Annotated in this window: 43 protein-coding genes (2 of these 43 running past the window's edge); 15 read left to right on the top strand and 28 right to left on the bottom strand. The window is 71.3% G+C overall.

What is annotated here, in order from left to right; all coding sequences use genetic code 11:
• The 3 genes from J2S57_RS13060 to J2S57_RS13050 form a co-directional block, all read right to left on the bottom strand.
• A protein-coding gene (locus J2S57_RS13060) for an ATP-binding response regulator (protein ID WP_307242125.1) crosses the window boundary here: on the bottom strand, positions 1 to 1,177 show its 5' portion. 308 nt of this gene lie to the left of the window's left edge; only the first 1,177 of its 1,485 coding nucleotides appear in the window; it begins with the start codon at positions 1,175 to 1,177; its stop codon lies off the left edge, out of view.
• Positions 1,146 to 1,631 carry a response regulator gene (locus J2S57_RS13055; protein ID WP_307242122.1) on the bottom strand — a complete coding sequence of 162 codons (486 nt, stop codon included), beginning with the start codon at positions 1,629 to 1,631 and terminating at the stop codon, positions 1,146 to 1,148. Before J2S57_RS13055 ends, J2S57_RS13060 begins: the two co-directional genes overlap by 32 nt.
• Before the next feature lie 126 nt (positions 1,632 to 1,757).
• A complete protein-coding gene (locus tag J2S57_RS13050; RefSeq protein WP_307242119.1) occupies positions 1,758 to 4,229 on the bottom strand; it encodes a LuxR C-terminal-related transcriptional regulator in 2,472 nt (823 codons plus the stop codon).
• Positions 4,230 to 4,347: 118 nt separating this feature from the next.
• Here J2S57_RS13050 and J2S57_RS13045 point away from each other — a divergent pair, with 118 nt between their 5' ends.
• Positions 4,348 to 4,782 (top strand): organic hydroperoxide resistance protein, encoded by a 435-nt coding sequence (locus tag J2S57_RS13045; protein ID WP_307242117.1) that lies wholly within the window; start codon positions 4,348 to 4,350, stop codon positions 4,780 to 4,782.
• A gap of 69 nt (positions 4,783 to 4,851) precedes the next feature.
• Positions 4,852 to 5,307, top strand: a complete 456-nt coding sequence (locus tag J2S57_RS13040; protein ID WP_307242115.1) for an NUDIX hydrolase — start codon at positions 4,852 to 4,854, stop codon at positions 5,305 to 5,307.
• On the opposite strand, the gene J2S57_RS13035 is transcribed toward J2S57_RS13040, so the two are convergent.
• Positions 5,304 to 7,367 carry a M3 family metallopeptidase gene (locus tag J2S57_RS13035; RefSeq protein ID WP_307242113.1) on the bottom strand — a complete coding sequence of 688 codons (2,064 nt, stop codon included), beginning with the start codon at positions 7,365 to 7,367 and terminating at the stop codon, positions 5,304 to 5,306. The genes J2S57_RS13040 and J2S57_RS13035 overlap by 4 nt on opposite strands.
• An 82-nt stretch (positions 7,368 to 7,449) precedes the next feature.
• Between J2S57_RS13035 and J2S57_RS13030 the strand changes: the two genes are divergently transcribed.
• A complete protein-coding gene (locus J2S57_RS13030) occupies positions 7,450 to 8,361 on the top strand; it encodes an alpha/beta fold hydrolase (RefSeq protein WP_307242111.1) in 912 nt (303 codons plus the stop codon).
• Between the two features lie 52 nt (positions 8,362 to 8,413).
• Here the strand turns inward: J2S57_RS13030 and J2S57_RS13025 are convergent, their stop codons facing one another.
• From J2S57_RS13025 to J2S57_RS12970, 12 genes are all read right to left on the bottom strand, one after another.
• The gene (locus J2S57_RS13025; RefSeq protein WP_307242108.1) at positions 8,414 to 9,355 is read right to left on the bottom strand and encodes an exopolyphosphatase; all 942 of its coding nucleotides are present in this window, start codon (positions 9,353 to 9,355) and stop codon (positions 8,414 to 8,416) included.
• 81 nt (positions 9,356 to 9,436) lie between these two features.
• Positions 9,437 to 10,795: a UDP-N-acetylmuramoyl-L-alanine--D-glutamate ligase gene (murD, locus tag J2S57_RS13020; RefSeq protein WP_307242106.1), complete on the bottom strand. Its 1,359-nt coding sequence runs from the start codon at positions 10,793 to 10,795 to the stop codon at positions 9,437 to 9,439.
• Positions 10,788 to 12,167, bottom strand: coding sequence for a MurL-like N-terminal domain-containing (locus tag J2S57_RS13015; RefSeq protein WP_307242104.1), 1,380 nt, complete (start codon positions 12,165 to 12,167; stop codon positions 10,788 to 10,790). The genes murD and J2S57_RS13015 overlap by 8 nt, the downstream gene beginning before the upstream one ends.
• On the bottom strand, positions 12,164 to 12,970 hold the full coding sequence (pgeF, locus tag J2S57_RS13010; RefSeq protein WP_307242100.1) for a peptidoglycan editing factor PgeF: 807 nt from the start codon (positions 12,968 to 12,970) through the stop codon (positions 12,164 to 12,166). The genes J2S57_RS13015 and pgeF overlap by 4 nt, the downstream gene beginning before the upstream one ends.
• A 63-nt stretch (positions 12,971 to 13,033) precedes the next feature.
• Positions 13,034 to 14,035, bottom strand: coding sequence for a Gfo/Idh/MocA family protein (locus tag J2S57_RS13005; protein WP_307242098.1), 1,002 nt, complete (start codon positions 14,033 to 14,035; stop codon positions 13,034 to 13,036).
• A gap of 81 nt (positions 14,036 to 14,116) precedes the next feature.
• A complete protein-coding gene (locus tag J2S57_RS13000; RefSeq protein ID WP_307242096.1) occupies positions 14,117 to 15,187 on the bottom strand; it encodes an aldose epimerase family protein in 1,071 nt (356 codons plus the stop codon).
• Positions 15,188 to 15,252: 65 nt separating this feature from the next.
• Complete coding sequence (locus tag J2S57_RS12995; RefSeq protein WP_370882636.1) at positions 15,253 to 17,049, bottom strand: ABC transporter ATP-binding protein; 1,797 nt, start codon at positions 17,047 to 17,049, stop codon at positions 15,253 to 15,255.
• An 83-nt stretch (positions 17,050 to 17,132) separates the two neighbouring features.
• A complete protein-coding gene (locus tag J2S57_RS12990) occupies positions 17,133 to 18,869 on the bottom strand; it encodes an ABC transporter ATP-binding protein (RefSeq protein WP_307242091.1) in 1,737 nt (578 codons plus the stop codon).
• A 416-nt stretch (positions 18,870 to 19,285) separates the two neighbouring features.
• Entirely contained in the window at positions 19,286 to 20,494 is a 1,209-nt protein-coding gene (locus tag J2S57_RS12985; RefSeq protein WP_307242089.1) for an acylneuraminate cytidylyltransferase, read from the bottom strand.
• Positions 20,495 to 20,627: 133 nt separating this feature from the next.
• Positions 20,628 to 21,641, bottom strand: coding sequence for a hypothetical protein (locus J2S57_RS12980; RefSeq protein WP_307242087.1), 1,014 nt, complete (start codon positions 21,639 to 21,641; stop codon positions 20,628 to 20,630).
• Between the two features lie 27 nt (positions 21,642 to 21,668).
• A complete protein-coding gene (locus tag J2S57_RS12975; RefSeq protein WP_307242085.1) occupies positions 21,669 to 22,565 on the bottom strand; it encodes an N-acetylneuraminate synthase family protein in 897 nt (298 codons plus the stop codon).
• A gap of 186 nt (positions 22,566 to 22,751) precedes the next feature.
• On the bottom strand, positions 22,752 to 24,161 hold the full coding sequence (locus tag J2S57_RS12970; protein WP_307242083.1) for a DUF6716 putative glycosyltransferase: 1,410 nt from the start codon (positions 24,159 to 24,161) through the stop codon (positions 22,752 to 22,754).
• A gap of 35 nt (positions 24,162 to 24,196) precedes the next feature.
• Here J2S57_RS12970 and J2S57_RS12965 point away from each other — a divergent pair, with 35 nt between their 5' ends.
• The 6 genes from J2S57_RS12965 to J2S57_RS12940 all read left to right on the top strand — a co-directional run bounded on the left by J2S57_RS12965 (position 24,197) and on the right by J2S57_RS12940 (position 33,204).
• A complete protein-coding gene (locus tag J2S57_RS12965) occupies positions 24,197 to 24,988 on the top strand; it encodes a class I SAM-dependent methyltransferase (protein ID WP_307242080.1) in 792 nt (263 codons plus the stop codon).
• A 127-nt stretch (positions 24,989 to 25,115) separates the two neighbouring features.
• The gene (locus J2S57_RS12960; protein ID WP_307242077.1) at positions 25,116 to 26,285 is read left to right on the top strand and encodes a sensor histidine kinase; all 1,170 of its coding nucleotides are present in this window, start codon (positions 25,116 to 25,118) and stop codon (positions 26,283 to 26,285) included.
• 74 nt (positions 26,286 to 26,359) lie between these two features.
• Positions 26,360 to 27,076, top strand: a complete 717-nt coding sequence (locus tag J2S57_RS12955) for a response regulator (RefSeq protein WP_370882635.1) — start codon at positions 26,360 to 26,362, stop codon at positions 27,074 to 27,076.
• A gap of 142 nt (positions 27,077 to 27,218) precedes the next feature.
• Positions 27,219 to 28,004, top strand: coding sequence for an ABC transporter ATP-binding protein (locus J2S57_RS12950; RefSeq protein ID WP_307242073.1), 786 nt, complete (start codon positions 27,219 to 27,221; stop codon positions 28,002 to 28,004).
• A gap of 3 nt (positions 28,005 to 28,007) precedes the next feature.
• Positions 28,008 to 30,545 carry an ABC transporter permease gene (locus J2S57_RS12945; protein ID WP_307242070.1) on the top strand — a complete coding sequence of 846 codons (2,538 nt, stop codon included), beginning with the start codon at positions 28,008 to 28,010 and terminating at the stop codon, positions 30,543 to 30,545.
• Positions 30,546 to 30,669: 124 nt separating this feature from the next.
• On the top strand, positions 30,670 to 33,204 hold the full coding sequence (locus J2S57_RS12940) for a DEAD/DEAH box helicase (RefSeq protein ID WP_307242068.1): 2,535 nt from the start codon (positions 30,670 to 30,672) through the stop codon (positions 33,202 to 33,204).
• Positions 33,205 to 33,249: 45 nt separating this feature from the next.
• Here the strand turns inward: J2S57_RS12940 and J2S57_RS12935 are convergent, their stop codons facing one another.
• From J2S57_RS12935 to J2S57_RS12920, 4 genes are all read right to left on the bottom strand, one after another.
• Positions 33,250 to 33,732 carry a DUF8820 family protein gene (locus J2S57_RS12935; RefSeq protein WP_307242066.1) on the bottom strand — a complete coding sequence of 161 codons (483 nt, stop codon included), beginning with the start codon at positions 33,730 to 33,732 and terminating at the stop codon, positions 33,250 to 33,252.
• A 27-nt stretch (positions 33,733 to 33,759) separates the two neighbouring features.
• A complete protein-coding gene (locus J2S57_RS12930; RefSeq protein WP_307242064.1) occupies positions 33,760 to 35,112 on the bottom strand; it encodes a DUF6745 domain-containing protein in 1,353 nt (450 codons plus the stop codon).
• 94 nt (positions 35,113 to 35,206) lie between these two features.
• Positions 35,207 to 36,208, bottom strand: a complete 1,002-nt coding sequence (locus J2S57_RS12925; protein ID WP_307242062.1) for an ADP-ribosylglycohydrolase family protein — start codon at positions 36,206 to 36,208, stop codon at positions 35,207 to 35,209.
• 55 nt (positions 36,209 to 36,263) lie between these two features.
• The gene (locus tag J2S57_RS12920) at positions 36,264 to 37,148 is read right to left on the bottom strand and encodes a sulfurtransferase (RefSeq protein WP_307242060.1); all 885 of its coding nucleotides are present in this window, start codon (positions 37,146 to 37,148) and stop codon (positions 36,264 to 36,266) included.
• Between the two features lie 250 nt (positions 37,149 to 37,398).
• On the opposite strand from J2S57_RS12920, the gene J2S57_RS12915 reads away from it, so the two are divergent.
• Positions 37,399 to 38,460, top strand: coding sequence for a hypothetical protein (locus J2S57_RS12915; RefSeq protein WP_307242058.1), 1,062 nt, complete (start codon positions 37,399 to 37,401; stop codon positions 38,458 to 38,460).
• Between the two features lie 93 nt (positions 38,461 to 38,553).
• Here J2S57_RS12915 and J2S57_RS12910 read toward each other — a convergent pair whose 3' ends face one another.
• The 5 genes from J2S57_RS12910 to J2S57_RS12890 are packed head-to-tail and all read right to left on the bottom strand — an operon-like array spanning position 38,554 to position 41,841.
• Positions 38,554 to 38,766 carry a ferredoxin gene (locus tag J2S57_RS12910; RefSeq protein ID WP_307242055.1) on the bottom strand — a complete coding sequence of 71 codons (213 nt, stop codon included), beginning with the start codon at positions 38,764 to 38,766 and terminating at the stop codon, positions 38,554 to 38,556.
• A complete protein-coding gene (locus J2S57_RS12905) occupies positions 38,763 to 40,016 on the bottom strand; it encodes an NADH-ubiquinone oxidoreductase-F iron-sulfur binding region domain-containing protein (RefSeq protein ID WP_307242052.1) in 1,254 nt (417 codons plus the stop codon). The genes J2S57_RS12910 and J2S57_RS12905 overlap by 4 nt, the downstream gene beginning before the upstream one ends.
• Positions 40,017 to 40,037: 21 nt before the next feature.
• On the bottom strand, positions 40,038 to 40,589 hold the full coding sequence (locus tag J2S57_RS12900; RefSeq protein ID WP_307242049.1) for a ferric reductase-like transmembrane domain-containing protein: 552 nt from the start codon (positions 40,587 to 40,589) through the stop codon (positions 40,038 to 40,040).
• Positions 40,586 to 41,593, bottom strand: a complete 1,008-nt coding sequence (locus J2S57_RS12895) for an FAD:protein FMN transferase (protein ID WP_307242047.1) — start codon at positions 41,591 to 41,593, stop codon at positions 40,586 to 40,588. The genes J2S57_RS12900 and J2S57_RS12895 overlap by 4 nt, the downstream gene beginning before the upstream one ends.
• Entirely contained in the window at positions 41,593 to 41,841 is a 249-nt protein-coding gene (locus tag J2S57_RS12890) for a hypothetical protein (protein WP_307242045.1), read from the bottom strand. The genes J2S57_RS12895 and J2S57_RS12890 overlap by 1 nt, the downstream gene beginning before the upstream one ends.
• Positions 41,842 to 41,982: 141 nt before the next feature.
• Between J2S57_RS12890 and J2S57_RS12885 the strand changes: the two genes are divergently transcribed.
• A complete protein-coding gene (locus tag J2S57_RS12885) occupies positions 41,983 to 44,088 on the top strand; it encodes an acyltransferase family protein (RefSeq protein ID WP_307242043.1) in 2,106 nt (701 codons plus the stop codon).
• 47 nt (positions 44,089 to 44,135) lie between these two features.
• Here J2S57_RS12885 and J2S57_RS12880 read toward each other — a convergent pair whose 3' ends face one another.
• Complete coding sequence (locus J2S57_RS12880) at positions 44,136 to 46,031, bottom strand: hypothetical protein (protein WP_307242041.1); 1,896 nt, start codon at positions 46,029 to 46,031, stop codon at positions 44,136 to 44,138.
• A 238-nt stretch (positions 46,032 to 46,269) separates the two neighbouring features.
• Here J2S57_RS12880 and J2S57_RS12875 point away from each other — a divergent pair, with 238 nt between their 5' ends.
• A complete protein-coding gene (locus tag J2S57_RS12875) occupies positions 46,270 to 47,928 on the top strand; it encodes an NAD(P)/FAD-dependent oxidoreductase (RefSeq protein WP_307242040.1) in 1,659 nt (552 codons plus the stop codon).
• A 51-nt stretch (positions 47,929 to 47,979) separates the two neighbouring features.
• Positions 47,980 to 49,467 (top strand): ATP-binding protein, encoded by a 1,488-nt coding sequence (locus tag J2S57_RS12870; RefSeq protein WP_307242037.1) that lies wholly within the window; start codon positions 47,980 to 47,982, stop codon positions 49,465 to 49,467.
• Between the two features lie 22 nt (positions 49,468 to 49,489).
• On the opposite strand, the gene J2S57_RS12865 is transcribed toward J2S57_RS12870, so the two are convergent.
• Positions 49,490 to 53,086, bottom strand: coding sequence for an AfsR/SARP family transcriptional regulator (locus J2S57_RS12865; RefSeq protein WP_307242034.1), 3,597 nt, complete (start codon positions 53,084 to 53,086; stop codon positions 49,490 to 49,492).
• A gap of 544 nt (positions 53,087 to 53,630) precedes the next feature.
• Between J2S57_RS12865 and J2S57_RS12860 the strand changes: the two genes are divergently transcribed.
• Positions 53,631 to 55,298, top strand: coding sequence for an MFS transporter (locus J2S57_RS12860; protein ID WP_307242031.1), 1,668 nt, complete (start codon positions 53,631 to 53,633; stop codon positions 55,296 to 55,298).
• On the opposite strand, the gene J2S57_RS12855 is transcribed toward J2S57_RS12860, so the two are convergent.
• A complete protein-coding gene (locus tag J2S57_RS12855) occupies positions 55,236 to 56,555 on the bottom strand; it encodes a mechanosensitive ion channel family protein (RefSeq protein ID WP_307242028.1) in 1,320 nt (439 codons plus the stop codon). The genes J2S57_RS12860 and J2S57_RS12855 overlap by 63 nt on opposite strands.
• A gap of 245 nt (positions 56,556 to 56,800) precedes the next feature.
• Between J2S57_RS12855 and J2S57_RS12850 the strand changes: the two genes are divergently transcribed.
• A protein-coding gene (locus tag J2S57_RS12850; protein WP_307242026.1) for a cryptochrome/photolyase family protein crosses the window boundary here: on the top strand, positions 56,801 to 57,671 show its 5' portion. The gene runs 500 nt beyond the window's last position; only the first 871 of its 1,371 coding nucleotides appear in the window; it begins with the start codon at positions 56,801 to 56,803; its stop codon lies beyond the right edge, outside the window.

Raw genomic sequence — 57,671 nt, 5'->3', positions numbered from 1 at the left:
TCAGCAGCACCCGCTCGAGCTGCGAACGGTCGCCGAGGACCGGAAGTTCGCCCTCGCAGCGCAGATGCAGCGTGACGCCGGCCGCCTCGGCACTGGGCCTGAGCACCAGCAGCGCCCCCTCGGCCAGGTCGGCCAGGTCGACCTCGACGAACTCGTGGGTGAGCGTGCGCGAGTCGATCTTCGAGAGCAGCAGCAGGTCTTCGACCAGGTTGAGCAGGCGCCGGGCGTTGCGGTCGATGATGTCGAGCATCTTCGCGGTCTGGGTGTCGGACTCCTCGGCCTCGTCGAGCAGCAGCTCGGCGTACCCGCGGATACTGGTCAGCGGGGTGCGCAGCTCATGGCTCACCGAGGCGACGAATTCCGTTTTCAGCCGGTCGACCTCACGCAGCTCGGCGTTGGCCACGTCGAGCTGCTCGTTGCGGGCCTCGAGCTCGGTGCGGGCCCGGCGCAGGTCGGCCTCGACCCGCTTCTGCTCGGTGATGTCGACGAGGATCGAGCCGACCGCGAACACCGTGTCGGTGCCGTCGCGCACCGGGTACCGCACGGCGTGGAAGGTGCGCTGCTCGCCGTCGACCGTGAACAACTCCTGGCGCTGCAGGATCTCGACCCCGGCGGTGCGGATCGGGGCGGCGCTGGCCAGGGGCGGATGATCGGTGGAGAGCTGGTTGTAGAGCCGGTTGCTGACCATCGTGTTGCCGCTCAGGTTCTGCACGCTGATCGCGGCGACCGAGTTCTCGACCAGACCGAGCAGGATGTTCATGGTCTCGTCGCGGCGCTGCTCGGCCGCGCGCGCCACCCGGTCGAGCTCGCGCCGGGCCAGGGCGTGGTCGATCGCCGGGCCGAGCCTGCTCAGGCGGTCTTTCAGCAGGTAGTCGGCCGCGCCCAGGCGCAGCGAGTTCACGCAGGTGGCCTCGTCCATCGTGCCGGAGACCACGATCAGCGGAAGGTCGGGGCTCTTGGCCTGCAAGATGGCCAGCGCGTCGGGGGCCGTCATCGTGGGCAGCGTGTAGTCGCAGATCACGACCTCGGGCTCGTCGTCGAGCGCGCGCAGGAACTTGCCCGCGGTGTCGACCACGGTGGCCACCGGGTCGTAACCGGCCCGCCGGACCTCCGAGAGGATCAGCTCGGCGTCCGGCGGGAAGTCCTCAGCGACCAGCAGGCGCAGTGGTGTTGGCACGTGGGTACTCCGTCGGGGTTCGGTTCAGGGCGACCCAGTAACGTCCGACGTCCGCGATCGACCGGAAGTATTCGTCCATGTCGACGGGCTTGACGACATAGCTGTTGGCGCCGAGCGAGTAGCAGGCCAGGATGTCGCGTTCCTCGGCCGAGGACGTCAGCATCACCACCGGCACCGCGGCCAGATGAGGCGTGGAGCGGAGCTCGCGCAGCACCTCGACGCCGCTGAGCCTCGGCATCTTCACGTCGAGAAAGACCGCGCGCGGCAGGTCGTTCGGGTCTTCCCCGGCCCAGGTGCCCCGGCAGCAGAGCCGGTCGATGGCCTCGATGCCGTCGCGGGCCTCTTCGACCCGGCCCCGGAACTTGTTGCGCCGCAGCGTGTGCTGCAGCAGTTCGCGGTCTTCGGAGGAGTCGTCGACCAGCAGGATCCAGTCCTGATGCTGGGCCGCGTTCACCGCTCCCTCGCCGATAAGCGTCTGCTCACACACATTTTCATCACTCTGACCGCCCCCTCAAGCCGCCCGGCCGGCCCGCGACCGATTCCCCCACCGGCACTGTCCGGCGAGAATGCTCCCAGATGATCACAGTTCGATGACCTCAGGCGTCTGGGTGATATTGACGTCGAGCACCTTCTCACCCCGGGATGACGCCCCCAGCCACCCCCGGACGCGTGCGATGCGCACGGCCTCCTCCCGGCTGTGCACGCCGAGCTTGCGGTAGAGGTTGCGGCAGTGCGACTTGAGCGTGTTCTCGGAGACGAACAGGCCCGCGGCGATCTGGGCGTGGGTCAGGTCGGTGGTGAGCTGCTCGAGCACCACCAGCTCGCGCCGGGTCACGGCCACCGTCTCGTCACCGGCCCCGGCGTCGTCGAGGTGCGCGGCGAGTGAGCGGCGCCAGTGCGAGGCGTCGGGCGAGCGGCGCAGGGTGGTCGAGACCAGGGTGCGCAGCGAGCCCGGCAGGTCGAGGAAGACCCGCAGGTGACCGTCTGGCTCGGCCGCCACCAGGGCCTCGTTGACCAGGTCGGACGCCTGCGCGCGGCGTCCGCCGGCGAGCGCCTGGGCGGCCTCGGCCAGCATCCGGCGCAGCCGGTCTTCGGGGCCGGCGTCGGCCGGCCAGCGGGCCATCAGGGCGGTGGTGCCGGACTGGTCCTGGCGCTGCAGGGCGATGAAGAGCAGGGCCGAGGCCACGGACGGGACCAGCGGCACGGCCTCGAGCCCGGCCTGGGCCGCGGCCAGGTCGCCGTCGAGCTCGGCCAGCCGGGCCCGGGCCAGGGCGAGGCGCACGGCAAGGGCGGGCGGCAGGTGCTCGTCCCCCTCGGCCCGCAGTCGTTCCAGTTCGGCGCGGGCGGCGGGCACGTCGCCCAGGTCGAGCCGGAGCCGGGCCCGCAGCACCCGCCGGGCCTGGCCGGGGGCCGCTCCCCCGGCCGGGCCGACCACGAAATCGGTTGCGTCGTCGGTCATGAGCCGCAGTGCCGCGGGGGCGTCGCCGCGCGAGCGCAGCACCTCGGCCTCGGCCAGCGCCGCGGTCGCGAGCATCGGGTGGCCGGTCAGCCCGGCCTCGGCGGCGAGGCGGTGCGCGCGGTCGGCCAGGCGCTGGGCGCTGGAGAGCTCCCCGGCCCAGGCCGAGACCAGGGCCTCCACCCCGATTTCGGTGAGCAGCAGGTAGCGCGGCCGGCCCGGGGTCTCGCGGGCGGCGGCCAGGCGCCGGGCGACCGAGCCCTGGTCGCCCGCGAATCCGGCGGCCTGGGCGGCGAGCACGTTCAGGGCGGCATCGTTGTCAGGCAGGCCGAAGAAGCCGGGAAGGACTGCGCCGTAGGCATTTTCCGAACGTCCGGCGAGTCCGGCGATGAGCGCGTTCACGGCCGGCCACCAGCTGACGCCCGGGGAGACCGCCAGCGTCTCGGCGGCGAGGAGGTGGTCACCGGCGATGGCCGCGGCGAAGGCGATCAGGGCGCGGTGCTCCGGGTCGCCCGACCACGACGGCTCCGGCAGGGCGGTGACGACGCGATGCAGGTGGGCCGGCTCCCAGCCCCGGAACCCCCGGGGCGCAGCCTGTCTCAGCTGCTCGAGCACCTTCGGTGCGGCTCCGGCCGCCAGCAGGAGGTCGGCGGCGAGCGGGCCCCGGCCGAGGGCGGCGACGGTCTCACCGGCGCGGAGCAGGTTCTCGGCGTCACCGGCCCCTCGCCGGGACAGCCGGTGCCGGGCCGCCGCCGTGACCAGGGGGTGGTAGACCTGCCGGGCCACGACGTCCGGCGCGGTCTGCGGCCAGACGTCGGAGGTCAGGCCCCACCGGCGGGCCTCGTCGAGCAGTGGGGCCGGACTGGCGCCGGGAGCCAGGGCGGCGCAGAGCTCGGGGTCGAGGTCGGCGCCGGGGAGCAGGCTGGTGCGCAGCACGAAATCGCCGAGCTCGTCGGGAAGGTCGCCGAGCAGGAGATCCGCGGTCAGATGGGCGAGCACGTGCCCCTCGGCCGACAGCGGGGCGGCGGTGCGGGCCAGCGCCAGCACCCCCGCGGGCCACCCACCGGTGGCGAGGTGGAGGCGGTGGGCGACCGACGCGTTCACCATCAGGCCGGTCAGGGCGGCCACCTGCTCGGGCACCCGCTCGGCGGGCCACCACAGGTCGGCGCCCCGCACCTCGGCGAGCCGGCCGGCCAGGCGCACCGCGAGCGCCGGGGGCAGCACCTCGCCACGCCCCAGGAGCACCAGGCGACGCCCGGCCCCGGGAACGGCCTCGATCACGCCGGCCAGCTGGCCGGGCGTCAGCACCTGGGCGTTCTCGATCACGACGAACGCGTCGTGCGGGCGCCCCGTCTCGGCGAGCGAGTCACCGGGAGCCGGTGAGATCCAGCTCCAGGCAGCGCCGGAGCGCCGCAGCCACTGCCGCACCAGGCGCGCGCGACCGGAGCCGGGAGGAGCGGCCACCACCAGCACGTCTCGCTCGGGCCGGACCTCAGGCAGGCGCAGCACAGCGTCACGGAACCACCAGCCATCGGCCCGGTCGTCCGGCACTGCGCCGTCGTCGTGGCGCCACACTCTCGGCACGTCCACCCCCACCCCACAAAACGTAGCAGGATGATGACAAAGAGTGACTGAACTTCAGGACGTGCCGCATTCCCGAACTACCGAAAGGATGCTCTCGACCATGATCACGCCCGAGGCGAAGGAAGATCTGATGCCTGAAGCTCTTTACAGCGCGACGTCGACGGCGTGGGGCGGCCGGGAGGGCCGGGCCGCCTCCACCGACGGACGCGTCGACGTGTCGCTCTCGATGCCCGCCGGCCTGGGCGGCGACGACGGCCCGGGCACCAACCCGGAGCAGCTCTTCGCCACCGGTTACGCGGCCTGCTTCCACAGTGCCCTCAAGGGGGCGGCACGACAGCAGAAGGTCGACATCAGCGACTCGGCCGTGTCCGTGACGATCAGCCTGCTCGGCAGCCGGGAGAGCGGGCTCGACCTGGCCGCCCGCATCGAGGCGCAGATCGGCGGGGTCGACGCCGAGACCGCGCAGCGGCTGCTCGAGCAGGCCCACCAGATGTGCCCGTACTCGCGGGCCACACGCGGCAACATCAGCCAGGAAGTGCTGCTCGTGGGCGGGGATCCGGACTGATCGCGCCGGTCGGGGCGGACCGGGCATGATCACGGCCGAAGTTCTTGAGCACGTGTCGGGGAGAAGTGCATGATCACGAAAGACGTCCAGGTACGGCGGGCCGCGCGCGTCATCCTGACCGATCCGGACGGGCGGGTGCTGCTCTTCGAGGGCAACGACCCGGGCGCACCGGAGAAGGGGCGCTGGTGGGTCACCCCCGGCGGCGGGGCCGACGCCGGGGAGACCCTCGCGCAGACCGCGGCCCGGGAACTGTTCGAGGAGACCGGCTTCGTGGTCACCGGGGACCTCGGCGCGGTGGTGCTCGAGCGCCGCATCGAATTCGTGTTCATGAACCGCCCGTACGAGCAGCACGAGGTGTTCTTCCGCGCCGTTCTGGGCGAGAGCGTGACCGGCACCGACCTCGACCGCAGCGGCTGGACCGAGATCGAGAAGGACACGATGACCGACGCCCGGTGGTGGACCGCCGACGAACTGCGCGCCACCACCGAGACGGTCTACCCGGCCGGTCTGGCCGACCTGCTCTAACCCACCGGCAGCAGGCCGCGCCGCTCCAGCAGGGGCTCCAGCCGGGGCGGGCGGCCGAGCACCTTCTCCACGGCGGCCATCGGATCCACCGCACCACCCCGGGAGAGCACGTGATCACGGAACCGGCGGCCCAGAGCGCGGTCGAGACCACCGCCCGCGAGGAACCACTCCACCGTGTCGGCGTCGAGCACCTCGCTCCAGAGGTAGGAGTAGTAGCCGGCGCTGTAGTCGCTGCCGAAGATGTGCTCGAAGTAGGTGGTGCCGTAGCGGGGCGGCACGGTGGGCAGGTCCAGCCCGTGACCGGCCAGCACCTGCTGCTCGAACGCGTCCACCTGCTCCGGCGTGATCTGCGGGGCGGAGGCCGGGCGCTGGTGCCAGGCCTGGTCGAGCAGGCAGGCGGCGAGCATCTCGACCGTCTGCTGCCCCTGCCCGTGCGACTGGGCGGACAGCACCGCGTCGAGCGTGTCGGCCGGCAGCGCCTCGCCGGTCTCGTGGTGCCGGGCGTAGCGGCGCAGCAGTTCCGGCTGCCAGGCCCACATCTCGTTGACCTGCGAGGGGAACTCCACGCAGTCACGCGGCACCTCGGTGCCCGAGAGCGTCGGGTAGCGCACGTCCGAGAGCAGCCCGTGCAGCACGTGCCCGAACTCGTGGAACGTGGTGCGCACCTCGTCGAGCGTCAGCAGCGTCGGCGACCCCTGCGGCGGTCGCCCCAGGTTGAGGTTGATGACGGTCACCGGGGCCTGCGAGAGCAGGTGCGACTGGTCGGCGAACGCGTTCATCCAGGCCCCACCGCGCTTGGAGTCGCGGGTGTACCAGTCGGTGAGCACCAGCCCGACCCCGGCGCCGGCCTCGTCGAACACCTCGTACACGTCCACGTCGTCGGCGTAGGCGTGCAGGTCGTCGCGCTTGACGAAGTGCAGGCCGTAGAGGCCGCCGGCGGCCGCGAACACGCCCTCCCGCAGCACCGAGTTCAGCTCGAAGTAGGGCCGCAGCACGCTCGCGTCGCGGGAGAACCGTTCCTGCGCGACCAGTTCCGAGTAGTACGCCCAGTCCCAGGGCTGCAGGTCGCCCTCGACGCCGTCGGCGTGCAGGCGCCGCGTCAGCTCCTCCTGCTCCTGCCGGGCGTTCTCCACGGCCGGCCCGACCAGGCCGGTGAGCAGCTGCATGACCTGGTCGACGGTCTTCGCGGTCTGGTCGGCGACCACGTAGGCGGCGTGGTTCTCGAAGCCGAGCAGCTCCGCCCGCTGCGCCCGCAGGGTCACCAGCCGGGTCAGCGTGGCCCGGGTGTCGTAGGCGTTGTCCCGGCGGCCGCGCGAGACCGAGGCCAGGTGCAGCCCCTGGCGCACCTGGCGGTCTTTCAGCGCGGCCAGGGCGGGCTGGCCGGTGGGCAGGATCAGCGTGAGCAGGTAACCGCGCAGCCCCCGGCCCTGGGCCGCGGCCCTGGCGGCGGCGATCGCGTCGGCCGGCAGACCCTCGAGCCGGGACACGTCGTCGAGGTGCACGGCCAGGTCGTTGGTGTCGGACCGCAGGTCTTCGCGGAAGGTCGCCGCCAGCTGCGCCAGGTCCTGGTTGACGGCCCGCAGCCGCTCCTGGTCGCCGGGCGAGAGAGCGGCACCGGCCCGCACCATGTCGTCGTGGTGGCGCATGAGCAGGCGCCGGGTCTCCTCGTCGGCGATCTCGTCGCGCCGGGCGTACAGCTCGCTGATCTTCGCGAACAGCCCGGCGTCCATGACGATCCGGTCGCGGTGGGCGGCCAGCAGCGGGTTCACCTCGGCCTCGATCTCGCGCAGGCCGTCGGTGATCGAGGAGCTCACCAGGTTGACGAAGACCCGGGACACCCGGCTCAGCAGCGCTCCCGAGGCCTCCAGCGGATCGAGCACCGAGGCCGGTGTGACCGGCGTCGCGTCGTCGACGATCGCCCGCACCTCACGAAGCTGCTCGGCCATGCCGACACGGAACGCGGGAAGGTAGTGCTCCTCACGGATGCGCCGGAACGGTGGCAGACCGTAGGGAAGATCACTGGCCTGCGCGAACGGATTCGCCGGATCGAGGGAACTCATCGGTGTCACGAACGTTGCCTCTCTTGAAAATCCTGGAGAACACAAGCTTGCTCAGCAGTGGGGCCGGAGGTACAAACATCTGATGACCCAGACCTCCCTGCGCCCAGGCACCCGGCCCGCCGGGGAGTCGAAATGGCTCGATCTGCCCGACGGCCCGGTGCACTACGTCGATCATGGCGGACCCGACGGGGCCCCGCTGGCCGTGCTCGTGCACGGTCTCGGCGGTTCGCACGCGAACTGGGCCGCGCTGGCCCCCCTGCTCACCCACCGGCTGCGCGTCGTCGCCGTCGACCTGGCCGGGTTCGGCCTGACCACCGCGGGCCCCCGGCCGGCCAGCGTCAGCGCGAACGCCGATCTGCTGCACCGTTTCGTGCGGCAGCTGTCGCTCGACCCGGTGATCCTGGTCGGCAACTCGATGGGCGGCATGATCAGCTCGCTGGTCGCCGCCGAGCACCCGGAGGCCGTGCGTCACCTGGCCCTCGTCGACCCGGTGCTGCCCCTCACCGCGGCGCTGCCCGACCACATGCTCGTCGCCACCGGCCTGGAGGGGATGCTCCCCCTGCGCGTCCGCATGGCCCTGGCCCGCCGCCGCGGCCCGGTCCCGCGCAACCGGCAGGCGATGACGATGATCACCCTGTGCTGCGACGACCCCGAGAAGGTCACCGACGAGGTGGTCGACGTGCACCTCGCCCTGGCCGCGCGCCGGGGCTTCGTCGAGGAGACCGCCCGCGACTACAAGGCGGCCGCCAGCTCGATCGTGTTCACCGTCGCCCGCCGGCGCCGCTACGCCCGGCTGCTGCACTCGATCCAGACCCCGGTGCTGCTGCTGCACGGCACGAAAGACCGCCTGGTGCCGTTCCGGGTGGCCCGGGTCGCCGCCGCGGCCAACCCGAACTGGACCTTCCACCCGGCCACCGGTGTCGGGCACGTGCCGATGCTCGAGGCGCCGCTCTGGACGTCGCAGCGCATTCTGGAGTGGATCCAACCGGCGTGAGGACGCGGTGAGCACCCCCGCGGGGGTGCTCACCGCGTCCTCGATCGGCTTCTCAGACGTGGGCCGGCTCGTTCACCGCGGCCGTGATCTCGGCCAGCACCCGCTCGGTGTCCTCGTGCGGCACCTGACAGGTGCCCGCGGCGTGGTGCCCACCGCCGCCGTAACGCAGCATCAGCTGGCCGATGTCGACGGGCGAGGTGCGGTCGAGGATCGACTTTCCCACCGCCAGAACGGTGTTGCGGCCCTGCTTGCCCATGATCACGTGCACCGAGACCCGGCACTGCGGGAACAGCGCGTAGATCATGAAACGGTTGCCGGCGTGGATGATCTCCTCGTCACGCAGGTCGACCACCACCAGATCACCCCGGACGGTCGAAACCCGCTGCAACTGGGCCACGAACAGCTCGGACTGCTCCTGGAACAACGTCACCCGCTCGGCCACGTCGGGCTCGGTCAGGATGTCGGCGACCGAGGCCTCGTTCAGCACGCTGTCGATGAGCTGCATCATCAACTGGTAGTTGGAGATCCGGAAGTCACGGAAGCGCCCCAGGCCGGTGCGGCTGTCCATGAGGAAGTTCAGCAGCGCCCAGCCCTGCGGCTCGAGGATGTCGCCGAGGGCGTAGTCGGCCGAGTCGGCCTGGTCGACGGCCCGCATCAGCTCGTCCGAGACCATCGGGAACGCCTTCGCGCCGCCGTAGTGGTCGAACACCACGCGGGCCGCGGACGGCGCCTCCTCGACGATCACGTGGTTCTTCGGGGTGCCGCCCACCCGCAGCGTCTCGCTGTGGTGGTGGTCGAACACCAGGTGCGCCTGCGCGGCGTAGGGCAGGTTGGTCAGGATGTCCTGATCGGTGACCTCGACCAGCCCGTCCTGCACGTCTTTCGGGTGCACGAAGGTGATCTCGTCGATCATGTCGAGTGCGCGCAGCAGCACCGCGCAGACGAGACCGTCGAAGTCGCTTCGTGTGACCAGACGGAACTTTCCTGACGACATGTCCGTGTCCTCCCCGGCGTTCCGGACGGGCCTGAACGCCCTGTCAGGTGCCTCGACGCCGGGGCGGGCACGGCCGATCCCCTAACCGGGTGAGCCGGGCCCCCGGCGCGAGATCCGGTTCATCGCCTCGACGAAAGCCTCACCGCGGTGCCGGTAGTCGCGGAACCGGCCGAAACTGGGCGCGGCGGGCGACAGCAGCACCACGCCGTTGGGCCGGGCCCAGGCGTAACCCTCCTCCACCGCCTCGTCGAGGTCGGCGGTCTCCTTCACCGTGGCGTGCGGACCGCATCCGGTCTGGTTCAGCTCGGACGCGATGCGCGGGCCGTTGTCGGGCGTGGTCAGCACCAGCACCTCGGACTCACGCTCACGCAGCCCCTCGGCCAGCGGCCGGTAGTCGATGCCCCGGTCCTGGCCACCGACGATGAGCGCCACCCGGCGCCCCTCGAAGGCCTCGACCGCGGCCAGCGTCGGCAGCACGTTGGTGGACAGCCCGTCGTCGACGAAACTCACCTGGTCGATCATGCCGACCTGCTGCAGACGGCTCTCCAGACCGGCGAAACCCGCTGCGGCACGGGCCAGCTCGTCTTCGTCGTCGGCCTGCTTCACGCCCAGCTTCTGCAGCATGGTGCGGGCGATCGCGGCGTTGCGACGGTTGTGCACGCCGAGCAGGCCGAGCTCGTCGATCCATTTCTCTTCGCCCTGCACCGCGGTGACCCACTCGATCCGGGGTCCCAGAAGAGCGGCGCGGTCACGGATCTCGGCACTGTCGCCGTTCGCCACGGTCCACCGCGCCCCCGGCCGCCCGGCCAGGCTGAGCTTGTCGCGGTAGTACGTCTCCAGCTCGTTGCGGTGCCAGGGCAGGTGGTCGGGGTTGAGCGAGGTCACGCCGACCACGTGCGGCGCACTGAGGATGTCGGTGGCCTGGTAGCTCGACACCTCGATCACCCAGAAGTCCTGCGCCGGACCGCCGACGGCCGGGTCGAGCGCCGGGTCGAAGGGCGGGACGCCGATGTTGCCGCCGACCAGCGTGCGGTAGCCCAGGCCCTTGAGCAGGTGCCCGGTGATCGCGGCCGTGGTGCTCTTGCCCTTGGTGCCGGTGATCAGCACGACCTTGTCAGGGTCGGCGCCCTCCACCCACAGGCCCAGCCCGCCGACGACCCGCACGCCCTGGTCTTCGAGGGCGGTGACCTGGTCGGCGTAGCGGCTGATACCCGGTGACTTGATCACGATCTCGCAGACCGAGAGCGCGTCGAAACCGCCCTCGGCCGTGGCCAGGACCTTGCGGCCCTCGACCCCGCCGGCCGGCGGGTTGTCGTCGACCAGCAGCGGCTCGATGCCGCGGGCCTGGCAGGCGCGCAGGCTGGCCTCACCCTCGCGGCCCAGACCGTAGATGCCGATGCGGTGACCGTCGAGGTCGTCCCAGGACAGAGCGTCACTCATGAGCGTTCCGCAGGATCTCGGGCTGATAGCGCTCGGGCACGAAGTGCCGGCTCATCGGCTTCAGCAGTTCCTCGGGGGCCGGGTCGCCGTAACCCCCCGCGGCCAGGGCCAGCGTCTGCAGGATCTGGTCGCCGGCCCGGTCGGGACGGGCCGCGGCCGCCCGCGCGGCGACCCGGCTCTCGCTGACGTCGCCCACGCACTCCCAGGGCTTGGCGTCGGGCACGAAACCCAGCAGCCGGCGGAAGGTCTCGAGCAGCTCGGGCTTCTGCAGGGGCTCACCGGCGACCCGGAAGATGCGCTGCAGGTCTTCCTTGCTCACGAACGGGGCCAGCACCAGGTCGATGAAGGCGCACTTGTCGCAGACGCCGCACCAGTGGTCGAACCGCTTGGTGGTGTCGATCAGGAAGGCCTTGTTGCAGCTGCGGAAATGGTCGAAGTACTGCGGCTGTTCGGCGAACCGGGCCGCGATCCAGACCTCGCTGAGCGCGCGCAGCAGCGAGAAGTACTGCAGGCCGTCGCCCAGGGCCCCGGCCAGCACGTCACGGAAACCGGCCTCGAACGTCTCGCTCTTGGAGAACTGGTGGTTCACCGGGCGGCCGTTGTCGTGGAGCGTGGCCGAGGAGGCCGACCACTCGTTGGACAGCACCACCGCATCGCGGCCCTCGAGCACCGCGGCGAGCACGGTGATGGCCGAGATGATGCCGGTGACCGGCACGTGGCCGTTGAGGAAGCCCAGTTCCCGCGAGCGCAGGATGGTCGGGTCGATCGAGCGCTCGGCGCGCACCACCGGCCAGCCGGTGACCTTGGCCGGCTCCTCGATGGCGTCGAACTCGTCACCGGGGCGGGTGACCACGAAGAGCGCCGCGTCCTGCGTGTGCGGGCGGATCTGCTCGACGCTGACGATGGAGTCGACGCCGCCGCCGAACGGGACCAGGGGGCTGTTCTGGCGGGGCCGGTACTGCGCGCTGTGCGTTCTCTCGAGGATCTCGGTCTCGAACTCCAGGTCCTGGAGGCTGATCCCGTTGCGGTAGGCGAACTCGCCCAGGCCGTCCTGGTAGAAGCTCTTCAGGAAGGCGAGTTCGGTCTCGGTGAGCGCGGTTTCACCGAGGTCGACCACCGGCGGGGCACCGGCCTTGTAGTACGAGACGCCGGTGAGCAGGAACAGGATGCGCGCGGCCTCGGTGACGGCGGGAGTGGTCCAGTCACCGCCGCCGGGGAAGCTGACGACCTCGGAGAACTCGGTGTCGTCGAGCCGGTAGCGGCAGACGACGCGGTTCGCCGCGGGCTCGATGTCGAAACCCACGTAGGTGAAACGCGCCGCGCGCTGCGGCTCCTTGCGCTCGTCGGCGGGCGTCGCCGGAGGTGTGCTCATCGGGGATCCTGATTCTCGGGAGACTGCGGAGCTTTCAGTTGGACCAGGGCCGCGAACCGGCCCGTCGGGCCCTGCGAGCGATGGCTGAAGAACGGGGTGCCCGGGCCGGTGTCCAGGCCCGCGAGCTCGATCGCGTCCGGCCGCACGCCGGCCTCGGTGAGCTGAATGATGTTGGCGGTCCAGAGGTCGAACAGCCAGCGGCCGGTGCCGTCGGGACGGATGACGTCGCCGGCTCGATCTCCGAGAGCCTCGACCGCCTTGACGTGCACGTCGTCGCCGACCTGGTAGCGGTCGGGGGCGATGGAGGGGCCGATGCCGACGAGCAGGTCGTTCGGGTCGGTGCCCTGCTTCTGGAGCTCGAGCACGGTGGCGGTGGTGACCCCGGCGACGGTGCCGGGCCAGCCCGCGTGCACGGCGGCGGCCACCCGGCGCACCGGGTCGAACAGCACCAGCGGCACGCAGTCGGCGACCATGATGACCAGCACCGGGTCGGTCTCGGCGGTGATCAGGGCGTCGGCCTCGATGCCCTGCTGGCCGGGCTCGGTGACCGTGGCCACCTCACGCCCGTGCACCTGCCTGGCGAAGACCAGATCGTGCGGAGCCGCGCCGAACGCGCGGGCGGCCCGCTCGCGGTTGACCCGCACGGCTTCCGGGTCGTCGTCGACGTGCAGGCCGAGATTCAGCGAGGCGTAGCGCCCGGCACTCACGCCGCCGTCACGGGTGGTCACCGCCGCCCGCACACCGTGACCGTCAAAGATCGACCACGTCAGCAGAGGGATGTCCGTCGCGGTTCGGGCAATCATGATTGCGCCACTCTACTGTCGTCGGCCTGATCCTTTCTTAGGACTCGGGCCGAATCACGCCTTTCAGGACTCTGGGTACACGAGACCGATCTGGTCGCGGACCTCGTCGAGGATGCCCATGATCGAGATGGTCTCGTCGAGCGGCATGACCTCACTCTCCAGCTCACCGGCGCGGATGCGCTCCACCGCCTCGGTGACCATGAAGTGCATGCCCTTGGCCCGGCCCTCGACCAGCCCGGGCACCGGCTCGAACTTCTCGGTGCTGCCGTCGCTCTTCGTGAGCGTGAGGGTGGTGGTGGAGGTGTACCACTGGCGGTCCAGCTCGATGCGGCCCTCGGTGCCCGCGATCCACGCCTTCATCGGGGTGGCCACGGTGGCGCTGCACAGGATCACCGCGTGCGCGCCGTTGCCGTAGGTGAGCACGGCCGAGGTGGTGCCGTCGACGCCGGTGAAGGCGGGCGTGGCGGCGGCCCGCACGGTCTGCGGGGCGCCGAGCACCATCGAGGCGAACGAGAACGGGTAGATGCCGAGGTCGAGCAGGGCGCCGCCGCCGAGCTCGAACGAGAACAGCCGGTGCTCGGGGTTCTGCTCGAAGCGCATGCCCTGGTCGGCGCCCATGGCCAGCACGTCGCCGATCGCGCCGGCGGCGAGCAGCTCACGCAGGTGCACCATGTGCGGCAGGAAGCGGGTCCACATCGCCTCCATGCAGAAGACCCCGGCCGTGCGCGCGGCGTCGGCCACGGTGCGGGCCTCGACCGCGTCCATCGTGAACGGCTTCTCCACCAGCACGTGCTTGCCCGCGGCGATCGCCAGCAGGGCGTGCTCGGCGTGGAACGGGTGCGGGCTGGCCACGTAGACCGCGTCCACCGACGGGTCGGAGACCAGGTCCTGGTAGCTGCCGTGACTGGCCGGAACGCCCCAGGTGGCAGCGAACTCGGCGGCCTTCGCCGCCGACCGCGAGCCGACGGCGGACACTGCCGTGTCGTCCAGCTTGGCCGTGTCGGCCGCGAACCGCGAGGCGATTCCCCCGGTGCCGATGATCCCCCAGCGAAGCACTTCGGTCATGAATGCACACCCTAGAGGTAACACCGGAAGATGTCGGGTCGGGGCGACCGGTGGTCTGCGGCGCCCCGACCCGACGGGTCGTCAGGCCCCGAACGTCCAGTCGGTGATCTGGCGGTACTCCTGGCCCGGGCGCAGCACGATCGACGGGAAGTCGGGCTGGTTCGGGGCGTCCGGGTAGTTCTGCGTCTCCAGGCACAGTCCCGCGGAGGCGCCGTAGACGACGCCACCCTTGCCGGTGTCGGAGCCGTCGAGCTGGCTGCCGGTGTAGACCTGGATGGCCGGCTCGGTGGTGGTGACGGTCAGGGTGCGGCCGCTGGGTTCATGGGTCAGGAGAGCGGCGAAGTGCAGGCCCTCGTCGTCGTGACCGTGCCCGTGGCCATGACCCGCTTCGGTCTCTTCGGAGGAGTCCAGCACCAGGTTGTGGTCGAGGTTCAGGAAGTCCAGGGGCTGGGCCGTGCGCAGGTCCATCGGCGTGCCGACCACGTGCGCGACCTCGCCGGAGGGCAGCAGGGCCGGGTCGACCGGGGTGTAGTGGCCCGACGCGACGCGCAGGGTGTGCCCGTCGATCGAGGGCTTGCCGCTGACGCCGCCCAGGTTGAAGTACGCGTGCTGGGTCAGGTTCACCACCGTCGGCGCGCTGGTGGTCGCCGCGTAGCGGATGCGGAACGTGCCACCGGGCAGGAGCAGGTAGTCGACCGACACGGTCAGCTCACCCGGGTAGCCCTGGTCACCGTCCGGGCTGACCAGCGACAGGCGCAGACCGCCGTCGATCTCGGTGGCGGTCCAGACCCGGCGGTTGAAGCCGTCGACGCCGCCGTGCAGCGAGTTCGGCCCCTCGTTGGCCGTGATCTCGTACTCGGTGCCGTCGAGGCTGAACCGCGAGCCCGCCAGGCGGTTGGCGACGCGGCCGATCAGCGCGCTGATGAAGGCCTTCGTGCCCTCGTAGCCGGCGATGTCGTCGAAGCCGAGCACCACGTCCACCCGCTCCTCGGTCCCCGCTCCCGAGGGCACCTCCAGCGACTGGATGTTGCCCCCGTACGTCAGCACGCTCACGCGCAGCGTGCCGTCGTCAAGGGTCCAGCGTTCCACCGGCTCGCCGGCCGCGGTGACGCCGAAGGCGGATCGTTCGTACGTGATGTCAGTAGAGGTCACGGGCTCACTCTATTGAGGGCACGAAAATGGTGGACGACATGGTCGCCCACCATTTTCGGGTCACCTCAGTCGACCGAGTCGACCGGCTGGGCGAACTGCGCGGCGTAGAGCCGGGCGTACGCCCCCTGGGCGGCGAGCAGGGTCTCGTGGTCGCCCTGCTCGACGATGCTGCCCGACTCCATCACCAGGATGACGTCGGCGTCGCGGATCGTCGAGAGCCGGTGCGCGATCACGAAACTGGTGCGCCCCTGACGCAGCGAACCCATCGCCTGCTGGATGAGCACCTCGGTGCGGGTGTCCACCGAGCTGGTCGCCTCGTCGAGAATCAGGATCTGCGGCCTGGCCAGGAACGCCCGGGCGATCGTGATGAGCTGCCGCTCCCCCGCGCTGACGTCGGAGCCCTCGTCGTCGAGCACCGTGTCGTAGCCGTCGGGCAGCGTGCGCACGAACGTGTCGACGTGCGTGGCCTGCGCCGCCGCCACGATCTCGTCGTGCGTGACCTCGTCGGCGCCGTAGGCGATGTTGTCGGCGATGCTGCCGCCGAACAGCCACGCGTCCTGCAGCACCATGCCGAACTGCTCTCGCAGGTCGTCGCGGGTCATCCGGGCGGTGTCGACGCCGTCGAGCCGGATCTGCCCGCCCCTCAGCTCGTAGAACCGCATGAGCAGGTTGACCAGGGTGGTCTTGCCCGCCCCGGTCGGCCCGACGACGGCCACGGTCTGGCCCGGCTCGACCCGCAGCGACAGGTTCTCGATGAGCGGCCGGTCTTCGACGTAGCGGAAGCTGACGTCGTCGAACTCGACCAGCCCGCGCACCGTTTCGGGGTGCTCGGCCGGGCTCGCGTCGGGCGCCTGCTCCCTGGCGTCGAGCAGCGCGAAGATCCGCTCGGCGGAGGCGATCGACGACTGCAGCAGGTTGGCCATGCTCGCCACCTGCGTGAGCGGCTGGCCGAACTGCCGGCTGTAGGTGATGAACGCGGTGACCTCACCGATCGAGAGGTGACCGTTGGCCACCCGCACGCCACCGACGACCGCGACCAGCACGTAGTTGATGTTGCTGATGAACATCATCGACGGCTGGATCAGGCCGGAGATGAACTGCGAGCGGAAGGTGGCCTGGAACAGCGCGTCGTTGTGCTCGTCGAAGGTGCGCTGCGCCTCGTCCTGCCGGCCGAACACGGTGACCAGCGAGTGCCCGGTGTACATCTCCTCGATGTGCCCGTTCAGCCGGCCGGTGCTCCCCCACTGCTTCACGAAGTTCGGCTGCGCCCGCTTGCCGATGAGCCCGGTGACCGCGATCGAGACCGGCACGGTGACCAGCGCGATCAGGGCCAGCAGGGGCGAGATCCAGAACATCATCGCCAGCACACCGACGATCGTGAGCAGGCTGGTGACGAGCTGGCTGAAGGTCTGCTGCATCGACTGCTGCAGGTTGTCGATGTCGTTGGTGACCCGGCTGAGCACCTCACCGCGGGGCTGCTGGTCGAAGTAGCTCAGCGGCAGGCGCGACAGCTTGGCCTGGGTCTCTTCCCGCAGCGTGAAGATCGCCCGCTGCACCAGCGTGGCGACCAGTCGGCCCTGGAACAGCGCCAGCACGAACGCGGCCAGGTAGACACCCAGCACCTGCACGACCAGGTTGCCGACGCGGCCGAAGTCGATGCCGGCGGCCGGGTCGATCACCCCGTCGAAGATCGCGTCGGTGGCGTCGCCGAGGAGCTTGGGCCCGATCACGCTGCAGACGACCGAGCCGACGCCCAGGACCATCGCGCCGATCAGCAGGTTCCGCTGCGGTTTTAGGCGCCGCATCAGGCGTTTCGCGGAGCCGGTGAAGTCGAGGGCCTTCTCGGTGGAGGCCCCGGCCATGAACCGGCCCGGCCCTCCGGCGGGGGCGCCGCTCGGCCCCGGACCGCGCGCCGGGGCCTTCTCCTTCTCGGTGGTCTCCGTGCTCACGCCACCGCCTCCTTCTCGGTCAGCTGCGACAGCACGATCTCGCGGTAGGTCTCGTTGCGGGCCATCAGGTCACGGTGCTTGCCGGTGCCCACCACCCGCCCCGCGTCGAGCACGATGATCTGGTCGGCGTTTCGGATGGTGCTGACCCGCTGGGCCACGATCACCACGGTCGCGTTCTGCGTCTCGCCGGCCAGCGCCGCGCGCAGGGCCGCGTCGGTGGCGTAGTCGAGGGCCGAGAACGAGTCGTCGAACAGGTAGATCTCGGGCCGCCGCACCAGGGCCCGGGCGATCGAGAGCCGTTGCCGCTGACCACCCGAGACGTTGGTGCCGCCCTGGGCGATCGGGGCGTCGAGCCCCTCCGGCAGCTTGCTCACGAAGTCCTTGGCCTGGGCGATCTCGAGGGCGTGCCAGAGCTCGTCGTCGGTGGCCTCGGGGCGGCCGTAACGCAGGTTGGTGGCCACGGTGCCGCTGAACAGGTAGGGCTTCTGCGGCACCAGGGCCACCGCCTCGGACAGCCTGCGAGGGTCGAGGTCGCGCACGCTCACACCGTCGACCAGCACCTCGCCGGCGGTCGCGTCGAACAGCCGGGGCACCAGGTTGAGGAGGGTGGTCTTGCCACTGCCGGTGCTGCCGATGATCGCCGTGGTCTGGCCCGGAAGCGCGCTCAGGTTCAGCCCTTCCACCACCGACCGCTCGGCGCCCGGGTAGTGGAACGCCACGTCACGCAGCTCCAGCCGGCCGTGCAGAGCCCCGGTCTCCTTCGGGTGTGAAGGTGGCACCACGCTGGTCTCGGTGTCGAGCACGGCCTCGATGCGCTCGGCCGAGACCTCGGCGCGGGGCACCATCATGAACATGAAGGTCGCCATCATCACCGCGAGCAGGATCTGCATCAGGTAGCTGAGGAACGCGGTGAGCTCACCGACCTCGAGCTGACCGGCCTCGATGCGGTGACCGCCCCACCAGAGCACGGCCACGCTGGACAGGTTGAGCACCAGCATCACGGTGGGGAACATCAGGGCCAGCAGGCGCCCGATGGCCAGCGAGACGTCGAACAGGTCGGTGTTGGCCCGCTCGAACCGCTGACGCTCACGGTCGTCGCGCACGAACGCGCGGATCACCCGGATACCGGCGATCTGCTCGCGCAGCACCTGGTTGATGCGGTCGAGACGCTCCTGCGTCTGCCGGAACAGCGGGCGCATGCGCACGATGATCATGCCGATCAGCACACCGAGCACCGGCACCGCGACGGCCACCGTGCCGGACAGCGGCACGTCGAGCCGCAGCGCCAGCACGATGCCCCCGATGCACATGATCGGGGCCGACACCATGAAGGTCAGCGTCATCAGGACCAGCATCTGGACCTGCTGCACGTCGTTGGTGGTGCGGGTGATGAGCGACGGGGTGCCGAACTGGCCGATCTCGCGGGCGGAGAACGACTGCACCCGCTGGAAGAGAGCGCCCCGGACGTCACGGCCGAGCGAGGCCGCGGTGTGGGCACCGAAGTAGACGGCGGCGCCGAGCGCCACGATCTGGATCAGGCTGACACCGAGCATGAAGGCACCGACCTCGAGGATGTAGCCGGTGTCGCCGGTGACTACGCCCTTGTCGATGATGTCGGCGTTGAGCGTAGGGAGATAGAGCGTGGCTACGGTCTGAACCAACTGGAACAGAACGACCCAGCCGAGGGCGGGTGTGTAGGGGCGCAGACGTGCGCGAAGTAATTTGACGAGCACGCAGACACAGTACTCCCCTCGAAACCATGCCGCGAGAGATTTAAAATGTCAAGAGCTACAAGCAGATTCGACCGCTGAGCGGCATCGGGGGCGGTAAAATGAAGGTGGGACGACGTGGGCACCGATGCGTCCCGGCTCACCTGACCGCTCGGTCACCAGGGCTCCCGCCCCACCCGCCACTTCGGTGAGCGTCGCACCGAAGGCGACCGGCGCGTCCGCCATCGGCCTGGGTGAGCGACCCACCCGTGGCGACCGGCGCGTCCGCCATCGGCCTGGGTGAGCGACCCACCCGAGGCGACCGGCGCGTCCGCCGTCAGCCCCGGTCTCGGCACGCCGCACACCGGTCCGGAAACACGGCAGCGGGCGCGGCCCGAAGGCCACACCCGCTGCCAGCATCTGGCCGCCTGCTCCTCGCGTTACTCCTCGCGGGCGTTGATCGCCGAGATGATCAGCTCGCAGACCTCGCGCACCGCACCCGAACCACCGCTCTTGCTGAGCGTGAGGCGCGACGCGTCCTTGACGACCTGGTGCGCGTTCGACACCGCGATCGGCCAGCCGACCATGCGCAGGCAGCCCAGGTCGTTGACGTCGTTGCCGACGTAGGCCACGCGCTCGGGGTCGAGCCCCTCGGCGGCCAGCCACTCCTTGAGGGCCTGGGCCTTGTCGGACGAACCGTGGATCACCGGGATCTGCAGCTTGGCGCCGCGGGCGGCCACCACCTTGTTGACCTCGGTGGAGAGGATCAGCATGTTCAGGCCGGCCTGCCGGGCGAGCTTGATCCCCATGCCGTCCTCACGGCTCAGGCGAACGCTCTCGGCACCGTCTTCGGTGAGGTAGAGACGGTCGTCGGTGTGCACACCGTCGAAGTCCATCACCAGGGTGTCGACGTCGATCTTGGGCAGGCCGTCGATGCGCTCCTGCTCCTCGAGCACCGCCGCGCGCAGCCGGGCGATGTGGAGGTCGTCGGGGGTGTCGATCTCCATCGCGTGGTCGTCGCTGACGCGCTGCGCGACCAGGGTGCCGAAGAACCGCCGGCCGTGACGCCGCAGACCGTCGGTGCGCATCGCGTAAAACGCGCCCGTCTCACGGAATTCGGTGTCGCGGTCCTGCCGGCGGGGGCGGAAGCTGGGGTCGTGGTTGATGCCGATCAGGCCGTCCGGCCCGTACTTCCAGAGGAACGCGTGACTCTCGACCGCTGAGAAGGCGCAGTCGGCCTCTCCCGAGAGCACCCGGCCGATGGCCGCGTCGAGATCCGCCGGGTCCATGAACGGGCTCGTGCACTGCACCAGCACCGTCACCTCGGGGGCCTCGCCGTCGCCCTGGATCTCGGTGATCGCGTGCAGCACGGCCGATTCCGAGGACGCGGTGTTGCCGGAGATGGCGGCGGGGCGCACGACCACGGTGGCCCCGGCCCGGCGGGCCTCTTCCTGGATGCCGGCGTGGTCGGAGCTGACGACCACCTCGTCGATCAGCTGCGACTTGCGGCAGGCGGTGACGGCACGCATCAGCAGGCTGCGGCCCCCGACCGGCTCGAGGTTCTTGAGCTTGACGCCCTGCGACCCCCCTCGGGCGGGGATGACAGCGACAACGCGGGGACGGGTCTGGGCAGGTGGTGCGTCACTCACGAGGGATCCTCGGGACTAGCTGGGATGGGGGCCTAGCAGCATGTCCGGCGATTTTCAGGCACACCACTACCGGCCAGGCCCTCCGGCGGGCCTACCCATGAGAATACCGCCGACGCAGGTTGTTCCCGGCCGCTCAGTGCGACGAATGCTGTGGAATCTCAAGGAAATCCGACTCGTCGTCGGGCACCAGGTGCTGACGTGCGGCTTCGGGGGTCTCCGGCATCCACCAGTCGCGCGGGACCGCGAACTCCTGAATCCGGGCCTGGGGCGCGATCAGTCGCAACGTGGTGACGGCGGTGCTCGGCAGCGACATCACCCGGTGTGCCTCGGTCATGCCGCGCAGGCTGATCTCGACCGGCACCTCGCCGTGCACCATGGTGATGCCCGGGTAGTTGGTGAGCGGGCTCAGCGTCGACGCGTTCTCGCGGCGGTGCGCCCGGTAGACCACCGGGCCCCGGTCGGCCAGCCCGCGGATCCAGGACAGATAGGGCGCGGCCTTGATCAACCGGTTCGCCACCATCGAGGTGCCCAGCACGATCGTCTTCTCGACGCCGGGCTGACCGGACTCACCACCCGGCAGCGAGCGCAGCCAGGCGAAGTCGTTGGGCTCGACCGGCAGGCCGATGGCGGCGGCCTCGCGCAGTACCCGATCGGGCAGCGGCAACGAGGTGATGACGCGCACCCGGCCCTGGCTGATCATGCGGCGGATGCGGGCCTTGGCCATGCGGGCGAGCACGTTGCGGTGAGCGGTCTGCCGCACGTGCGGGCGCACCAGGGGGATCTCGGGGTCGAGCAGCGCGTCCATGACGCGGCGGGTGGAACGGCCGTCGTCGAGAAGGACGAGACGGCGGGGCGGCCCCTGCACCAGGAGGCGGTGGACGGCCCCGGAGAAGGCGTCGCCGACGGCGAGGTCGTCGCCGCCGCGACGCGGTGCCCCGGAGGGGAGCCGGACGGCTGCCCCCTCGGGGAGCCCGAGGCGGGTGACCTCCGCGACCGCCGTCACCAGCGGCTCGACGTCCTTACGGGGAAGGACGTCGAGCCGACGGCCGAGCCGGCCCGCGGCGTGCGCCTCCAGTGCTCCGAGGAGCTGGAAGGGCGACTCCACCCAGGCCTGCACGGTGCCGGTTGTTCCGGCGACGTCGGTCACGGTGTGATTATCCCAGCCTCAGGGGGTTCAGCCGACGCGACGCAGACGCGCCTTCGGCTTGAGCTCACCCTCGAAGACGCGCTTCACGCCGTCACCCAGGGCCTCTTCGATGATCCGGATGTCGCGGACCAGGTGACGCAGGCCGTTCGGCTCCAGCGAGGCGGAGTGGTCCGAGCCCCACATGGTGCGGTCGAGCGTGATGTGACGCTCGACCGTGACGGCACCGAGGGCGACGGCGGCGAGGCTGATCTGCAGACCGGTCTCGTGGCCGGAGTAACCGACCGGCACACCGTAACGCTCGCGCAGCGTGTTGATCGTGCGCAGGTTGGCCTCGTGGGCCGGCATCGGGTACGTCGAGGTCGCGTGCATCATCACGAGCTTCTCGGTGCCGAGGGTCTCCACGGCCTTGTCGATCTCCTCGAGGGTGGACATACCCGTCGAGAGGATGACCGGCTTGCCGGTGTTCTTCATCGCCGTGAGCAGGTCGATGTCCGTGACCGAGGCGGAGGCGACCTTGAAGGTGACCACGTCGAACTTGTTCGCCAGGAACTCGACCGAGGGCACGTCCCACGGCGAGGCGAACCAGTGCATGCCGAGCTTCGAGCAGTAGTTGTCGATCTCGGTGTACTGCTCCTCCTCGAACTCAACGCGGTAGCGGTAGTCGAGGTAGCTCATGGTGCCCCACGGGGTCTCACGCTGGACGTCGCGCATGTCCTTGGGCGTGGAGATCTCCGGCGTGCGCTTCTGGAACTTCACAGCGTCGCAACCGGCCTCGTGGGCGATGTCGATCAGCTGCTTGGCGATCGCCACGTCACCGTTGTGGTTCAGACCGATCTCGGCGATGACGTACACCGGCTGGCCGGGGCCGACCAGCTTGCCGCCGATCTCCACCGGCGCGATCGTCTTGTTGGGTCCAGCAGTCATTGTTGCTCCTTCAAGCCTGAGGGCCCTCTAGTCTCCGGCGGATTGCCCCGGAGTGATCCCAAGTGTGTGGGACATCGGCAGGATTCGGACAGCCCCTCGTCGGCCACGATCCCGGAGAGCGAGAGTTTAGGTTACGGATCCCGTCAACAAGCTGTGTGAACAACGGGGGTCCAGCTATCGACGCAATCACGAACTCTGCGACGATATGCGTGTCAATGCCTGTGACGAGTCTCGCACCCGCTGACGAGTTCTGACCCTGGCGCGCACGACGGCACTTCCGACCGGGGTCAGACGGAGGCGGTCGAGCCGCCTCCGCTTCGCCGAACGGCTCTTGTTCAAGCCGTCGGCAATGGCTGGGAGCTGCCCGGCGTGGGCCTGCTCGATCAGCTCGTCGAGCATACCGATCCAGGAGTTGTCGCTGCGCGGGTGGAAGTAATTGTCCGCCAGCCACCAGGTTTCGGGATGACGGAAGTCACCTTGCTCGAGTTGATCCAGGCCGCCCATCACGCCGGAACCAACGAACACCTGGTTGATCAGGTTCTCCGAGATGCCGAACTCGTCGATGAGAAGCACCGGAATGTCCAGCGCCATCGCTTCGAGTACGGCCGTGGAACTCACCGTGACCAACGCCACCGCATTCGCGAGCTGTTCGGCCATCGAACCGGCCGCGAAGGTCAGGGCATCGGGGGCGTGCACCTCGCCGGCCTCGACCAGCTCGTTCCACAGCGACTGGTAGTGGTGCGGTTCGTGGTGGGTGTGGAACTCGCCGATGGCACCGCGCGTCTTCACCACGACCTCGAGGTCGGGGCGGTTCGCGGCCAGCCGGGCCAGGCTCTGCAAGATCGCGACGCGGTCTTTCTTGACCCGCGGCACCTTGCCCTGAGTGGCGAAGAGCACACGGTTGCGGGTCGGGCTGGCCACCGCGTTCAGCGGTTCGACACTGGTGCCCGCATCGTTCACCGAGTGTTCGAAAGCCGTTCCGGGCCCCGGGTTTCCATGATCGGCGAGCTCTCGCGCGGGCAGGATGTCGGCCGGGCGGTTCAGGAACGGGATGGTCGCCAGGCCGATCTGCGCCTCCATGCCCATCTGGCGCCGCACCTGGTCGTAGGCCTCGGCCTCGCGGTGGCTGTGCACGACCCAGAGGTCGACGGCGCCGCGGTAGCCCCAGGCCCGGCGGCGGGCGGGGATCGCGATGCCGGGGATGCCGGTGACCACCACGGGACGGTGCTCGCACCTGCTCAGGGCCTCCGAGTACGCGTGCACGCTCGGGCCGGTGAGGGCCAGCAGCACTGCGTCGGGCCGGTCCCGGTCGACCAGCTTGGTCAGCTGGCCCGGCGACAGCACCTCAGGGTCATGACCCGCGTACGCCGTGCCACTGAGGGCCGCAATCCGTTGCGACGCCGAAGGTCTGGCCGGCGAACAGGCCACCACGACCTCGGTCCGCGTCCCCTCGGGCAGCTGACCGAACAGACTGACGGCCCATTTCAGGAAGGAGTCCGATTCCGCAACAGCGATCACATGATGGGGCACCTGCGGAGTGTAAGGTTTTTGGCCGACCCCTGGTGCACTCACGAACGATTTCGCCGGGGTCGGCAATCTTCACGGCACCTAATCAGCGGAGGCTCCACGTGGTGAGCGAGCAGTTGCGCCGGCTGGCCGGACGCCGAGGTCAGGCTGCTGTTCCGGACCTCGGGGCGGAGCTGTCCGAGGCCGACGCCCGGCTCCTCGAGCAGGCCCAGGCCCGGGAGAAGCTGGAGCAGGGGTTCGAGGCCTTCCCTCCCCGCACCGAGCGCATCGGCCAGCACATCAAGACGATGCTGGGTAAATCCGGGGTGAAGAGCGGGCGAATTCTGGAGATCGGCGGCCGCGCCAATCCCTACAAGGACTGGTTCCCCGGCTTCGAGTACACCGCGCTCGACCTGGAGATCACCGAGCCCGGCGTGATCCAGGGCGACATCACGAACATTCCCGAGCTGGAGTCCGGCAGCTTCGACGCGATCATCAGCGTCGACGTCTTCGAGCACATCCGGGAGCCCTGGCTGGCGGCCCCCGAGATCGTGCGCCTGCTGCGCCCGGGCGGCTTCACCTACCACTCCACCGTGTTCAGCTGGCGTTACCGCCCCTCACCGGTCGACTACTGGCGCTTCAGCCCCGAGGCCCTGGCCTTCCTGTTCAAGGACCTGCGGATCATGCAGGCACAGTTCGACACGGTCGAGCGCCGCCGCAGCATCGTGGGCAAGGGCAAGCACAAGCTCGCCAACGACGCGTTCGGCGGCTGGCGCGAGAACTGGCGTGTCTTCTACGCCGGGGTGAAAGACGACCCGAACGCGGCCAAGGGCGTCTCGGCGCTGGCCGCCCAGCAGGCCGCCGAGGCCGAGCTCAAGACCGTGCGCGACCAGCCGTACGCGCCCGACGCCGACTGATCCGCGGCGGGGCCCGGGAACACCCGGGCCCCGCCTGCGCGTCAGGCCGTGTCCACCCGTGGTCTGACGAGCCGGATCCGCCGCCGGTCTGACGCCCACCGGGCACCCGCGACCGTACGGTGGCCGGGTGAGCGACGACACCCGGATCGAGACGGCCTACACCTGGCTGCGCACGCATCCCCTCGAGGTCGATGCGGTGGCCGCCGGTCTGGTGGCGCTCTTCCTGTTCTTCCTCACCGGCGTCGGGGGCGGCGGCACCTTCCTGCTGAGCGCCTGCATGGTCGCGGCCCTGGCCTTCCGCCGGGCCCGCCCGCTGCGCTCGGGCGCCGCCGTGGCCGCCTTCGGTGTGCTGATCATGCTGTCCGGCGACAGCGCCGCGGTGCTCCCCGGGACCCTGGCCGCCCTGGTCTCGCTCTACTCGCTGAGCGCCTACGCCCCGAGCTGGGCCGGCTGGGCCGGTATGGCCGTGGCCTGGGTGTGCGGCGCCCTGGTGATGTTCGCGCAGGACCTGCTCGGCTCGGTGGCCGGGCTGGCCCTGGGCTTCCTCACCGCCCTGCTCTTCGGCACCTGGGCGCTGGGCCGGATGCGCCGTCTGCGGCTGCGCGACGAGTCCCGGCTCACCGAGCGGGCCCGGCTGCTGGAGTCCGAGTCCGAGAAGCAGGCCGCGCTGGCCGCCACCGCCGAGCGCGCCCGCATCGCCCGCGAGATGCACGACGTCGTTGCGCACTCGCTCTCGGTCACGATCTCGCAGGCCGACGGCGGAAGATATGCCGCACAACACAATCCTGAAGCTGCCATCACCGCACTTGAGACGATTTCGGCCACCGGCCGGCAGGCCCTCGCCGACATGCGCGCCCTGCTCGGGGTGCTGCGCGACGACGACACCCAGGCCCTCACCCCACAACCCGACACCGAGGCGATCCAGGACCTTCTCGAGCAGGTGCGCAGCAGCGGGCTGACCGTGGAGCTGGAGGTGCTGGGCGAGCCGATCACGCTGGCGGCCGGTCCGGGCCTGGCCTCGTACCGCATCGTGCAGGAGTCGCTCACCAACGTGCTGAAGCACGCCGGGCCCGGCGCCACCGCGTGGGTGCGCCTGGCCTGGCTGTCCGAGGCGCTGGAGATCCGGGTCGAGGACGACGGGCGCGGCGCCGCCGCCACCCCGGCCGGCCCGGGCAGCCAGGGCCTGATCGGCATGCGCGAGCGCGCCACGCTCTACGGCGGTCAGCTCGAGGCCGGGCCGCGGCAGGGAGGCGGGTTCGGCGTCCGGGCGTATCTGCCCTACGGTCGTCGTCCGTGAGCGAAACCGTGCCCGAGAGCCCGATCCGGATCGCCCTGGTCGACGACCAGCAGCTGGTGCGCGCCGGATTCCGGATGGTGATCGACTCCCAGGCCGACCTGAACGTGGTGGTCGAGGCGGCGAACGGTGAGGAGGCCGTGGCCCGGCTCTCCGGCACCGAGGTCGACGTGGTGCTGATGGACGTGCGCATGCCGCGGATGGACGGCATCGAGGCCACACGTCGCATCGTCGCCCTGCCCAGGCCGCCGAAAGTGGTGGTACTGACCACTTTCGACCTCGACGAGTACGTGATGTCGGCGATCGGCGCGGGCGCCAGCGGCTTCCTGCTCAAGGACGCGCCGCCGGAGGAGATGCTGCAGGCCCTGCGCACGGTGCACGCCGGGGACGCGGTGATCGGCGCCAGCTCCACCCGCCGGCTGCTGCACCACATCGGCCCGCTCCTCGCGAAGGACGAGCCCAAGGCCAGCCCGGCCGCCCCGGCCGCCCCCCGCGTCCATCATCAGAACTGGACCCCCGCGGTACCCGACCCCGGCACCGCCCTCACCCAGGCACCCACGCCCGGCGACCCCGAACACCCGATGCCGCGGGCGCTCGCCGAGCTGACGCCGCGCGAGTACGAGGTGTTCGTGCTCATGGCCAACGGCCTGAGCAACGCCGAGATCGCCGCCCACTTCGTGGTTTCCGAGGCGACCGTGAAGACGCACGTGGGCCGGGTGCTGACCAAGACCGCCGCCCGCGACCGGGTGCAGATCGTGGTGCTCGCCTACCAGCTGGGCATCGTGCGGCCCTGAATCGGTCCCGGGTCCCCCCGGGGGTCCAGGTGTCAGACCCTGGTCTGACCCGCCGGATCATCCTCCCGCGCGATGTGCCCGGACCCCCGGTGTCAATAGCGTCTTCCTCAGTCGAAACGTCCTGTCCTGAGGAGGAAGAGCGATGTCCTGGTCAACGCCCACGCAACCGGTCCAGCACGGTCACGGCCCGGGCGGGCCGGTGCGTGAGTCCGCCGTCCGCGCCCAGGGGGTGCGCAAGACCTACGGCCGCGGCGAGTCCGCGGTCGGTGCCCTGCGCGGGGTGGACGTGAGCTTCGACAAGGGCGCGTTCACCGCGATCATGGGCCCCTCCGGTTCCGGCAAGTCGACGCTGATGCACGTGCTCGCGGGTCTCGACACCGTCTCGGCCGGCCAGATCTGGCTCGGCGACACCGAACTCACCGGCATGAACGACGCGAAGCTCACCAAGCTCCGGCGCGACCGCATCGGTTTCGTGTTCCAGGCCTTCAACCTGATCCCGGCGCTCAACGCCAAGGCCAACATCGAGCTGCCGATGACGCTGGCGCGCCGCACGCCCGACGCCCAGTGGTACGACTCGATCGTCGAGCGCCTCGGCCTGACGCAGCGCCTGACCCACCGGCCCACCGAGCTGTCCGGCGGTCAGCAGCAGCGCGTGGCCATCGCCCGGGCCCTCCTGCCCCGTCCCGACGTGATTTTCGCCGACGAGCCGACCGGCAACCTGGACTCCACCGCGGGGGCCGAGGTGCTGAGCATGCTGCGGGCCAGCGTGCGCGAGACCGGCCAGACCGTGGTGATGGTGACGCACGACCCGGTCGCCGCCTCGTACGCCGACCGCGTGGTGCTGCTCGCCGACGGCCAGATCGCCGGTGAGATCCACTCCCCGACCACCGACAGCGTGCTCGACGCGCTGCGCCACCTGGGAGGCTGACCGATGCTCTCCCTGAGCCTCGCGCAGCTGCGCACCCAGGCCCACCGCCTCGTGGCCACCGTGCTGGCGATCGTCATCGCCGTCGGTTTCGTGGTGGCCACCCTGGTGCTCAACGACACCTCGAAACAGACCGTCTACGGCGCGCTCTCGAGTCAGTACCTGAACACGGACGTGGTGGTCACCTACGACTGGCAGACGAGCGCCGGTGGGGAGACCCCCGACAGCGACGGCTGGGCGCAGCTCGCCGGCCAGGTGGAGAAGCTGCCGGGTGTGGCCGGGGTGGCCCTCGACCGCAGCACCTACATCAGCGCCCGCCTGCCGGGCAGCAAGGGCCTGCGCTACGGCCAGGTCCAGAGCCTCGCCGACGGTGACCTGCGCTGGCAGAAGCTGGCCTCCGGCACCTGGCCGAGCGGGCCGAACCAGGTCGTGGCCGCTCCCGGCAACGACCTGGAGGCCGGGTCGACGATCGAGATGCAGATCCAGACCGTCGACCAGAACGGCGACTACTCCGACCCGGAGACCGTGACCGCCACGGTCACCGGCATCACCGACCGCGCCGCCGGTATCACCTCGCTCGGCAGCCAGCAGTTCTGGACCACGCCCGAGCAGGCCGAGACCTGGGGGGCGATCGACACCGACGGGATCCGGGTCGCGGCCGCTCCCGGCACCGACGCCTCGGCCCTGGTCACGCAGGTCGGCGACGCGTTGAGCAAGACCAGGAACGGTGGGTCGCTGACGGTGCGCACCGGTGAGGAGCAGTCCGCGGCCGTCACCAAGCAGATGACCGCCGACAACGCCGAACTCACCACCGTGCTGCTGGTCTTCGCGGCGATCGCGGTGTTCGTCTGCGCCCTGGTCATCGCCAACACCTTCGCCGTGCTGCTGGCCCAGCGGGTGCGTGAGCTGGCCCTGCTGCGGGCGATCGGCGCGGCCGGCAAGCAGCTGCGCCGCGGCGTGCTGGTGGAGTCGTTCGTGATCGGGGTGGCCGCCTCCGCACTCGGGGTGCTGGCCGGGATCGGGCTCGCCGCAGGCGTTTCCGCGATCGGGTCGCGCTACGAGAACTCGCTGGTGCCGCTGGCCGGGCTGAGCGTGCACCCGATGCCGGTGCTGGTGGGCATGGCGGTCGGGGTGGTCGTCACGATGGTGGCCGCGTTCAACCCGGCCCGGAAGGCGACGAAGGTGGCCCCGCTGGCCGCCATGCGCCCGATGGACATGGCCCCGATCACCACGAAGGGCGGCCTGTTCCGCCGCATCGCCGGTCTGCTGCTGGCGATCCCGGGCGTGGCCGTGTGCTGGTACGCCGGCCGGGAGAGCAACCTGCTGCTGGCCACCGCGGGCGGCATGGTCACGTTCGTCGCGGTGCTGCTGCTGGCCCGCTGGCTGGTGCCGATCGCGGTCGCGCTGGTCGGCCGGGTTCTCGGGCCGGCCGGGCAGGTGCCCGGAAAGCTGGCCGCACTGAACGCCACCCGTAACCCGCAGCGCACCGCCGCCACGGCGACGGCCCTGATCATCGGCGTCACCCTGACCACCACCATGGTGGTCGGCGCGTCGACCACCCGGGCGTCCGCGTCCGCCGCCCTGGACGACAGCTACCCCACCGACGTCGTCATCTACGCCGGCACGGAAGACGGGATGCCCGCCACGTTGGCCGGCACCGTCGGCGGCGTGCAGAACGTCACCGCCTCGATGGCGGTGCCGGGCACGACGGTGAAGCTGAACGGCGAGGAGAGCTCGGTCCTGGGTGTCGACCCGGTCAAGGCCGGCCAGGTCATGCGCGCCGACGACACCGGCCGGGTGCCGGCGGCCGGCACGATCAGCCTGCCGAGCTGGTACGAGGACGGCTGGGGGATCAAGAACGGCTCAGCGGTGAAGGTCACGGCCGGGAGCCGGGAGATCACCCTGAAGGCCCGGCTGGTCGGCGACTCGATCAACGGCCCCTGGGTCACGAGCACCGACCTGACCCGGCTCGGCGGCACCCAGACCGTGCAGGAGGTCTGGGCCCGGCTGGCCGACGACCTCAGCAACGGCGACCGCTCCGACACGCTCGACGCGATCTCCGACGCCTCGGCCGACGTCGCCCCCGACAGCTCGCTGAGCGGATCGGCGCAGGAGCGGGCCAGCTTCGACCAGCTCATCGACATCCTGCTGCTGATCGTGCTGGGCCTGCTCGCGGTGGCCGTGGTGATCGCGATCATCGGCGTCGGCAACACGATGGCCCTGTCGGTGCTCGAGCGCCGCAAGGAGTCGGGTGTGCTGCGGGCGCTGGGCCTGACCCGCGGTCAGCTGCGCTGGATGCTGCTGTGGGAGGCGATGCTGATCGCCGGGGTGGCCGCGGCCGTCGGGGTGGTGCTCGGCTCGACCTACGGGGTGCTCGCGGTCAAGGCGGCCCTGGGCAACTCGGGCAACGTCGAGATCTCGATCCCGGTGATGCAGGTGCTCGCGATCCTGGTGGTCGCCACGGTGGCCGGGGCGCTGGCCTCGGTGCTCCCGTCGCGGCGGGCCGCGCGCATCTCACCGGTGGCGGCGATCGCCTCCGCGTGAGGGTTGCGCAGCGCCACTGCAGGGTGGTCCCCCCAGCCCGACGGGCTGGGGGGTGCCCCCGGTCGGGCGCGCACGGCGTCCACCATTCGTTGGGTGGCCGGGAGAGTGAGACGATGGGCCGATCATGACGCTGCTGGACCGACTGCCCAAGAGCCCAGGCCCCGACGCCGACCCGGACGCGATCTTCGAGGCGTTCACCGAGTGGACGACCGAGCGGGGCTTCGAGCTCTACCCGGCCCAGCAGGAGGCGCTGATCGAGATCGTCTCCGGGTCGAACGTCATCCTCTCCACGCCGACCGGCTCGGGCAAGAGCATGGTCGCGCTCGGCGCCCACTTCACCGCGATGGCCCGGGGTGAGCGCACCTACTACACCGCCCCGATCAAGGCGCTGGTGTCGGAGAAGTTCTTCGCGCTGATCGAGACCTTCGGCGCCGCCAACGTGGGCATGATGACGGGCGACGCGGCCGTGAACGCCGACGCCCCGATCATCTGCTGCACCGCCGAGGTGCTGGCCAACCTGGCCCTGCGGCAGGGCTCCGAGGCCGCGATCGGCCAGGTCGTGATGGACGAGTTCCACTACTACGCCGACCCCGACCGGGGCTGGGCCTGGCAGGTGCCGCTGCTCGAACTGCCCAAGGCGCAGTTCCTGCTGATGTCGGCCACGCTGGGCGACGTCTCGCGGTTCGAGGAGGCGCTGACCAAGCGCACCGGCCGCAACTCCACCACGGTCAGCTCGGCGCAGCGACCGGTGCCGCTGTTCTTCAGCTACGCCACCACGCCGCTGCACGAGACCCTCACCGAGCTGCTGCAGACCAAGCAGGCACCGGTCTACGTCGTGCACTTCACCCAGGCCGCGGCGATGGAGCGGGCCCAGGCGCTGATGAGCGTCAACATGGCCAGCAAGGCCGAGAAGGAGAAGATCGCCGAGGCACTGGGCGACTTCCGGTTCAACGCGGGCTTCGGCAAGACCCTCTCGCGACTGGTGCGGCACGGCATCGGCGTGCACCACGCCGGCATGCTCCCCCGCTACCGGCGGCTGGTCGAGCAGCTGGCCCAGGCCGGTCTGCTCAAGGTGGTCTGCGGCACCGACACGCTCGGCGTCGGCATCAACGTGCCGATCCGCACCGTGGTCTTCACCGGCCTGTCCAAGTACGACGGCGTGCGCCAGCGGCACCTCAAGGTGCGCGAGTTCCTGCAGATCGCCGGGCGCGCCGGCCGGGCCGGGTTCGACACCGCGGGCACCGTGATCATCCAGGCGCCCGACCACGAGGTGGAGAACGAGCGGCTGCTGGCCCGGGCCGGTGACGACGAGAAGAAGAAGAAGCGCATCGTGCGCAAGAAGCCGCCGGAGGGCGCGGTCTCCTGGAGCCGGCCCACCTTCGAGCGGCTCAGCACGTCACCGCCCGAGCCGCTGACCTCCAGCTTCCAGGTCACCCACTCGATGGTGCTGAACGTGCTGGCCCGGCCCGCCGACGCTCTGACCGCGGTTCAGAAGCTGCTGGAGGAGAGCGACGAGGACCCCGGCTCGCGCCAGCGTCACCTCGACCAGGCCGAGGCGATCTGGGACGCGCTGATCACCTCGGGTGTGGTGGAGAAGCTGGAGGAGCCCGACGAGCTGGGGCGCACCGTGCGGCTCACCATGGACATCCCGGCGAACTTCGCCCTGAACCAGCCGCTCTCGCCGTTCGCCCTGGCCGCGTTCGAGGTGCTCGACCACGACGCTCCCACCTACGCGCTCGACGTGCTCTCGGTGATCGAGGCGACCGTCGACGACCCGCGCCAGGTGCTCTCGGCGCAGCAGCACAAGGCCCGCGGCGAGGCGGTGGCCGAGATGAAGGCCGAGGGCATCGAGTACGAGGAGCGCATGGAGCTGCTCGAGGAGGTGACCTGGCCCAAGCCGCTGGAGGAACTGCTCGACGGCGCCTTCGAGATCTACCGGGCCGGTCACCCCTGGGTCGCCGACCACGAGCTGGCCCCGAAGTCGGTGGTGCGCGACATGTTCGAGCGCGCCATGACGTTCGGGGAGTACATCAACTTCTACCAGCTGGCCCGGTCCGAGGGCACGCTGCTGCGCTACCTGTCCGACGTGTTCAAGGCGCTGCGCCAGACCGTGCCGGAGAGCGTGCGCACCGAGGAGATCACCGACCTCACCGAGTGGCTGGGCGAACTCGTGCGCCAGACCGACTCCAGCCTGCTCGACGAGTGGGAGTCGCTGCGACACCCCACCGAGGAGGAGGCAGCCGCCGGCCGGCCCCCGGCGCCGACCGGCCCGCCGCCGGTCACCGCGAACAAGCGGGCCTTCACCGTGCTCATCCGCAACGCGATGTTCCGGCGGGTGGAGCTGTTCGCCAAGCGCCACTGGACCGTGCTGGGCGAGCTCGACGCCGAGGCCGGGTGGGACGCCGACGAGTGGCAGGACGCGATCGAGGACTACTTCGACGAGTACGACACCGTCGGCACCGGGCCGGACGCCCGCGGGCCGAAGATGCTTCAGATCGAAGAGCTCTCGACGAAGTGGAAGGTGCGGCAGATCTTCGACGACCCGGAGGGCGACCGGGACTGGGCGATCAGCGCGGACGTCGACCTGGCGGCGTCGAACGAGGCCGGTACGGCGGTCGTGACGATCACCGACGTGGGGCCGCTGAGCGATCTGGACTGATTCCCGGACCGGCCGGGCCTCTCGCGAGACCCGGCCGTCACCGGATCAGTCCCAGACCAGATCCCAGGCGGAGGCGTCCGGGCGGCGGGTGAGGCCCCGCGTCAGCGGGTGGGTGGCGACCAGAGGCTCCGGGCGCACGAACTCGCGCTTGCGGTGGATCGCGTACACCCCGGGGCCGATGCCGTTGGCGCCGTGCTCATCGGTGTGCACCAGCAGCGCGCTCTGCCCCTCGGGCACCTCGACGTAGCCGAGCACCAGCGGGTCGGTGGCGGTGCGCACCCAGCGCACACCGGAGGAGTCGAAACCGCGGTGCAGCCAGTGCGTGTTGCCGGTGGCCTCGCCGTGCACCACCTGCTCGCCCGCGTCGGGAAGAACCTGCCAGACCGCGTCTTCCGGAGCCCCGGCGGGAACCACCAGGAGATCGCCCTGGGCCTGCGGGGCCTGCAGCACCGGCACGCCGGCCTCGGCCTCGAGGTGGTCCGGAACGCTGACGCCGATCAGGGCGAGCGCCGAGCCGTATGTGTGCATGTCCTGCTCCTTGCTCCGGGAGGGGTTTCACGTGCGTCGGGCCAGTTCTCGGTACACCTCGGCGGACACGCCGTACTGCCAGGCGGCCGCCTCGATCGGGTCGTCGAGGGTGCCCGGCACCAGCTCGGCGTAGTGCCGCAGGGTGCCGGTGCGGTCGGGGCTGCCGTTGGTCATGAGCAGCAGCCGCCCGGAGTCGAACACCCGCGGCGGCGTGCGGTAGAGCCGCAGTTCACGACCCGGGTTGCCGGGGTCGGGGGCGGCCCCGACGAGCCGCAGCCCGGCCCGGGTGACGTAGTGCGTCCAGCCCTCACGCTCGATCAGCACACGCCGGACCTCGGAGTTGCGCTGCGAGTGCAGCTCTCGCACGGTGGGCTCACGGCCCGCGAGCTCGGCCGGGATGCGCACGCCGTGCAGGTAGAACTCGACCTGGCCGTCGGCCCACACCAGGGCCGGGCCGTCGTCGCGGTGCAGGCGCACACCGTCGCCCGCGGGCTCGGTGTGCATCTGCGCCGGGGGTTCGAGCACGACGGTGAGCCAGGTGTAGGGCACCCAGACCAGAGCTTTGCGGACGCCGACGAGACCGGCGAGGACCGCCTGGTGCCCGGGGTCGAGGGCACTGACACCGGCCTCGCGCTGCGCAGCCTGGTTCGCGGCACCCACGGCCTGGCGGTCGTGCAGCGCCCCGTCACGGTGGAAGCCGCGCACCGGGGTGCCCTCGGTCCAGGCGCCCTCGAGCAGACGGTCGGTCCACAGCCCGGAGACGGCGCGGCGCACCGGTTCGCCGACGTCGAAGAAGCCGGGCCGGCCCCGGGTCAGCACCGGACGCAGGCGCTGGTCGAGGTCTTCGCCGATCGGGGCGAACACCCGGCGGGCCGCGTTCACCGCGGCCCGGGTCAGGATCATCGCCGCGAACAGGCCGGTGAGCACGGTGACCAGGACGACCACGGCCAGCAGCCCGGCGCCGCGCAGGTGGTGGCCGGTGATCGAGGCGACGAGCGTGGCCACGGAGTACGACGGGAGGAACGTGATCATCGCGGCGATGAAGGCGTAGCCCGTGACCATCGTGCCCTGGCTCAGCCCCTTGCCCAGGCGGGCGAGCCGGGCCAGGGGACGGTCGCGGCCCTCCGCCGCCCGGTACGGCCCCCGCATCAGATCGGGGGCTGCGGCCAGGTGACGGGTCAGTTCCTGCGGGGAGCGGGCCCAGACCACGTTGCCGTGCCAGCGCCGGCCGACGCCCTCGTGCAACGTTGCCAGCGAGGCCTCCACACCGCGCCGGTCGGCCTCGGTGAGCGGGGTGAGGTCGAGGCTCGAGGCCACCCAGCGGGAGACGAACGCGGCGCCGGAGCTGGCGCCGTGCGGTGCGGGAGCCTCGTCAGGCATCCGTACCCCTCCCCGGTCGGGCGAGCCGCGGTCTTATCGAGTATCGCCGCGGATGCCCACTCTGGGTACCCCTGGGGGAACTGCGGGTGCATGTTCAGTTGACGAGTGCGTCCGCCGCCTCCTCGAACTCGGCCGCGAACTGCAGCTTCGACACCCACGTGGCCGGCCAGGCGGCCGTCCCGTCGCGCGCACCGAGCAGCCCGCCCGCGATCGCGCCGTTGGTGTCCGTGTCGCCACCCAGCCGGGTCACGTCGACGAGCGAGTCCACCGCCGGGCGGGGATCGACCAGCGCGGCGACCGCCAGGGCCAGCGAGTCGAGCACGTAGCCGGTGCCCCCGTGGGCCAGCCCGGCGTCACCGGTGGCCGCCGCCCGCACCAGGTCGATGTCCAGCCCCTGCCCGATCGCCAGCTCGACCGCGGCCGCCCCGTCTTCGGGCGGCGAGCCGAAACGGGCCACCTGCATGGCCAGCAGACCGGCCCGCGCCGCCTCGCGCGGGCTCTCCCCGGCCAGCAGTGCCACCACGATCTCGGTGTACGCGACGCAGGCGTGCACGCAGCGCGGATCGTCGTGGGTGATGGCCGAGATCGCGGCGGCCTCCTGGAAACGCTCGGCCGGGGTCGCTCTGGCCCGGGCCAGAGCGGTGGGCAGGCACCGCATCAGCGAGCCGTTGCCCGCGCTGCCCGCCCCGGCGCCGGCCTGACGCCAGTCGCCGGACGACCGGAAGCGCTCGAGGCCCTTCGCCGTGGCGCCGCCGACGTCCACCGGGTGGTCACCCGGAGCGCGGCCCGGCCAGTGACCGTCGAGCCACGCGAGCATGCGCTGCCCCGCCGCGGCGACCACGTCGTGCTCACCCGACAGGTAGGCCAGCAGCACCGCGCGGGTGAGGTCGGTGTCGTCGGTGGCGTGACCGGCCGGCCAGTCGAACAGCCCGCCGCCGACGATCTCGCGCAGCCCGTCCGGGTACTGCGCCCGCACCTGGTCGAAGGTCATGAACTCCAGCGTGGCGCCGAGGGAGTCACCGGCGTGGACCCCGAGAAGGGCTCCGGCGATACGGTCGCGGGTCGTGCTCAGGGCGGGCTCCCGGGGGTGAGTCAAAGACGAAGGGGACGCACCCCAGTGTGTCTGGTGTGCGTCCCCCGTCGAAAACCGGCTACCCGCGCTCGGTGCCCCGCACCACGGGAACCCGCACCGAGTTGCCCCATTCGGTCCAGGAACCGTCGTAGTTGCGCACGTTCTCGAACCCGAGCAGGTGGGTCAGCACGAACCAGGTGTGGCTGGAACGCTCACCGATGCGGCAGTAGGCGATCACGTCGTCGGACGCCGAAAGCCCCTGCTCCTGCTCGTAGATCGCGGCCAGCTCGGAGCGGCTGCGGAACCGGCCGTCGTCGGCCGCGGCCCGCGCCCAGGGCACACTGGCCGCACCCGGGATGTGGCCGCCGCGCAGCACACCCTCCTGCGGGTAGTCGGGCATGTGCGTGACCTCGCCGGAGTACTCCCCCGGCGACCGCACGTCGACCAGAGGCTTGCCCAGGTGGCCGAGCACGTCGTCCTTGAAGGCCCGGATCCCCGAGTCGTCGCGCTCGACGACGGGGTAGTCGGTCGGCGTCGCCACCGGCTTCTCGTCGGTCAGGTCGCGCCCCTCGGAGATCCAGGCGGAGCGGCCGCCGTCGAGCAGGCGCACGTCTTCGTGGCCGAAGAGCGTGAAGACCCACAGGGCGTAGGCGGCCCACCAGTTGTTGCGGTCGCCGTAGATCACGACGGTGCTGTCGCGCGCGATGCCCTTCTCGGACATCAGCTCGGCGAACCGCGCACCGTTCACGTAGTCGCGGGTGACCTGGTCGTTGAGCTCGGTGTGCCAGTCGACCTTCACGGCCCCCGGGATGTGCCCGGTGTCGTAGAGCAGGACGTCTTCGTCGCTCTCCACCACCACCAGGCCGGGTTCGCCGAGGTGCTCCGCGAGCCAGTCGGTGGTGACAAGCCGTTCGGGGTGGGCGTACTCGGCCAGCTTGGGGTCGGTGTCGTGCGGCAGCGTCATGGGGCTCTCCGTCTTCGGTCGGTCACTCACGGCGAGCCTATCCCGCCGTTCTCACCCGGAGAATCTCCGGCCCGCGGCGAACATTCCTTCTTCGGCGTGGCGCGGTGTCAATCAAGGAACGTTGCTCCTGCGCACCACTACTGTGACGGGTGTGCCGGATGGGGGTCCGGCAGGCGTGAAACCTTCTGCGCCCAGCACTCTCGCCACGCCCGGCCGGACCGCGCGTGGTCGATGTCCCATGGGGGGATCCATGAAGCACCACGGTTTGCTCCGCCGTGCCGTCGTCGCGACGGCCACCGCAGCCCTTCTCCTCGGCGGGCTGGCGACCGCCGAGACCGCCTCGGCCGCCACCACCGGGCTCGTCAGCGGCACCGCCGTCACCGCCACCCTGACGAACACCGTTTCCCAGGTGGACTACTCGTTCGTGGCCGAGGCCGGCCAGCACGTCACGTTCTCCACCACCGCCTCGACCCTGACCGGGGCCGGCGCGGCCGGCATGTACCTCTACACGCCGAGCAACATCTGGGCGACCAGCTGGGTGGTGCGCAACGGCCAGAGCGCACTCTGGGACTTCACGGCGCAGTACACGGGTACCTGGCGGATCTCGGTGCTGGCCGGCGACGCGACCGTCACCGGCAGCACGACCTTCACCTACGCCACCGACGCCTTCCCCACCGGCACCCCGGGCACTCCGGCCACGCCGAACCAGGACTACGTGGCGACCACCGCGGTGGCCGGGCAGCGCGCCGAGATCCCGTTCCAGGTGAACGACGCCAAGACGCACCTCAGCCTCGACGTGAGCGCCTCCAGCTGGGGCGCGCCGGGCACGGCCAACGGCTACATCTTCGACCCGCAGGGCGGCCTCTTCGCCTTCGTGCAGCTCGGGAACACACCCACCTACTACGATTTCACGCCGAACAAGACCGGGCGCTGGAAGTTCGTGGTCGACCCCGACGGCAGCAGCACCGGATCCCTGACCGCCCGTCTCGTCACCGACCAGAACTTCGACCAGCTGCAGACGAACGTGGCGGTCACCCCGAAGATCGACCGCAAGGGCCAGCGGGCCGTCTACGGAATCTACGGCGAGGCGGGAAAGCCTCTGCCGGTGCAGGTCTCGGCGAGCAACTGGGGTTCGGGCTTCGCCTACCTGTTCATCTTCAACAAGGACACGGACGTGCTCGTGGACCACTGCGTGCTGCGTAACACGGCCACCTCGTGCCCGTTCTCCGTGCCGACCACCGGGGCCTACCGCCTGATCCTCGATCCGGACGGCGGCGCCACCGGCGAGGCGACCTTCAAGCGCACCACCTAGCTCTTCCGGACCACCACGAGGGGGGACGCGTCGACGCGTCCCCCCTCGTGGTTTGCGGCTCAGGCCTTCTCGGCCAGGCGGGTCGTTCGCGGCTCAGGCCTTCTCGGCCAGATGGAGGGCCAGCCGCGGGCACATCCGGACCGCCTGCCGGGCCGGCTTCTCCAACTCCTCGGGAACCAGAAGCGGCCCCTGGGAACGGCTCTGGGGGTAACCCCACTTGTCTTGCGTGAGCAGCTCGGGCAGCAGGTCGGCACACAGGCCACGGCCCTCGCAGCTGGTCCAGTCGACGATCAGGGGACGCGTCACCGGGCACCTCCGTAGGGGTCGCCGATGCGGGCCAGGCACCGGCCGTGCTGGTGCAGGGTCACGTCGTCGGCGAAGACCCGCAGCGCACTGCGCACCAGCCGGGTGGTTCCGTCGGGATGCTTGCAGACACCGCGGTTCTCGACCAGACCGGCGGCCTGGCGGACGGCGTCCACCCCGCTGCGGCCGACGCGGCCGGCGGCCAGCGCGGTGAAGTTCTGCGCCAGCTCGGGCAGGCCGAACTGGCACGGGCCACACTGTTTCGCGGACTGCCGGGCCAGGTAGCCGACGATCGAGGCGGTGAGCTCCAGGCCACAGGCGGTGCTGGCGAGCGGCACCAGCACCCCAGCGCCCAGACCGGCACCGTAGGGCTCCAGCCCGGCCCTCGACAGCGGAGCGTCGAGCGCGGCCGGCAGCGGGACCCAGGTGCCGTGGTAGCCACCGATCAGCACGGCCTGCAGTTGCTGCACCGGGATGCCGGCGGCCGGTTCGAGCACGTGCCGCAGCGACAGGCCGTGGGCGATCTCCCAGACCGTCGGCGCGGTGGTGAGCGGCTGGTCGACCGGGTGCACCGTGGCCAGGAAGGTGCCGGTGCTGTCGGGGGTTCCGGCGGTGGCGAACCAGACACCGCCGTAGCGGGCGATCAGTGCGAGCTGGGCCAGGGTCTCGACGTTCTGCACCAGGGTGGGCCGGTCGCCGACGCCGCGGTGGAAGATGCGGTGGCGGCTGAAGCGGGGCAGGGCCGGGCCGTTGTTCACGCGATTGACGACGGCGGTCTCCTGTCCGCTGACGAACGTGTCGACGGCCTCGACCAGCGTGATCCTCAGCGCGGTGCGGCGCTCGGCGAGCGCCTGCCGCACCGCCGGCAGCACGTCGGCCCGCAGGTAGGCGTAGGCCTCGTGGGCACCGGTGATGTGAGCCGCGACCTCGATCCCGTCGATCACGAGATGCGGTGCGCGGCGCAGGAGCTCGGCGTCCTTACGGCTGGCGGGCTCGCCCTCGGCGCCGTTCGCGATCACCACCCCACCGGCCGCGACGGCCTGCAGCTTGGTGGCGGCGGGAAAGGCCGCGCCACCCCGGCCGCTGAGCCCGGACATCCGGACCTGCTCGAGCAGCTGGGGGCCGGTCACGTCGGGGATGCCGCCGTAGGTGGCGTAGTGGGTGGTCAGGCTCGGGTCACCGGCGGCGAAGAGCCGCGCGCCCTCGGGAGGCATCTTCAGCCCCTGGGCCGGTGTCATGGCGGTCATGGTCATCGGATTGCTCCCTTCCTTGGTTCAGGCCGTTCGCAGGGTTTTGGCGGGTCTTCGGAGGGCCGGGTGGGTGCTGACCGCGACCCCGACGACCGAGATCACGCAGACCGCGTCGAGCGCGAGCATCCAGACCGTGTCGCGGTCGGTGCCGGAGCCGATGCCGTGCACCACGGCGATCGGCCACATCGCGTAGGCCAGCCAGTGCACGGCGCGCCAGGCCTTCGCCCCGATCCGGTCGCGCAGCAGGCTGGTGACCGTCACGGCCAGGGCCAGGTCGAGCGCCAGGGTGCCGAGGCCGACCCAGAACGGGCGGTAGCCGGAGCCGAACGGCAGCAGCACGTCGACGAGGCTGAGCTGGGCGTAGGGGTCGAACATCAGGGTGACCACGTGGATCGTCAGGAAGACCAGGGCGAGCAGGGCCGCGCTGCGGTGCACCGACGCCACGACGAGCCGGTTCAACCCGGCGAAGGCGCGGCCGGACCGGGTACCGATGCCCAGGGCGACGACGACGGTGAAGAGGATCAGGCTCACCACGCCGCTGCCCCGGGCCAGGTACCAGAGGGCGTCGGTGGTCATGCCGCCGCGGTCATCTCTTTGAGGAAGACCTCGTGGACCGGCTCGGCGTCGATCTCGACCGGGACCTCGGTGGGCCAGCCGTTGAGCGTGTGCACGGTGCCGTCGGCGGCGACCAGACGGGCGGGGTGGCCCTGCTCGCGCAGCCAGTGCAGGGCGTCGTCACCACGCACGACCGCGGCGGTGGAGAGCGTGTTGGACTCCAGGCAGTCGCCGGCGGCGACCGAGACCGTGCGCCAGACCGGCGCCGCCGGCAGACCGCTGGAGGGATTGAGGATGTGGTGCACGGCGCGGGTGCCGTTGCGCCAGCTGCGGCTCACCGTGCTCGAAGTGGCCAGGCCGGTCGCGCCGGCGGAGAGCGCGACCTGGGTCGCGGGCTCGTCGACGCCGTCCTGCACCAGGACCTGCCAGCCGCTCTCCGGCGCCGGGCCGGCGGTGGCGATGTCCCCGCCGAGCGCGACCAGGGCGCCGACGCCGAAGCGCTCGGCCACACTCCTCGCGGCCCGGTCGGCGGCCCAGGCCTTGGCGGTGGCCCCGAGGTCGAGGCGCACCCCCACCGGCATCCGCAGGCGACGGCCGGTCAGCGTCAGGTCTTTCCAGCTGTGCCGCACCCGGCGGGTCAGGGTGATCGGGACGGTGCCCGTGCCGACCCGGGCCTGGATCAGCGAGTAGTCCTCGGAGTAACCCAGGGCGGCCAGATCGTCGGCCAGGGTCGGGTCGACGTCGCCGTCGGTGCGCTCGGCGGCGTCCAGGGCGGCGGTCAGCAGCTCGGCCAGAACCGGGCTCACGGTGATCGCACGGCCGGTGTTGGCGGCCTGGAGCTGGTTGAGTTCGCTGTCGTCGCGGAACCGGCTGCAGGCCGCGCCGACCTCGTCGAGCTGAGTCTTGACCAGTTCCATGGCCGCGTCGGCGACCGCGGCGTCGGTGACGACCAGGCGGGCGGTGGTGCTCCAGACCGGCCACTGGCGAACGGTGTCACGCACGGGAAGGGTCTCCAGCAGGGGCATCACGAACCTCCAGAAGTGGCGTCGGCGGACCCGCTGCCGGAACTCATGCCCGAACTGCCGGTGCCTGACTGATTTTGACTACTTGAGGACGAGTCCCCGGTGGTGGTGGTCGTGCTCGTCGTCGACGCCTCCGCGTCGTCGGTGCGGGCCACGACCAGGCCGACGGTCACCGTGGTCGCGATCGCGGCGACCGCGAGTCCGGTGGTCACCGCCGCCGTGGTGCGGCGGGCGTCTTCGCGAGCATTCATCGGGGTTCCCTCCTTCTCGTTGTCACCACTGTGCGCCGCCTGGCTGGGAGGGTCCGGCGCACAGTCTGGGGATCCGCTGTACGGCTCCCTACCCCGAACGGGGGACGCCAGAGGCGTTGCGGCGCTGCCGATGCCCCCTGGGTGAGCATCGGTTCGATCCCGGCGCAGGGGCTGCGGATCACCCCCGTGGACGACGTGAAACCAGCGCCCCGCCCCGGGTTCCGCCCTGACATCGAGGGACTGCGCGCCCTGGCCGTGCTGCTGGTCGTGCTGTACCACTGCGGCGTCAGCACTTTCAGCGGCGGCTACGTCGGGGTCGACGTCTTCTTCGTGATCTCCGGCTACCTGATCACCTCACACCTGGCCCGCGAGGTCGCGGAGACCGGGCGGCTGCGGATCGGCCGCTTCTACGCCCGCCGCGCGCTGCGCCTGCTGCCCGCCGCCACGCTCGTGCTGGTCGCGACCCTGGTCGCCGCCTGGATCTGGATGCCCCCACTGCGGATGCGCGCCCTGGCCACGGACGCCGTGGCCGCCGCCGGCTACCTGATCAACGTGCGCCTGATCCAGGTGGGCAACGACTACCGCTCCGCGAGTGCGTCACCCTCTCCACTGCAGCACTTCTGGTCGCTGGCCGTGGAGGAGCAGTTCTACCTGGTGATCCCGCTGCTGGCCCTGATCGGCCTGGTACTGCTGCGCCGCCGGGCGGTGTTCGCGCTGCTGCTGGGCGTTCTGGTGACGGCGTCGTTCGCGGGATCGGTGCTGACGAGCCAGACCTCTTCGGTGGCGGCGTATTTCGGCACACCGACCCGGGCCTGGGAGCTCGGGGCGGGCTCCCTGCTCGCGCTGGTTCTCCCCCGGTTCCCCCCGTCCTTCCTCAGGCACGTCCTCAGGTACGGAGGGTTCGTCGGGCTGAGCGCCATCGCTTACGCCGCCGTCAGTTTCGGCCCGACCACCCCCTTTCCGGGCTGGCGCGCGGTGATCCCGGTGCTGGGCACGGTGCTCGTCGTGGCGGCGGGCTCGAACCGGCTGCTGGCCCGGCCCGCCCTGCAGTTCGTCGGCGCCCGCTCGTACTCGTTCTACCTCTGGCACTGGCCGGCCCTGATGATCGCGCCGTACCTGCTCGGCCGCGAGATCGGCACGCCGGAGAAGCTTCTCGTGGCCGTCGCGGCGTTCGGCCTGGCCTGTGCCGGTTACTCGCTGATCGAGCAGCCGCTGCGGCACCACCCCCACCTGAGGACGCACGTCTGGTCGGCCGCCGGGCTCGCGGTGGGCCTGACCGCGCTCACCGTCGGCCTCGCCGCCCTGGCCCCGGCCGTGCCCGCCCGGCAGACCCAGGGCGAGGGCCTGGCCACCGGCCTCTCTCTCGAGGGCCCGCCGTCCCAGAGCTACCGGGCGCTGACCCGGCGACTGCGGGCGGCCAGTGTCACCACCGCCCTCCCGGCCAACCTGGAGCCGTCGCTGGAGGATGCGGCCGGCGACGACCCGGCGATCGCCCGCGACGGCTGCCTGGTCGCGGTGCCCGACACCACCACCCCGAAACGCTGCGAGCACCTCGGCGCCCCGGACGCGTCCACCACCGTGGTGCTGTTCGGCGACTCGCACGCGGCCCAGTGGTACCCGGCCCTGAGCCGCCTGGCTCGCGAGAAGCACTGGCGGCTGGCCGTCTTCACCAAGGTGATGTGCTCACCGGCCGACGTGCGCCTCTATGCCGACCGTTACAGCGGCGACTACCGCACCTGCACCACCTGGCGCGAGCACAGCGTGAACCGGATCCGCTCGCTGAAGGCCGATCTGGTGGTGACGACCTCGATCGCCGACCGCCTCGACCTGGTCGCGGGCCTCGACGACGTGGACGCGACCTGGGCGCAGGGCTGGGCCACGACCCTGAACCGGCTGCGGCACCGGGGAAGCCGCCTGGTGTTCCTGGCCGACACCCCGCGGGCCAAGGCCGACGTACCGGAGTGCCTCTCGCAGAACCCGAAGAACGTGCAGGCCTGTGCCCAGAGCCCGGAGCAGGCCGCCCTCTCACCGCAGCGCACGCTGATCGCCGCGGCGGCCCGGCGGGCGGGCGCCCGGGTGGTCGACCCCACGCCCTGGTTCTGCGACGACTCGAGTTGCCCGGTGGTGGTGGGCAACACGCTGATCTACCGGGACGACAACCACGTCACCGGCCGCTACGCCCGGGCTCTGGCCCCGTTGCTGGGAGAGGAACTCCGCCAGGACCTGTCTTCCACGTCGCTGCCGTAGCGAGAAGGTGCCCGGGGCTTCGACCGGCGTGGACCAGGTCCTGGGTCTCAGCTGTGGAAGGGCATCCGCTTCTGCACCCAGGCGGCGAGCTCACGGGAGGTGTGCCCCGGCCAGTTCGCCTGCATCGCGTACGACGGCGCCGACTCGTAGTCCCACCAGCGCCAGGTGTTGGTGCCCCGGCCGCCGACCAGCAGGCGACCGGTGGCGTTCACGTCGTCGCGCAGCCGCACGTTCCACTGACCGCTGTTGATGCCCTTCATCTTCGCCAGGGCGTCGTAGCGGCGGTCGGTAGCGGTTTTCGAGCCGTAGCCGAACACCGTAATGGTGAGCTTGCCCGGATAGCTGCAGACGATGCGTCCCTGTGCCCCGGCCGTCCCGCCCTGGGCGCGGCAGGTCTGACCCGCGCTGCCCTTCAGACCGGGCCGGGCGGGCACGATGCCGGTCCAGTCGCTGGCGATGTTCTGCTGGCGGCCGTAGGGCGTGGTGGCCTTGGCCTGAACGGTCATCGCGGTCTGCAGGGCGGCGGGAGCGGCCGCCGGCGAGGCTTCCGGCGAGGCCTCCGGAGCTCCCGGTGATGCTTCCGGAGCTCCCGGTGACGCTTCCGGAGCGGGGGACGCCGGGGTCGGCTCCTCGGCCAGCGCCACCACCGCGTAGGTGTGCTCACGCCCGTCACCGGGCCGGTCGGTCAGTTTCGGCTGGGTGGTGGTGTGCACGTTCTCGGTCGCCGTGCCCGGGTCGCGGTAGACCGCGTAGGCACCCGCGCCCGCCACCTCGTCCCAGGTCAGCGAGATCGCCGGACCCATCTCGCGCACGCTCAGCCCGGTCACCGCGGCCAGGTCGGCGCCGGGACCGGGCGAGGTGTTCATCGACGCCGCCTCGACCGTGTCGGTCGTGCGCGGCGCCGGGGTCTCCTGGTTGCGCACCAGCCCGGTCACGATCGCCCCGGCGGCCACGAGCACCACCAGGCCACCCGCGATCGGTACCAGCCGGCGCCGACGGCGGCCGGGCTGGGCGCTGGCCGCCTCCACGTCGAACCCGTCGCCCGGGTGACCGAGCAGCCGCAGCGAACCGGTGTCGGTGAGTTCCACCTCGGGCGCGGACGACTCGACGTTCTTGCCCGGGGTGACGAACGCACCCGGCTCGTCGACTGCGACCGCTCCGGCCTTCTTGCTCTTCGCCTTCGGGGTCGGGCGCAGGCTCAGCCCGCTCGCCGGGGAGATCGGCCCGCCCTGCCCGGGCACCGGCCGGGCGGAACCGTTGCGGGCCGCCTTGGCCCCGGCCCGGACCCGCGCCGCGCCACCCTGGCCGAGCATCTCCGGGCTGACCCCGAGAACGTCGTAGACCGAGCGCACGATCAGCGGCATCTTGCCGTCGCCGAGCAGGAAGATCCCGTCGAGCGTGGCCGGGCGGCGGCCGGAGGCCTCGATGGTGGACTGGAACGTGCGCGCCGTGCGCAGCACGTGCTCGCGCAGCGCGTTGTCCTGCTCGATCCGGTCGAGCCGCAGCGGGCCGTCGGCGTCGACCCCGGGAATGCCCTCGACGTCGACCGTGGCGCTGTGCCAGTCGACGAGTTCCTCGCGGGCGCGGCGCACGTCGGTGGTCAGGCGCAGCCGCAGCTTGCGCCAGGGCTCGCCCTTCGCGGTGCGCAGCTTGCCGGCCACCTCGGCCTCGACCCCGGGCAGACCGGCGATGCGCTCGATGGCCCGCTCGAGCAGCAGACGGTCGAACATCTCGCTGCCGACGTCGTCGAGGCGGTTCTCGGCCAGGATCTTCGGGGTGCCCGCGACGGAGGCCGCCGGGGAGTCGTCGAGCAGCTCGGACTCCAGCACCCACATGCGGGTCTGGGCGTGACCGACGGCGAGCACACCGACCACCGAACCCCCGGCGAACCGATTCTCCGTGCGCAGCGCGGCGGCTACGGCGGAGGGGTCCCAGTCGGTCACTCGTGTGCTCCTCATGGTCGGGCAGACCGGTCTGACAAGCGCCAGAGAATAGTCGAGCGGAGCGGGGTGCAGGACCCCAAAGCGGGTCACATCACGTAACGGTTCACGTAACGAACCCGGAGTGAGCAATTCCCACTCTGCGCATCCGGCCGCCGGATGCGCCACCGGCGTTAAACCTGGCGACCGCGCGCACGGCGACCTAGGCTCGAAGTCCCCCACCCATGAGGAGCTTCAGCCGGTGAGCAAGCCGATCCTTCTCACGGTCGACGACGACCCCTCGGTGTCCCGGGCGGTGGCCCGTGACCTGCGCCGTCGATATGCCGAGCAGTACCGCGTGGTCCGCGCCGACTCCGGTGCCGAGGCCCTGGAGTCGTTGCAGGAGATCCGGTTGCGCGGCGACCGGGTCGCGGTGCTGCTGGCCGACTACCGCATGCCCGGCATGAACGGCATCGAGTTCCTCGAGCGCGCGATGGACCTGTTCCCGCGGGCCCGCCGGGCCCTGCTGACCGCGTACGCCGACACCGACGCCGCGATCGAGGCGATCAACGTCGTCGACGTCGACTACTACCTGCTCAAGCCCTGGGAACCGCCGGAGGAGAAGCTCTACCCGGTGGTCGACCAGATGCTCGAGACCTGGGCCGCCGCGGGCGATCCGGAGATCGAGTCGACCCGGATCATCGGTCACCGCTGGTCGTCGCAGGCCCACGAGGTGCGGGACTTCCTGGCCCGCAGCGGCATGCCCTACCACTGGTACACGGTCGAGGAAGACGAGGGCCGCAAGCTGCTGCAGGCGGCCGGGGCCACCGAGGCCGACGTGCCGGTGCTGCTGACGGCGGGCGGCGACGTGCTGCGCAACCCGTCGCTGAGCCAGGTGGCCGACAAGATCGGGCTGTCCACCACGCCCGCCGAGGACTTCTACGACCTGATCATCGTGGGCGGCGGCCCGGCCGGGCTCGGCGCCGCGGTCTACGGTGCCTCCGAGGGTCTGCGCACCGTGCTGGTCGAGGGCCGGGTCACCGGCGGTCAGGCCGGGCAGAGTTCCCGCATCGAGAACTACCTGGGCTTCCCCGAGGGCGTCAGCGGCGGCCAGCTGACCGACCGGGCGCGCCGTCAGGCCAGCCGCCTGGGCGCCGAGCTGCTCACCGCGCGGCGGGTGGTCGGCCTCGAGACGCACGGCCCCAAGCGCATCGTCGAGCTCGACGACGGGCGGCGGGTCGCGGCCCACGCGGTGCTGCTGGCCACCGGCGTCTCCTACCGGCGACTGCGGGCCGACGGCGCCGACGACATGGTGGGCAAGGGGGTGTTCTACGGCTCGGCGGCGACCGAGGCCGAGGCCTGCGCCGACCAGCACGTGGTGATCGTGGGCGGGGCGAACTCGGCCGGCCAGGCCGCGATGTTCTTCTCCCGCCAGGCCCGCAAGGTCACGCTCGCCGTGCGCGGGCCCGACCTCGAGCGCTCGATGTCGCACTACCTGATCCAGCAGATCCGCGGCAACGACCGCATCGACGTGCGCACCTGCACCGAGGTGGCCTCGGTGCACGGTGACGGTCACCTCGAGAAGCTGGTGCTGCGCGACACCTCGGGCGGCACCGAGGAAGACGTCGACTGCGGGCACCTTTTCGTGTTCATCGGTGCCGCCCCGCTCACCGACTGGCTGCCCGACGAGCTGGAGCGCGACGAGGCCGGGTTCCTGCTCACCGGCACCGACCTGCTCGACTCGGGCCGCCGCCCGGCGGGCTGGGCCCCCAGCCGCGACCCGTTCCCGCTGGAGACCAGCATCCCCGGGGTCTTCGTGGCCGGGGACGTGCGCTCCGCCTCGGTCAAGCGGGTCGCCTCGGCGGTGGGTGAGGGCGCGATGGCCGTCTCCCTCGTGCACCAGTACCTGGCCCACCCGTAAGAACCCGGGCATGTATTCGACCTCGAAGACGTTGGAGAAACGGTGACTACCGTGGAACAACCCATGGAGCGGCTCACCCCGGCTGAGCTGTCGCGCTTCTTCCTGTTCGAGAAGCTGAACGACGACCAGCTGCGCTGGATGTCGGAGAACGGCGAGGTCGTGCGCTACCCGGCGGGCGCCACCGTCTACAGCGCCGACGAGCCCGCCACCTGTTTCTACATGCTGGTCGAGGGCCGTCAGGCCATGCTCAAGCAGGTCGGCGACCACGAGGTCGAGGTCTCGCGCTCCGACCGGCCGGGCGTCTACAGCGGCGCCACCTGGGCCTGGCTCACCTCGGCCCGCGAGGCCACCAAGAGCCCGTTCTACGGTGGCTCCCTGCGCACGCTCGACGAGTCGGTCTTCCTCCGGATCCCGGGCGAGGAACTGGCCGAGGTGCTCAAGGAATGGTTCCCGATGGCCATCCACCTGCTCGACGGCCTCTTCACCGGCATGCGCACCTCCGACGCCGTGGTCGGCCAGCGCGAAAGGCTCACCGCACTGGGCCGTCTCACCGCCGGCCTGACCCACGAGCTGAACAACCCGGCCTCGGCCGCGGTGCGCGCCACGGCCACCCTGCGCGAGCGGGTGGCGGCCATGCGCGGCAAGCTCAAGCACCTGGCCTCGGGCAAGGTCGACCCCGACACCCTGGTGAAACTGGCCGGGCTGCAGGAAGACGCGATCGAGCAGTCGGCGAAGGCCACGTCGGGCAAGACCAAACACCTCACCCCGCTGGCGGCCAACGACCTGGAAGACGAGTTCAGCGACTGGTGCGACGACCACGGCGTCTCGGCCGGCTGGCACCTGGCGCCGATCTGGGTGGCGGCCGGTCTCGACCTCGAGTGGCTCGAGGGCATGGCCGACGAGATCCCCCCGGCCCACCTCGAGGCGGGCCTGAAGTGGATCACCTACGCGCTCGAGAGCGAGCAGCTGATGGCCGAGATCGAAGACGCCACCGACCGCATCGCCACCCTGATCACCGCGGCCAAGCAGTACTCGCAGATGGACCGCGCCGAGTACCAGCAGATCGACATCCACGAGGGCATCAACAGCACGCTGGTGATGCTCGGGGCCAAGGTCCGGGCCGGCATCACGCTCGAGAAGCACTACGACAAGACGCTTCCCGCGATCCCGGCCTATCCCGCCGAGCTCAACCAGGTGTGGACGAACCTGCTCGACAACGCCATCCACGCGATGCACGACCGGCCCACCCGCAAGCTGTCGATCAGCACCGGCTGCGAGGGTGAGTTCGTGCTGGTCACCGTGTCCGACACCGGCCCGGGCATGACGCCCGAGGTGCAGCGGCGCATCTTCGAGCCGTTCTTCACCACCAAGCCGATCGGCCAGGGCACCGGGCTGGGGCTCGACATCGTCTGGCGCATCGTGGTGAACCGGCACGGCGGCGACATCCGGGTGACGAGCACACCCGGCGAGGGCACGACCTTCGAGGTGCGCCTCCCCCTGAACGCGCCGCGGCCGGCCGAGATCGCCGACCAGAGCTGACTTCTCATTGACGGTGCACGACTCATTGACGGTGCACGACGCGGTCACCGGCCGTCAGATCGATCGGACGGCGCGGGCCGACGTCGGCCGGGTCGAGCCGCAGCAGCCCGCTCAGTGACCCGAACGGCACGGCGGCGCCCCGGGCCGCAGCCCGTTTCACCGCGCTCGACGGCCGGGCCGCGTGCGTCAGGTTCTGCTCGGCCGCGGCGATCAGCTCCCGCTCCCGCCGCCCGGCGACCACCAGCGAACGCTGCGCGCACCACGACGCCGAGACCGTGAGCAGCGCGGCCGCGCGCTCCGGATCGGCCGGGGCGTGGGCCACCCCGAGCAGCCCGGCGATGCGGGGCAGGGTGAAGAATCGCCCGCCCCGGTGCGCCTCGCACAGCGCCTCCCGCAACGCGGTCACCGCCTGGGCCTGGTCACCGTCCCGCAGGTGCAGCACTCCCCCGGCCGCCGCGACCGACGCCCGGATCGCCGGGCCGCCGCTGTCCGCCGCGCACCGGGCCTGGGTGATGAGAACCCGCGCCAGTTGTGTCTCCCCGCGGTCCTGGGCGGCCTGGGCGAGCATGGCCAGCGGGTAGGCCAGCCGGGCGGGGTCGCCCTCGGCCGCGGCCCGGTGCCGGCTGCGCTGCCAGTGCCCGATGGCCTGAGCGGTGCGGCCCAGGTCGTCGAGCAGGTCGGCGTGGGCGTTCACCACCGCGTGCCAGAGCGGGGCGGGCAGGCGCCGGGCCGTCTTCAGCTGCTCGTGCACGGCCTCCAGCCCGGCCAGGGCCGCTTCGCTGCGGCCCCGGCTGCGCTCGATCACGGCCCGCATCAGCGCCGTCCGGATGGTGCTGGTGCCGGACACCCCCTCGGTCGGCGCCCCGTCGAGGATCTCGGCCGCCGCCCGCGGGTTGCCGCCGAAGAACGCCAGGCAGCTCCCCGCGACGGCCAGCCGGGCGGCGGTGCGGGGTGAGGGATTCGCGGCCCGGGCCTGCGCCAGCCGGGCCGGGACGTCGTCGCCGAGATCCCAGCGGCCGGTGCCGGGCCCCTGGTCGAGCAGGGCCACGGTGAGCCGGGCGAACACCTCACCGTCGCGGTCGCGGGCGTGCTCGGCGGCCGAGGTCAGGTTGTCGAACTCGACCGCCCGACCGGAACCGCCCGTCGACCGGCTGCCCTCGGCCGGGTCGAGCCAGCGGTCGGTGAGCGGGGGCAGGGTGTCCGCGAAATCGGCGAAATAGGCGGCGTGCCGGTCGGCCGCGCGCTCGTGGTGCCCGGGCTCGGCGGCCATCAGACGCCGGGCGTGCCCACGCACCGGCGAGAGCAGACCCAGCCGCCCGGTCTCGTCGATGAGCAGCAGGTTCTTGTCGGCCAGCCGCCCGATCACGTCGATCACCTGGCCCGGCCCGGGCACCGGACCGCAGACCTTCTCGGCCGCGTCGAGCGTCGCACCCCCGCTGAACAGCGAGAGCCGGCCCAGAACCTGGCGTTCGGTCTCGTCGAGCCGGCCCACGGTCCAGTCGAGCACCGCCCCCAGTGCGGAACCGGGCTCGGTGAGACGGTTCTCGAGGTCCAGGTCGAGGCCGATCTCGTGCGGTGCGCTGCCCCGCGACCGGGCGGCGGTCAGTTCCAGCGCCAGCGGCAGCCCGTCCAGGGTGCGGCAGAGCGCGGCGACTGCGGCCGCGTTCTGCTCCGTCACCTCGAAGGCCGGCAGCACCGCGCGGGCCCGGTCACGGAAGAGCCGCACCGCGTCGGCCGAGCGCACGGTCTCCACGTCACCGGCCCCGGACCCGGCCCAGGGCAGGCAGAGCGGGCCGACCCCGACCACCTGCTCCCCCGGCAGGCCCAGCGGACGCCGCGCGGTGGCGAGCACCCGCAGCCCGTCGACGTGGGCGAGGAGGGCGAGGACCACCGGCTTGTGCACGGGCTCGAGGTCGTCGAGCACCAGCAGGCAGGGCGGGCCGGCGAGCGCCCGGCAGACCGCGTCGAGAGGAGGCTCACCGGGCGTGTCCGGCACCCCGTCGAGCACCCGGCCCAGACGGGCGGCCAGGTCCTGACCGTCGTGCAGCGGAACCACGAGAACCCGGGGCGCGGGCATCGACTCGCGGCCCCGGTCGGCCAGGCGCCGGGCCACCACCTGGGCGGCGAGGCGGGTCTTGCCGGCGCCGCCGGGCCCGGCCACGGTGACCAGCCGGACGTCCGGACGCCGCAGCAGTTCCAGCGTGGTGTTCAGCTCGGCCCCGCGGCCGATGGTGCCGGAGCCGAACGCCGCTCCGAAGGCCGTGCGTTTGGTGCCGATGACCGGGATGCCGCCGCTCTCGGGCACTCCCGGCAGGATCGGGGCGCAGTGATCACCCGGGTGGGCCGGCGGACGCGGGACGACCGGGGCGAGGGCGGGCCTCCGGGGCGCGATCCAGGCCGAGGGGGAACCGGTTCCGGGCCGGTCCACGACCGGGCCACCCGGGCCGTCCGGCCCGTCCGGTCCATCCGATCCACAAGGTCCACCCGATCCACCCGGTCCACAAGGTCCACCCGGGACGGCTGGAACGTTCGGGCCGGGCTCGCCGGCCGCATCAACGAGGTCGCCCGGGCCGGGCCGGAACGCCATCGGCTCCGGTCGGGACTGTGCCGGGATCACCCCCACCGACATCGAGGACGCTCGCTCCCCGGTGCGCGGTCCCGGGATCCGGCTCGGTGGGCCCGGGTTCGCACCGGAGCAGCCCGGTTCCAGGCCGGGAAGGACCGGATTCGCGCCCCGGAGGCCGGAGTTCAGGTTCCGAGAACCGAACTCGGTTTCCGACCGCGCCGAGTCACCCCCCTGGGTGAGCAGCGAGGCCTGCGCCGCCCGCACGACCGGCACCGGCCGCCCGGAGCGCAGGTCGGGCGAGATCGACGACGCGGCGTCCGTTTCGTCGACGAACGCGATCGGCCCGACCTCCTGGCGCAGAAGACGTCCGTGCAGCTCACGCAGGGCCGGACCGGGATCGATACCGAGTTCGTCGCCGAGCCGGCCGGCCGCCTGCGCGTAGGCCGCGAGCGCCTCGGCCTGCCGCCCCTCCCAGTACAGCGAGGTCATCAGCTGACCCACGAACCGTTCGTTCAGCGGATGCCGCCGTAGCAGGTCCTGCAGCTCCGGGATGAGCCGGGAATGGCGCCCCAGAAGGGATTCCGCATCGATACGGTCGGCGATCGTGGACTGCCGCAGCGACTCCAGCCGGGCCACCGAGGCGGCCGCCCCGGGCACCCCGGCCAGATCGGGCAGTGAATTACCCCTCCACAACTGCAGTGCAGAACGCAATTCGTGGGCCGCACCCACGGGATCACCTGCGGCGAGCCGGGATCGGCCGGACTCGCTGGCCTCCTCGAACCGGCGCGAGTCGATCGCCTCGGGAGGCAGATCGAGGAGATACATTCCGGATACCGTACGTAATGGAGGCAGTTCACCGGGGGTGACGAGCAGTCGCCGCAACCGCGAGACGTAGACCTGAACGGTGTTACCCGCCGCCGGGGGCGGGGATTCGCCCCAGAGCAGGTCGACCAGACGGGACGGCGGAACCGCCACTCCCACCGAGAGAGCCAGTAAGGCCAGCAGGGCGCGCTGACGGGGACTGCCCGCCGAAACCGGGCGCCCTGCCTTCACGATCTCCACGGGTCCGAGAACCCGAATCCGGTCGCCTGCGTCCGATCGCGATGCGTGCGCCACGGAAAGAACCTATTCGCTACCTGGGGTCAATGCCGCTTCATTCATCGTGTTCATGCGTTCTACCAGGGCGTTCAGTAGTCATTAAGTGGCTTGTCGGACCTTCGCAGCAGGTTTGTCGTCATCGAAAGCCGGGGACGTCCCCGGATCGAGCGACTTTCCGGGAGGTGCACGATGCGCGGATCGACCTGGGGCTGAGCCGTACGGCAAGCCGTTCCGCATCGAGTCGGTGCTTCGCAGCGAACCGGCGGATGTGATGAAGTGTTACGCGCACTGCCCCCAGCCTCACGGCATGGGGGCCGGTCGCGGTTTTGCGCTCGAAACATCAAGATGCACAGCAGTAACAGGGGGCTCAGGCGCCGTGATCGTGGCGCCAGAGGCATGGTCGGCGGATTCGATGGGGAGAAGACACAGCGTGTCGACGAGAGCGGCAGATCCACCGATCGAGTTCACACCGAGCGGCCATGACCCAGAACAGGATTCGGTGAATCGTCCCGGCGAGTCCGGCGCCACTGCGGACACCCGGGAAGCACTCACCGGAACCGACCCCGGAGCGGTTCCCGATCCGCCCAGCGACCAGCAGCCGCCCGGCGACCGGCAACCACTCGGCGACCAGCAACCACCCGGCGATCGACCCGGCACCCGGACAACGCGCCGGCCGGAGCCCGACGACCGCCCGGCCGGATACCGGGACGTGTTCGGGGTCAAGGAGTTCCGCGCGCTCTTCGCGGCGGACCTGTTCTCGCTGATCGGCGACCAGGTGGCCGCCGTCGCCGTGGCCGTCCTGCTCTACCAGGACACCGGATCACCCCTCCTCGCCGCCGCCGGTTACGCCACCGCCTACGTGCCCTGGCTGCTGGGCGGGCCCCTGCTGGCGGCCTGGGCCGAGCGTTTCGCCAGCCGTTCGGTGATGGTGGCCTGCGACCTGTCCCGCGCACTGCTGATCGCGATCGCCGCGATCCCGGGCCTGCCGTCGCTCGCCGTCGCCGGCCTGGTGTTCCTCGCCGCGATGCTCGCGCCCCCGTTCGACGCCGCCCGTTCGGCCCTGATCACGCAGCTCCTGCCCGGCAACAAGTACCCGGTCGGGATGTCGCTGCGGCAGGCCGTTCACCAGGTCGCCCAGCTCAGCGGCTTCGCGTTGGGCGGGGCCCTGGTACTCGCGATGAGCGCGCCCGGGGTGCTCGCTCTGAACTGCCTGACCTTCCTGGCGTCGGCCCTGTTGCTGCGCACGTTCCTGACGGCCCGGCCGAAGGCGCCGACGGTGGACGCGGCGGTCGCCTCGGAACCCGCCTCACCTCCCGGGGAGGACGAGGAAGAGAACGACTCCCCCTACCGCCCGCGCCGTGGGGCCAACGCCGTGCCCCAGCAGCGGTTGCGTGAGGACAGCCCCAGGGTTCCGAACGACGCCCCCTCGGTCCCCCTCCCCCGCCGGGAACCGGCCCAGGCCGCCTCGAGCCGTCTCCGGCTCCGGGGCCGTCGCGCGACCGACCCGCGCCGGAGCACCGGACCGGGCCCCGACGCGTCCTCACGCACCTCGATCTGGCGGGACCTGACCGACGGGCTGCAGCTGGTGCGCGGCGACGCGCGGATCTGGTTCCCCCTGATGCTGGGCATCGTCGGGGCCGCGTACGCGATCGTGCCCGAGGCCATCGCCACCGCCTACGCCACCGAACTGGGCCACGGGCACGGGGTGGTCGGGCTGATCATGGCCGCCGCGGCCGCCGGCAGTGTGGCCGGAGGCCTGGCGATCGGGAGGTTCGCCGGTCCCCGGGCCGCCTCGCGGATCATGTACCCGCTGGCCCTGATGGGCACAGTTCCGCTGCTGGTCGTCGCGCTGCGCCCCGGCCTGGTGGTCAGCCTGGCCCTGTTCGCGGTGTGCGGTCTGGGCCAGGCGTTCCAGGTCGTGGCCAACACCCAGTTCGCCTCGAACGTGCCGGCCGAGATGCGCACGCGGGCGTTCGGCATCGCCATCGCCGGGCTCTACGGCGGGCAGAGCCTCGCCATCCTGGTGGCCGGGGCGGCGGCCCAGTGGCTCGAGCCGTCCACCGTGATCGCCTCCTCCGGCCTGATCGGGGCGGTGGGCGTCCTGCTACTGCCGCACCTGCGCCCCAGCGTCCTCGTGGCGCGCGGCCGGCACACCAACCAGGGGTGAGCCGGACTCCAGCGGCGGGTGCCCGTCCGGGGTCCCGCTGAACGACGCCTCGCCCAGCGGCCTGCGCTCGTCCGCCTCGCAGTCCTCGTCCTGCTCCGCGGAGTGGTCGGGCGTCTGCAGGTCGAGGTGGGCGGTCGCCGGAGCGGGCACCGGCTTCTCGTGGCGGGCCGAGCGGGCGTCGGTGTCGATTCCGGCCTCCTGGGCCGTGACCACCCCGTCGCGCACCTGGTAGTCGGCCGGGCCGAGGTTGCGCTGCACCGGCAGCGACTGCGGGTGGTTGCGCTGCAGCCAGGTCAGCAGGGCCTCGCGGATGTCGCAGCGCAGGTCCCAGGCGGCCGGGCCGTCGGCGGCCGAGGCCAGCACCCGCACCACCATCGTGGTCTCGGTGGTGTCGGCGACCTGGAGCACCCAGGCCTGCCGGTCCCACAGCGGGTTCGCGTCGATCACCGCGTGGGCGTAGTGCCGCAGCTCTTCCAGCGGGGTCGCGAAGTCGAGGTGCAGGATCACCGACCCCAGCACCCGGGCCTGGTTCCGGGTCCAGTTCTGGAACGGGTTGGTGGTGAACCAGCTGGTCGGCAGCACCAGACGGCGCTCGTCCCAGAGGTGCACCACCACGTAGGTCAGGGTGATCTCCTCGATCCAGCCCCACTCGTCCTCGATGACCACCACGTCGTCGATGCGCACGGCGTCGGTGAAGGCCAGCTGCAGCCCGGCGAACATGTTGCCCAGCGTGGTCTGCGCGGCCAGACCGGCGAGGATGCCCGCGATACCGGCCGAGGCCAGCAGCGAGGCGCCGAACGTGCGCATCTGCGGGATCGACATCAGCACCGCGGCCACGCCGATCAGCACCACGACCACCCCGAGCACCCGCCGGACCAGGGTGATCTGGGTGCGCAGACGGCGGATGCGGCGGTTGTCGGCCACGTCCATGCGCAGCCGCCAGAACAGGATCTCCTCCGCCACCACCAGCGAGCGCACGATCAGCCAGCAGAGCGAGAGCACCACGGCGATGCCGGCCACGCGGGTCCAGACGTCGCCCACCCTCGGCAGCGACTGCAGGCCCACCTCGAGCGCGATCGCCACCACGGCGACCACGAACGGATGACGGCACAGCCGGTGGATCGCGATCAGGCTGCCCTGCTCGTGCCGGCGGCCGAAGACCGCCGCGAGCCAGGTGAGGCTCCAGGCCGCGAGGCCGCACGCCACCGAGGCGGCGGCGACGACGAGCAGTCCGGTCCAGATGTCGAGGTCGTCCACGTAACTCCTTCCCGTTCCCCCGCCGTTCGTCACGGCGGTCGGGTCGGGTCAGGTCTTCTTCAGCCGGCTGCCGGCGTCTTCGTCACGGCAGCCACGGGCTGAACGGATCGAGACATCGACGCTATCCACCACTCGCGCACCGTGCGGCTCGACATTCCCGCTCCTGGGCGCCTATGGACCGAAAAGCGCAGGTCGTGAACCGATTCTGAGAGGCGCGTCACTCCCCGGCGGGATAGAACTGCGCTGTGAGTGACCAGTCTGCGCCGTCCGTCGTCCTCTTCACCCGTGACCTTCGCGTGCACGACAACCCGGCCCTGCACGCCGCCGCCGGTGACGGCCCGGTGGTGCCGTTGTTCGTGCTCGACCCCACGATCCTCGACGGCACGTTCAACCGCCCCAACCGCGCGCGTTTCCTGGCCGAGAGCCTGGCCGACCTGGACGCCGCCCTGCAGAAGCGGGGTGCCGCGCTGGTGGTGCGGCGCGGCGTGGTGGCCGACGAGGTGGCCGCCGTGGTGCGCGAGACCGGGGCCCGGGCCGTGCACATGGCCGGTGACGCGAGTGGCTTCTCGCACCGCCGCGAGGACCGGCTGCGCGAGGCCCTGGACGACTGCGAGCTCCACGTCCACGACGACTCGCTGTTCGTGGTGCCGCCCGGTCAGATCACCGCGACCGGCAAGACCCACATGTCGGTGTTCTCGCCGTACCACCGCAAGTGGGAGAAGGAGTCGCGGCGCTCGCCCCTGGCCGCGCCGCGCAAGCTCACGATGCCGCCGGGGCTGAAGACCGGGAAGGTGCCGGCGGCGACCGAGATCAGCAAGGGCCGGACCGCGCCGCACATGTCCGCCGGCGGTGAGACCGAGGGCCGGAAGCTGTTCAAGACCTGGCTGGACCAACGGGCCGAGGGCTACGCCGACGACCACGACGACCTGGCCGGCGACCGCACCAGCCGGATCTCGCCCTACCTGCACTTCGGCTGCCTGTCGCCGTTGGAAGTGGTGACCCGGGCCTGGGACGTGGCCCCCGCCTTCACCCGGCAGGTGGCCTGGCGCGACTTCCACGCCCAGGTGCTGGCCGCGAATCCCCGCTCCACGCGCGACGACCTGCGCCCGCGGCACG

This window comes from Kineosporia succinea (assembly GCF_030811555.1).
Taxonomy (GTDB): domain Bacteria; phylum Actinomycetota; class Actinomycetes; order Actinomycetales; family Kineosporiaceae; genus Kineosporia; species Kineosporia succinea.
Note: the sequence above shows the minus strand (reverse complement) of the source record. Positions and strands in the feature narration are given on the sequence as shown.

Coding starts and splice junctions, on each gene's coding strand:
- J2S57_RS12975 (WP_307242085.1), bottom strand. CDS start 22,565: ATGACTGCTGGACCCAACAAGACGATCGCGCCGGTGGAGATCGGCGGC.
- J2S57_RS12940 (WP_307242068.1), top strand. CDS start 30,670: ATGACGCTGCTGGACCGACTGCCCAAGAGCCCAGGCCCCGACGCCGAC.
- J2S57_RS12930 (WP_307242064.1), bottom strand. CDS start 35,112: ATGCCTGACGAGGCTCCCGCACCGCACGGCGCCAGCTCCGGCGCCGCG.
- J2S57_RS13035 (WP_307242113.1), bottom strand. CDS start 7,367: ATGAGTTCCCTCGATCCGGCGAATCCGTTCGCGCAGGCCAGTGATCTT.
- J2S57_RS12890 (WP_307242045.1), bottom strand. CDS start 41,841: ATGAATGCTCGCGAAGACGCCCGCCGCACCACGGCGGCGGTGACCACC.
- J2S57_RS13025 (WP_307242108.1), bottom strand. CDS start 9,355: ATGTCGTCAGGAAAGTTCCGTCTGGTCACACGAAGCGACTTCGACGGT.
- murD (WP_307242106.1), bottom strand. CDS start 10,795: ATGAGTGACGCTCTGTCCTGGGACGACCTCGACGGTCACCGCATCGGC.
- J2S57_RS12945 (WP_307242070.1), top strand. CDS start 28,008: ATGCTCTCCCTGAGCCTCGCGCAGCTGCGCACCCAGGCCCACCGCCTC.
- J2S57_RS12935 (WP_307242066.1), bottom strand. CDS start 33,732: ATGCACACATACGGCTCGGCGCTCGCCCTGATCGGCGTCAGCGTTCCG.
- J2S57_RS12955 (WP_370882635.1), top strand. CDS start 26,360: ATGGTGATCGACTCCCAGGCCGACCTGAACGTGGTGGTCGAGGCGGCG.
- J2S57_RS13005 (WP_307242098.1), bottom strand. CDS start 14,035: ATGACCGAAGTGCTTCGCTGGGGGATCATCGGCACCGGGGGAATCGCC.
- J2S57_RS12905 (WP_307242052.1), bottom strand. CDS start 40,016: ATGACCATGACCGCCATGACACCGGCCCAGGGGCTGAAGATGCCTCCC.
- J2S57_RS13030 (WP_307242111.1), top strand. CDS start 7,450: ATGACCCAGACCTCCCTGCGCCCAGGCACCCGGCCCGCCGGGGAGTCG.
- pgeF (WP_307242100.1), bottom strand. CDS start 12,970: ATGATTGCCCGAACCGCGACGGACATCCCTCTGCTGACGTGGTCGATC.
- J2S57_RS12895 (WP_307242047.1), bottom strand. CDS start 41,593: ATGCCCCTGCTGGAGACCCTTCCCGTGCGTGACACCGTTCGCCAGTGG.
- J2S57_RS13045 (WP_307242117.1), top strand. CDS start 4,348: ATGCCTGAAGCTCTTTACAGCGCGACGTCGACGGCGTGGGGCGGCCGG.
- J2S57_RS12920 (WP_307242060.1), bottom strand. CDS start 37,148: ATGACGCTGCCGCACGACACCGACCCCAAGCTGGCCGAGTACGCCCAC.
- J2S57_RS13015 (WP_307242104.1), bottom strand. CDS start 12,167: ATGAGCACACCTCCGGCGACGCCCGCCGACGAGCGCAAGGAGCCGCAG.
- J2S57_RS12995 (WP_370882636.1), bottom strand. CDS start 17,049: ATGGCCGGGGCCTCCACCGAGAAGGCCCTCGACTTCACCGGCTCCGCG.
- J2S57_RS12900 (WP_307242049.1), bottom strand. CDS start 40,589: ATGACCACCGACGCCCTCTGGTACCTGGCCCGGGGCAGCGGCGTGGTG.
- J2S57_RS12915 (WP_307242058.1), top strand. CDS start 37,399: ATGAAGCACCACGGTTTGCTCCGCCGTGCCGTCGTCGCGACGGCCACC.
- J2S57_RS13040 (WP_307242115.1), top strand. CDS start 4,852: ATGATCACGAAAGACGTCCAGGTACGGCGGGCCGCGCGCGTCATCCTG.
- J2S57_RS12950 (WP_307242073.1), top strand. CDS start 27,219: ATGTCCTGGTCAACGCCCACGCAACCGGTCCAGCACGGTCACGGCCCG.